We start from the raw sequence: 55,977 nt of genomic DNA, 5'->3' as shown, positions 1-55,977 counted from the left end.
GGATCGGCGCCGACGGGAGCGCCAACAACTGGAACCCGTGGATCCACGGCGCAGTGCTCGCCTGCGCGCTCCTGCTGTGCGACGACGCCGTCCGGCGCGCGCGGCTCGTCGCCCACGTCGTGGCGGGCCTCGACCACTACGCTGCGGCGCTGCCCGACGACGGCGGCATCGACGAGGGCATCGCGTACTGGTGGGTGGGCGCGTGCCGGCTCCTGGAGATCCTCGATCTGCTCACCGAGACCGGAGGCCAGGACCTGGACGCCCGTCGACTCCCGCTGCTCGCCGCGCTGTTGAGGTATCCGCAGCGTATGCACCTCGGCGGCGCCTGGTACGTGAACGTGGGCGACGCGCCCGCCCGGCTCGACCCTCAGCAGCCCTGGCAGGTCCCCTACCGCTGGGGCGCGCGGCTCGGACAGCCGGAGACCGTGGCGCACGCCGTGGCCGGGGCACGGGGCCGGGCCGTGGCGCCGCGCGCCGGGCTCGGCAGGGCGCTCACCGCGCTGGCCGACGCCGACTGGTGCCGGGCGGTCACCGCGCCGCGACCACCCGCGACATCGCCCTGGCTGGCGCGCGAGACCTGGCTGCCCCGGCTCCAGATCCTGGTGGCCCGCGAGACGGCGGGGTGCACCGAAGGGCTGACGGTCGCGGGGAAGGCGGGCCACAACGGCGAGCACCACAACCACCTCGACGTCGGCTCGTACTGGGTCGCGGTGCACGGCCGGCCCCTGGTGGTGGACGTCGGCAGACCCACGTACACGACGGCGACGTTCGGGCCCGACCGGTACGCGGCCTGGCCGTTCCGCAGCGACTGGCACAACGTCCCCGAGCCCGGCGCCGCGCAACGGCCGGGCCCGGAGCACCGCGCCCGTGACGTATGTATCGAACTCGACGACGAGGCAGCCGAGTTGAGCGCCGAGATCGGTGCCGCGTACCCCTCGGGCGTCGTCGAACGCTGGGACCGTACGGTGCGGCTGACCCGGGCGACCGGCACCGGCCCCGCGCACGTGAGCGTCGAGGACCGGTGGCGCGGCGGCCCGGACAGCGTGGTGGTGCACCATGTCCTGGCCGGTCACGTCGAGCACGGCGACGGCTGGGCCACGGTCCGCGCACCGGACGGCACAGGCCTTCGCATGGAGTGGGCCGCGCCTCTCGCGACCCCCACGGTCGTCACCCGGAACCTCGACGACCCGCTCCTGACCAGGAGTTGGGGAGACCAGCTGACCCGGCTCAGCCTCACGGCGCGGTGCCCGGATCCCGAAGGGCGCCTGTCCGTACGTTGGTTGGTCGCTGCACGACTCTTGAACAAGCGAACGGCCGCCCATAGCATCGGCATCAGTAATCGATAGACGATAGTCGTCGACGGACGGGCGCTCGCCACCCCGCCGCACCTTCCCCCTCCCCTGCTTCACCGGGAATCCGGCGGCCGGACACCAGCTATCGATTATTCACCACCGACTCTTCCTCGCTGACCAGAACTGTTCAGCACCACGACTACGCAACGGAGCGTGTCCGATGAGATCAATGTGGCGCCGTGCCTGCGGGCTCACCGTGGCTCCCCTGGTGATGGCGTCGGCCGTCGCCTGCGGCGGCGGGTCCGACCAGGCCGCGGGGGGCACGACCCTCCGGGTCATCGTGAACATCACGCCGAACCTGACGGAGAAGTACTGGAACGACCTGTTCGCGAAGTACGAGAAGGCCCACCCGGGCGTGACGGTGAAGCTGGAGCTGACCGGCACCATCGCGGCCGACGCGAAGCTGCGCCAGGACCTGGCGGCCGGCGACCCGCCGGACGTCGTGCAGCAGATCACGCCGAACGCCGACACCGCCTCGCTCTTCGCCGACCTGACCGACGAGTCGTGGACGGCGAAGACGCCGCTGGCCGACCAGTACGCCGTCGACGGCAAGCGTTACATGGTGGGCGTGGGCGAGCAGATCCAGTCGCTCGTCTTCTACAACAAGGCCGCTTTCAAGAAGGCCGGCCTGGACACGTCGAAGATCCGCACCATGGACGACTTCACGGCCGCCATGGGCGAGTTGAAGAGCTCCGGGTACAAGCCGCTCCAGACGGCCGGTCAGTGGGTGACCGGCGGCCAGTTCTCGATGATGGCCGACGCGGGCGTGCTCACCGCCGACCCCAAGTGGACCGCGAAGCGCAACGACGGCAAGGTGTCCTTCGCCGACAGCGGCTACGTCGACTACCTCAAGGACTACAAGGGGTGGATCGACAAGGGCTACCTCGACAAGAGCGCGCTCGGCGTCACCTACGCGGACGGCCAGACGGCGTTCCTGAACGGCAAGTCGGCCATGTACATCATGGGTTCGTTCTTCGTGCCCGCCGCCGACGCCGCGAAGAAGAGCGACGAGATCGGGGTGTTCACCATGCCGACCGACGGGGCGTACCCGTCCGGCCAGTTCGGCAACATCTCCAACCCGTACGTCGTGGTGAACAAGTCGCCGCACAAGGCCGAGGCCATCGACTTCGTGAAGTGGGCGACCACCGACCCGGCCGCCATCAAGAGCCAGCTGGCCTCGGACGGCAACATGCGCTCGGGCTTCTCGTACCCGATGTCGAGCCTCGGCACGTCGGTGCAGAGGATCCTCGACAAGGCGCCGTCGGTGCTCGTGAAGTCGGGCGCGAACCAGCCGGTCGCCGGGTTCAGCGACGAGCTCAACAAGCAGGTCCAGTCCCTGTACTCCGGAGCGTCGCCCCAGGCCGTCGCCGACGGATTGGACAAGTGGTGGAACTCGCAGGGCTGACCGAGGCACAGCGGCGCGGCAGGAACCGGGCCCGGCTGCGCCACACGGCCGTCTCCCTCGGGATGATGGGACCGGCCGTCCTCCTGTACACGGTGATGACGGTCGTGCCGGTCGTCGTCGCCGTGTACCTGAGCCTGACCGACTGGGACGGCTTCTCCACGGCGTCGTTCATCGGGCTCGACAACTACAAGCACCTCTTCGACGACCCGAGTTCGACGGACGCCTGGTACGTGACGGCGCTGATCGCCGTGGCGGGCACGGCCCTCATGGTGGGCCTGGGGCTCGTCTACGCGCTCGCGCTCAAGGCCAAGTCGCGCACGAACTCGTTCTTCCGGGCCGTCGCCTACTTCCCGCACGTGATCAGCGCGCTGATCCTCGGCTATCTGTGGGCGGCGATCCTCGGCACGAACGGGGCGATCAACAACACCCTCGCGAAGTTCGGCATCGCTCCGGTGGGCTTCCTCTTCGACGAGCAGTTCGCGCTGGTCTCACTGATCGCGGTGATCGTGTGGGCGGGCTTCGGCTTCAACGTCGTCCTGTTCGTGGCCGCCCTCCAGACCGTGCCGGCCGAGCTGCTGGAGGCCGCCGCGATCGACGGCGCGAACAGGCGGCAGATCAATCTGCGTGTCGTGATCCCCATGATCGCGCCCGTGGTGACGGTCGCGACGGTGCTCAACCTGGTGGGGCTCATCCGGGCGTACGACATCGTGGTCAGCCTCACCGGCGGCGGTCCCGCCGGGTCGACGCAGACCTTCACGTATCTCATCCTCGCCCGGTCCTTCGAGGGCACCAAGGTCGGTTACGCGACCGCGCAGGCGGTGTTCCTGATGGTGGTGTCCGCCGTGCTCGCCCTCCTCGTGACGGCGCTGCGCAACCGTCAAGACCAAGCCGCGACAGGGAGTTAGGAGCCGGTAGTGGTGACTCTTGAGGCACAGGCCGACGACCGGCCGAAGGCCGTACCCGCAAGGATCAAGGGCGACGACGGGCCGCGCGCGGACCGCGAGGAGTCGCGTTCGCCCGTGCGCTGGGTGCTGCTCGGTGTGCTGTTCGTCGTCATGGTCGTGCCGATCTACCTGCTCGTCGTGAACGCGTTCAAGTCGCAGCAGGACATCCTCGACAACCCGTTCTCGATCCCGCTGGGCGAGCTCACGTTCGCGCACATGTCGGCGGCGATCAGCAGCCCGCAGTTCAACGTCATCGGCGGGTACGGCTTCACGCTCTTCCTCGTCGTGCTCGTGGACGTCTTCTGCATCCTGCTCGCGGGTCCGGCCGCGTACGCGATCGCGCGCAGCCTGAAGCGGCGTACGCAACTGGTGCTGCTGTACTTCCTCGCGGGCACGTTCATCCCCGGCGCCGCCGTGATCATCCCGGTGATCTACGTGCTGCGGGAGATCGGTCTGGCGAACACGGTGACGGGTCTGGTCGCGCACGACGTGGCGTCGACGCTGCCGGTGAGCATCTTCCTGTTCGTCGGCTTCATCCGCACGATCCCGGTGGACATCGACCACGCGGCGACGATCGACGGCGCGGGCCGCTACCGCACCTTCTGGACCATCATCTTCCCCCTGATGCGCCCCGCGGTCGTCACGGTCCTGATCCTCAACTCCATAGGGATCTGGAACGACTTCGTGTCCCCGCAGATCCTGCTCAGCCCCTCGTCGGGCCACTACACGGTGACGACGGCGATCTACGCCGGCATCAGCCAGTACTCGACGGACCTGACGAAGGTGTTCCCCAACCTGCTGCTCGCCGTCGCGCCCGTCGTCATCTTCTTCATCTACATGCAGCGCCACATCATCAGCGGTCTCACGGTCGGCGCCGTCAAGGGCTGATCCCCACAGAAAGGATCACGCAGTGACCAGGAGATGGAGACATCGCGGCGCGGCCGTCCTGCTCGCCTCGCTCGCGGTGGTCGTGGCCGGTCATCCGGCCACCGCGCATCCGGTCAAGTCCCAAGCGGGGACGGTGTATTACGTCGGCCCGTACGGCGCCGACACCAACGCGGGCACGAACGCGACGTACCCCTTCCGGAACATCCAGAAGTGCGCCGACGTGATGGTGCCGGGCGACACGTGCGAGATCGTGTCCGGCCGGTACGAGGAGACGGTGGTGCCCGCCCGGTCCGGCAGCCCCGAGCTGCCGATCACGTACCGGGCGGCGCCCGGCGCGGACGTGACGGTCAGCGGCACCTCGAAGCTCACCGGCTTCGCGCCGGTGACCGCCGCCGACGTCGCACAGATCGCGAAGAGTGATCCGTACGCCGCCGACTCGCAGTTCAGCGACGCGGTGACGGCGGGGCACGTCTACAGCACCGACGTCGACCTCGGCTCCGACGTGTCCACGGTGCAGATCTTCACCGACCGCACGATGGGCGTCGAGGCCCAGTGGCCCTACCCCGGACTCGACCCGCTCGGCCCCTCGCTCCAGTACGCCGGTGAGGGCAGCGCGAACGCCACGATCGCCGACGCGGACCTGACCCGCCCGGCCGGTTACTGGGACGGCGCGCGGGCCCTCACCGGCTACTGGTACGTCTCCGCCACCGGCACCGTGAAGAGCTCGGCCGTCGGCTCGGTCACCCTCGACGTGGCACCGCCGTGCGTCCACAAGGTCGTACCCAAGGAGACGCGGTACGCCCTGTCCGGCAAGATCGGCGAACTCGCGCACCCCGGCGAGTGGTTCTACGACCCGGCCGCCAAGCGCCTGTACGTGTACAGCGCCGACGCGCCGTCCGGCCACACCATCGAGGCCAAGCGCCGCACCCTGGGCCTCGACCTGAGGCAGACCAGCCACACGAAGGTCGCCGGGATCAGCCTGTTCGGCACGACCGTGGAGACGGGCCCCACCAGCACCGGCGTCACTCTCGACGGCATCAAGGGCCGCTATCTGTCGCACTACACGGACATCACCCGGGGCGCCACGGACTGCGGCTCGACGGTGACGCGGGGCGTGCCCGACACCGGGCTCGTCATCGACGGGACGTACAACAAGGTCGTGAACAGCGATCTGGCGCTGAGCGCCGGGAACGGCATCGCGCTGCGCGGCCAGAACAACACCGCGACCGACAACGTCATCCACGACGTCGACTACATGGGCACCTACGCGGCCGGCGTCGCCGTGCAGGGCAACAGCCAGACCGTCACCCACAACACGATCTCCCGCGTCGGCCGCAGCGGCATCAACCTCCAGTGGAACACGGTGGAGGGGCTCGACCCTGGCAAGGACGTCATCGCGTACAACGACATCTCCGGGTACGCGCGCCTGAGCCTGGACGTCGCCGCGATCTACACCTGTTGCAGCGCGTACATGATGGGTTCGTCCGTCGACCACAACGTGCTGCACGATCCCGCGCCGACCACGACGTCCTCGACGTTCGGCATCTCCGGGGTCTACGCGGACAACGGGCAGAGCGATCTGCGGATCCACAACAACGTGGGCTGGGGCAACCGCGAGGGCACGGTCATGCTCAACGGTCTCGGCACCGGGTCGCACGACAACCTCGTCGCCAACAACACGGGCGGCATGACGCTCTTCTACGTGAAGGAGCCCAACGCGTCGACCGGCACGAAGATCTACAACAACATCGGCACGATCCGGGGCCTGACCGACGCCACGAACGGCGGTCTCGTCCTGTCGAACAACCTTCCCCCGGAGACCGAGCCGCTCTTCGTCGACGCGGCGAACCACGACTTCCGGCTGACCGCCGATTCCCCGGCGCGCAATGCGGCGATCCCGCTGCCGGGGATCAATGACGGTTCCACGGACGCGACACCGAGTCTGGGCGCGTATCAGTACGGCGCGTCGAAGTGGACGGCGGGCGCCCGCCGATAATTCCCCGATTTCCCGCAGTCTCTGCAACTCGCATGCAAAACAGTGGGGCCCTGATGCGGAATTCCGCATCAGGGCCCCACTATTGGGTCGGGGGATCCGGTCAGCCGGATTTCTTCGCGGCGGCCCGCTGACGCGGCTTCTTCGCCTCGCGGGCGTCCGGCACGGGCCCGCGCCCCGCCGCGTGGTCGGCGAACGCCGCGCCGGCCTTGTCGGGCTCACCGGACCTGAGCAGGCCCACGAGACGGCCGTGCTCCTCGGCCATCGCATGCCGGTCGCCGTCGAAGAGCGGGTCGGAGATGGCCCGCAGGGTGCGCAGGCTCGGCTCGATGACCTCCCACATCCGCGCCAGGAACGGGTTGCCGGCGAACTGGCCGACCAGGGTGTGGAAGGCGATGTCGGCGTCCCGGAAGCCGCTGACGTCGCCCGCGGCGACCGCCTCGTGCATCCGGTCCACCACCCCGTCGAGCTCGGCGAGCTGCTCCTCGGTGGCGTGCTCGCAGGCCAGCTGCGCGGCGAGGCGCTCAAGGGGCTCACGCACCTGCCGGGCGTACTCGGCGTCCTTGGAGGAGATCTCGACCACGAAGTGGCCACGGCGCGGCACGTGCATCAGCAGGCCCTCGCGGGCGAGACGCTTGACCGCCTCGCGCACCGGGGCCTGGCTGACCCCGAGCCGGCGCGCGATCTCCGACTCGACCACCCGGTCGTTCGGTTCGAGGTCGCCCTCCACGACGGCCTGCCGGAGCAGGTCGTACACCTGGTCCGAGATCAGGGTCTTGCGGAACCGGTCCTTGTTCGTAGCCAGCGTGGAGACAAAACCACCGGACGCGTCAGATGCCATGAATTCCCAATCCCGCGCCGGGGCACGTCAGTTGATCCCTTGTCGGGCCATGATACGCACCCATCGTCTATCGATGGAATCACACGGATGTTTCCAGCTGCTTGGCCAGCCATTCCAATTTCACGACCTCGTGGGTGGGCCCGCCGCCTTCGTGGTCATTGAACGGATAAGCCCGTATCTGCTTGTCCGCCTGGTCGACATTGCGCAGCGCGCCGTAATGGTTGAACGCCGCGTACACGGTGGACGGCGGGCAGATGTGGTCCATCAGGCCGGCCGAGAAGAGCGTCGGCGCGCTCGCCCTGCGGGCCAGGGTGGCGGCGTCGACGTAGGACAGGGTGCGGACCACGGTGGCGGCGTGCTCGCGGTGCAGCTTCACATACTTGGTGACCTCGGCGTACGGGGGCATGTCGGTGATCGTGGTGGCGCGCGGGAAGTGGCACAGGAACGGGACGTCCGGCATACAGGCCACCAGGCCGGGGACCAGCCCCGCGGCCGCGAGGGCGATGCCGCCGCCCTGGCTGGTGCCGGTGACGACGGTGCGGGCGGGGTCGACGGCGTCGTGCGTGCGCGCGGCGGCGACGGCGCGCACGGCGTCGGTGTACAGGCGCCGGTAGAAGGAGCGTCTCGGGTCGAGAACACCGCGGGTGAGGAAGCCGGGGGCGGCGACGTCGCCGGTGGCCGGGTCGGGGTCGGGTGTCTCGGCGCCCTGCCCCCGGGTGTCCATGACGAAGTGCGCGTACCCGGCGTCTGCCCACAGCCGCTTCTCGTGCGGGGCGCCGCGTCCGCTGCCGTAGCCCAGGTACTCGACGACGACGGGCAGCGGTCCGGTGCGGGTGACGGGCAGGTGGAGCCAGCCGCGTACGGGGTGGCCGCCGTAGCCGGCGAAGGTGACGTCGAGGGTGTCGATGGTGGCGAGTCCGTTGTGGACGGGGGTGAACGTCGCGGCCAGGTCGTGGCGTTCCTGCTCGGCGAGGGTCTCCTGCCAGAACGCGTCGAGGTCGTCGGGCTCGGGGATGTCGGGGCGGTAGCGCTCCAACTCGTCGAGGGACAGGTCGAATTGGGCCATGGGGTTCCTCCGTGAGAAGTGGGGTGAGGCCGGTGGTCAGCGGTCGAGCCGGTACGCGCGGACGGCATTGGTGTGCCGTACGCGCTCGCGGTCGCCGGCGGTCAGGTGGTCGAGCCCCGCGCAGGACAGGGCCAGGGAGTCGGCGCGTGAGCCGCGCGGCAGGCAGATGGGCCAGTCGGAGCCGATGAGGCAGCGGCCGGGGCCGAGGGTGTCGACGACGTGCCGTACCAGGCGGCCGACACGGGCCGGTTCGATGCCGTGCTGCTGGGTGAGCAGCCCGGAGATCTTCACCAGGACGTTCGGTTCGGCGGCGGCTTGTTCGACGTCCCGGTGCCAGGCGGTCGCGTCCCGGGTGTGCGGGTGCGGCGCGTTGCCGAGGTGGTCGACGACGACGGTCAGGGCGGGGTGCCGCGCGGCGATCTCGGCCGCGGTGGTCAACGCGCCCTGGTGGAGGTTGAGTTCGAGGACGAGGCCGCTGTCGGCGAGGACGGGGACCAGAGCGCGGGCGGCCTCGGGGGTGTCCGCCCAGGTGGCGCCGCCCATCCGCATGCCGTTGGGGCGGGAGTCGCCCCAGGCGTCCAGCCGGGCGCGGAAGCGGTCGGCACCCTCGTCGCCGTGCACGTGGAGGTTCGCGACGTAGCCCGCGACGAGGTCCGGGCGGCGCAGCCGCAGGGCCCGCAGCGCGAGCGTCTCACCGACGTCACCGCGCGACGCCTCGACGAGAACGGCGCCCGCCAACTCCCTTACCGCACGCCCCGATCGACCGAGGTCGTTCTCGTCGAAGACCCGGTGGTGCGGGCTCCCCGGCCGGATCCATCCGAACCCCTCGGCCGGGTCCCACAGGTGGACATGGCAGTCGATCACGGTCCGCTCCCTCATCACCTACGTCTCGTCACCTACGTATTGACACGTCGGCTCCCCGCCGGTGACTCTAACCATCGTCTATCGATGGGCGATTGTTCAATACGTAGGTCACGCAGGTGACGAGGGAGCGGGTGTTCTCGATGCTCAGGCCCGATCGGACCGATGGCACACCGACAGGGGGCGAGTCGTCGGGGCCCCGGCCTCGGCTGACCGCCCGACGGCCCCTCACCGAACCGCCCCGATGGGCCCTCCTGGAACGGGAGTTGTTCGCCGTGCAGGACAAGGCGTGGCGGCTCTTCGCCGACCGCTACACCGAGGGCGACGGCCGGCTCGTCTTCCGCGAGGAGCTCGGTGAGGGCATGGACGGCCGGGACGGCGTGGACGACTTCTACGAGGCGTTCTTCAACTGGCCGACGCTGTATCTCCTCGGCGGCAGCGCGGAGTTGCTGACGGCGGCCCGCCGGCACTGGCGCGGGGTCACCGCGCAGCTCACCGAGATGGGCATGCTCGTCGACGGCCTGGAGCGCGGCTACGACTGGTTCCACCAGGGCGAGGGCCTGCTCCTCTTCTACGGCCTGTGCCTGGCCGACCCCGACGACCCCGAACTGCGCGAACTCGCCTGCCGCTTCGCCGACTTGTACCTGCCCGGCGGACCGAACTACGACCCCGTGCACCGGGTCCTGCGGGCCCCGCACAACGGCGCGGCGGGCCCCCGGTTCGGGTTCAGTGACGAGGAGCCGTACTTCCCGTGGAGCCTGGCCCTGCATCCGTACGGGCTTCCGCTCGACGGGTTCGACGGTGTCACGTCCTTCGACCAGCTGGCCGTGTCCCCCGAGCTCGCCCGCGCGTACGGCCGGGCGATGTGGGACCGGATGGGGCGGGGCGACACGATCGCGAACCTGGGGTCCACGGGGCTCGCCACCCACGCGTTCCTGCTCAGCGGGGAGCAGCGGTACGCGGACTGGGTCGCCGAGTACGTGGGCGTGTGGCGGGAGCGCCTTGAGGGCCGTGACGTGGTGCCCGACAACGCCGGTCTGAACGGTGTCGTCGGCGAGTACCTCGACGGCCGCTGGTACGGCGGCCACTACGGCTGGTCCTGGCCGCACGGCCTGTCCCCCGTCGCCAGCTCCACCCTCGTCGGCGCGGCCAACGCGACGCTCCTCACCGGCGACGGCGGCTTCCTCGACCTGGCGCGCAACCCGCTCGACACGGTGCTGCGCCACGCCGAGCAGCGCACCCCCGACGCACGCGGGACGCTCGGCGAGCGCTGGGACCCGCATCTGGCCACGATGGAGGGCGAGCGCACCCTGATGGTGCCGCAGCGCCACAATGACTCAGGCTGGTTCGACTACACGGTCATGCCGGGCCAACTCCCCGTAGGACTCTGGCACTTCAGCCGCGACGAGACCGACCGGGAGCGCATCGAGACCCTGCGCGCCGGTTCCTCGTGGGACTGGACGTCCGTGCACACCCAGCGCATCAAGGACGAGGCCGGACACGGGGAGCCCTGGTACGAGTTCCTGCACGGGCGCAACCCCGGCTTCCCCGAGCGGATGCTGCGCAGCGCCCTCGCGAGCTGTGCGGAGCGGGTGGCGGCCATCGAGAACGACACCACCGACCCGGCCACCGGCCCCGGCGTCCTGGACATCCACCACTGGCAGCACCTCAACCCCGTGGTGACGGAAGCCCTGTTGCAGCTGACGACCGGCTCGCCGCAGGTCCTCTACAACGGCGGCCTCACCCATCTCCACGTCCGCTACCACGACGCCGACGCGCGCCGTCCCGGCCTGCCGGCGGACGTCGCCGCGCTCGTGACCGACATCCGGCCCGCGCACACGGTCGTCGAGCTGGTCAACCTCGGCGGTGCGGCGCGCTCCCTGCTCGTACAAGCGGGCGCGTTCGCCGAGCACCACGTCACGTCGGTGCGGGTGGACGACGGCCCGGAGCAGCCGGCCGATGGCCCGTACTGCCGCGTCGACCTGCCCGCGCGCACCCGCCTCCGGCTGACCCTGTCCATAACGCTGCGCGCCGGCCGCGCGGCCCTGGCCTCCCCGTGGGAGACGGCATGACGACCACCACCCGGCTGCCCTTCACCCTGCCCCGGCTCGGCCTCGGCACCGCGCCCCTGGGCGGCCTCTTCGAGGAGGTCGGCGAGGAGGACGCGGCGGCCACACTGAAGGCCGCCGCCGCGGAGGGCATCACGTACTTCGACACGGCGCCCCGCTACGGCCACGGCCAGGCCGAGGAACGCCTCGGCCGACTGCTCGGCCCGGCCGGCATCACGCACCCCGTCATCTCCACGAAGACGGGCTGGCTGCTGCGCCCCCGCCCGGACGGCTCCCCCGGCGAGGTCGTCACCGACTGGACGGAGCGCGGCATCCGGGAGTCCCTGGAGTCGAGCCTGACCCGCCTGGGCCGCGACAGCGTCGACATCCTCTACCTCCACGACCCCGACCACTATCCGGACGAGATCCGCCGCACCGCGTACCCGGCGGTGCGCAGGCTGCGCGAGGAGGGCCTGATCCGGGCGATCGGCTTCGGCATGAACCACAGCGCGCCGCTGGCCGCGTACGTGGCCGAGTTCGACGTCGACGTGGTGCTCATCGCGGGCCGCTTCTCGCTCCTCGACCACGAGGCGCTCCCCACACTGCTCCCGCTGTGCGCGGCGCGGGGCACGGCGGTGGTCGTCGGCGGCGTCTTCAACACGGGCCTGCTCGCGGACCCGGCGCCGGACGCCATGTACAACTACCGGCCGGTCCCGCCCGCGGCCCTCGCCCGGGCGCGGCGGGCCCGGGAACTGTGCGCCGCGTACGACGTCCCGCTGCCCGCCGCGGCCCTCCAGTTCCCGTACCTCCACCCGGCCGTCACCTCGGTCGTCGTCGGCTGCCGCTCGGCGGCCGAGGTCACGGCGAACGCGTCGGCCGCCCGCTTCCCGGTCCCGGACGAGCTGTGGCGACACCTGGCGGCGGAAGGCTTCGTCCCTTCGGAGGTCCTTGACACCGCCTGACAGGAATCCCGGCGCCGCGCGGAAGGTTGGAAGTACCGCAGACACCCCTTCACCAGGAGGCCCCCATGTACGGCGACCAGGAAACCGTCCGCAAGATCCTCACCGCCAGCGGTGACACCTGGGCCGTCGTCGGCCTCTCCTCGAACCGGTCCCGCGCCGCGTACCGCGTGGCGGAGGTCCTCCAGCGCTTCGGCAAGCGCATCGTCCCCGTCCACCCCAAGGCGGAGCCGGTCCACGGCGAACAGGGCTACGCCTCACTCGCCGACATCCCCTTCCCTGTCGACGTGGTGGACGTCTTCGTCAACAGCGACCTCGCGGGACCGGTCGCGGACGAGGCGGTGGCGGCCGGGGCGAAGGCGGTGTGGTTCCAGCTCGGGGTCGTGGACGAGGCGGCGTATGCGCGGACGCGGGAGGCGGGGCTCGACATGGTGATGGACAAGTGCCCGGCGATCGAGATCCCGCGGCTGGGCTGACCCCGCCGCCCGGGCGCCCTCAGTACCATGCGCGAGTGAGACACAAGATCAACTCCCGAACAGCGGCGGCCTGTTGCGCCATGGTCTGCCTCGCCGCCGCCGCGTGGTACGCCACGCAGACCGTGCGCCCCGAGTGCGACGTCCGCGTCGCCGTCTGGGCCGACAAGGACGGCAACCCCATGCCCGACAGGGACGGGAAGCGGTGGACCGTGCGCGAGCTCAATGAGCAGGCGTACTGGAAGAAGGTGCGGGCGGGCGAGTGCGAGGCGCCGTCGGCTCGTTGGCGTCAGTGGAGTCACTTGTGACACGCCTGTAGCCGGAACTATGGCCTCCGTCACCGCCCCGCCGACCGCGCCCTGGTGAGGTGGCCGCATGCGAAGATCCGTACACGCGCTGCCCGTTCTCGCCGCGACGGCCCTGCTCCTGACCGCCTGCGGGACCGAGCGCCCGCAGAGTTCCGGCGTCGGGGGCCGAGCCGCCACGCCGTCGGCCGGCGCGACGGTCGACGACCCCGGCAAGGACGGTGTGCGGATCACCTCGCTCGACCTTCCGGAGGGCGTCGCGGGGTACGAGGTCACCAATGACGGCACCGAGTCCCTGACCTACTCCGTCGTGGTCACGTTCGCGGACAGTGCCGGTGGCGCCGTCGGCAATGAGACCGCGGCCGTACGGGACGTCGGCCCCGGGAAGACCGTGCGGGGCACGGTGCGGGCGGGCGCGCTGCCGCCCGGCGCGCCGCGCATCACGCGGGCCGAGGTGCTTGAGGTGACCAAGGTTCCGGCGGGCGAGGCTCCGGCCGCGTCGGGGAGCTGCCCCGAATCCGGGGTACGGGTGAGCGCCGACCGGGGGGACGCGGCCATGGGGCTGCGCGTCGTGGGGCTGCACCTCGACAACTGCGGGACGCGGGAGTACACGGTCGACGGCTACCCGCTCCTCGAACTCCTCGACGACGACCGCGCACCCGTCACCGGCGTCGAGATCCTCGACGGGAGCAGCGAGATCAGCACCGCCCTCGCGTCGGACACGCCACCGCACCGCGTCACGCTGCGGCCCGGCGAGTCGGCGACAGCGAGCCTGGTCTGGCGCAACACCACCGGGTTCGGGGACGCGGTGGACGTGCCCTACGTGCGGGTCCGGGCGAAGGCGGGCGCCGCTCCCGTGACGGTCACCCCGCACCTCGACCTCGGCACCACCGGGAAGCTCGGGGTCACGGCCTGGAAGGAGGCGGGAACCCCGGTTCCGACGGACTAGCCCTGGCTGCCCTCCCGCTTCTCGTCCCGCGCGTCGAACGAGGCGTAGTACGCGGCGGCCATGTCCTCGTCGCCGTGGCCGAGTTCGGACGCGCGGGCCATGCGGGCGGCGCTGGCCTCGGCGACGTCGAGGCGGACCCCGTTCGCGCGGCCCGCCTCGACGATGAGGCGGGCGTCCTTCGCGGCGGTGTCCACGGCGAACTGGGCCGGGGTCAGCTTGTCGTCGAGGACCATGCCCGCCTTCATCCGCAGGTACGGCAGGTCGAGGCCGCCGCCCGCGATGGCGTCGAAGAACTGCTGCGGGTCCACGCCGAGCGCCTGCGCGAGCGCGAGGACCTCGCCGGCCGCGCTCGTGGCCGCGAGGACCCAGCTGTTTGCGACCAGCTTCAGCCGGGTCGCGCTGCCCGCCGCGCCGTCCTCGCCCGTCCACACGATGCGCGCGGCGACCGCGTCGAGGACGGGCAGCACGGCGTCCCGGTGCTCGCTCGGGCCCGCCGCGAGCACGAGGAGCTGTCCGGCCTCGGCGGGCTGGCGGGTGCCGAGGACCGGGGCGTCGAAGAGGACGAGGCCCTGGTCGGCGGCGAACGCGGCCAGCTCCTCCAGGCCGTCGAGGCCCGCCGTGGTCGACTGGATCCAGGCGGCTCCGGGCCGCAGTCCGTCCGCGGCCCGGCGCATCACGTCGAGGGCGGCGGGACCGTCGTACAGCATGGTCAGGACGACATCGGCGCCGGTCACGGCCTCGGCCGGGGTGTCGGTGACGTGGATGCCGTCGGCGGCCAGCGGTTCGGCCTTGTCGCGGCTGCGGTTCCAGGCCCGTACGGAGTGCCCGGCGCGCGCGATGTTGCGGGCCATCGCGGCGCCCATGATGCCGGTCCCGAGGACGCTTACGGTCAGCTTCTCGCTCATGCCGTCACCCTAGGTGCCTGCGGGCGGTCCGCAATTCTGTGAGGTACCGCTTGGTGATCGTGCCGCCGAAGTCGCGGTCGATGAGGCGGCCGAGGGCGTCGAGGAGCCCGGTGCGCGCCTCGGGGTCGAGGGCGCGGTGTCCCGAGTAGGTGCACAGGAGTCCCAGGTACTGCTCCGTGGTGTACGTCGCGTCCCACTCGTAGCGGTGGAAGACGGGTGGCTCGGAGCGGTCGGATCCGGGTGCCGCGCCGCTCTTCAGATCCGTACTGCGGCCCCCGGACTCCGCGCTGTCGTACGGGATGTCGGCGGCCGGCCTGAGGCGCAGGCCGGGCGGCGTCGACGGGTCGAACCGTTCGTAGCAGTCCTGCGCCGCGACGAAGAAGTCCTCGGTGCCGCCCTTGATGTGGTGCGTCGCGACGGTGGCGAGGACACCGCCGGGGCGCAGCGCGTCAGCGGACCTGGCCACGCGGACGGCAGGGTCGATCCAGGTGAACGCTGTCGCCGCGAGGACGACGTCGAACGGCTCGGGCGGCAGCGGCCACTCCTCGAACGCGGCGACGTGGATCTCGACGTCGGGGTGGCCCGCGAGGCGTCGCCGGGCCACGGCGGCCATCTCCGCGCCGAGTTCGACGCCGACGACGCGGCATCCCTGTTCGGCCAGGGGCACGGTCGCCTTCCCGGTGCCGCAGCCGATCTCCAGGACCCGGCATCCGGGGCCCGTCCCGGCGAGCTCGGCGAGGTCGTCGTACATGCGCGGCGGGTAGCCGGGGCGCATCCGGTCGTAGAGTTCGGCGTCCTCGGTGAAGGTGCGGCGCAGCCGCTCTCGGTCCGCGGCGGAGGTCTCGGAGGTCATCCCGGCAGACTACGAACGGCCGCGCGGGACGTCACGCGCCTGTGGTGCCGTCCGGATGTACGGGGAGGGGCCGGACCGCTCGGCCGGCCCCTCCCCGCGCGCACTACGCGGTCACGTCGGTGACCCTCCAGCGCTGGTTCGCACCGGAGTTGGGCTGCCACGTCGTGACGGCGGCGCCGTCGCCGGTGGCCTGCCCGCCGACCTCGAGGACCTTGCCGGTCCCCGCGTTGACGAGCGTGTACGTGCCGTCGCCGGTCGTCGACAGGATCCACCGCGTCGCGGCGTCCCGCTCGTCGGTGTCGGGCTCGACCACCGGGACGTCGTCACGCACGGCGAGCCGCTTGCCGCCGACGGCGCTGGTGAACACGTACCGCTTGCGGTTGGCGGCGCCGTCCCCGCTGATCTGCGCGAGCCGCCACCGCTGACCGGCGCTCCCCGCGGCGGCCCTGATGACGAGCTTCGTGCCGTCGTCGGCGACGGTGAGGTCCTTGCCGCTCTGCACGCCCGTGAGTTCGTACGTGCGGCCGTGCCGCAGCGTCGCCGCGTCCTTCGCGACCCCCGACACACCCTTGATCACGAACGTGGTGACCGACTGCGCGGGCACCGTGCAGACGACGGACCTGCCGGTCACCGCGAGCGGGGCCCGTGCGGCGAGCTTGCCGTCGGGGCTGGTCACGACCGGTGTGACGGTCGCGTCCGCGCGTACGGAACCGAACTTGGACAGGTCGAGCGTGACGGTACGGCTGTCGGCCGTGCTGTTGACGTGCACGACGGTGGCGCCCTGCCCGGACCGGGTCACGGCCGCGGCGCTGTTGGTGTCGCCGACCTTGACGAGCCGGTCGCCGGGCCGGATGTAGTGCGTGAAGTTCCGGGCGGTGTCGAACTTGGTGTTCGTGTGGACCGGGCAGGTCTCCAGGGTGTCGTCGGCACCGGCGCTGAAGGAGACCTGGATCTCGCCCCAGTTGCCGCCCTTGGCCGACTCGCCGCCGGGCTTCATGTTGTCGTAGTCCTCGACCGGCTGCCAGAACACCCAGGCGGTGGGCTCAAGTTCGCGCAGGTCGTCGACGATGTGCTGGGCGAGGCCGAGCCCGGGACGCATGTCGGTGAAGGACTGCCCGTCGCCCCAGTCGCCCTCGACCTCGCTCATCCACAGCGGCTTGTCCGCCGCCTTGGCGAGGTCGCGGACGCTGGTGCGGCCGCCGGTCCCGTACGTGTGGACGTTCATCTGCCCGACGAGGTCCTTCACCGCGGTCGGGTAGCTGGTCCAGTTCGTGGTGAAGGTGGTCGGGTTGGTCTCGTCCATCGCGGAGACGACGGCGCGGGTCCCGGCCGTGCGCAGTGCGGCGTCGAGTGCGGGGATCACCTTCTGCTGGAGGGCGGGGCCGATGTGGCAGCCCTCCTGCCGGCCGCCGGTCGGCTCGCCGTCGGCGCCCAACTTGGTGCCCCAGTAGTTGGTGTTGGGCTCGTTGCACGGGTCGACGGTGGCGACCGTGATGCCGTGCGCGCGCTCCAGGCGGCGGGTCGCCCCGGCCAGGTAGGCGGCGAACGCGTCGACGGACGCCTCCTTCAGCTGGTCCTTCGACGCGTCGAAGCCGCCGGAGACATAGCCGCTGACCGTCATGAAGTAGGGCGCCGAGTTGGAGAACGTCTCCCAGTGGGTGATGCCGTCCTTGATGCGGTCCACCCACCAGCGCTGGGTGGCGTCCGCGTCCTCGTTCCAGTGGTCCGGGTTCGCCGGGTCCCACCAGTCGGTGTCGTCGCGGGTCGTGCCCTCGGGCGCCTTCCACCAGCCCTCGACGGCGCCGCCGGGCCTCAAGTAGTCCTTCACGTCAGGGGCGTTGCCGCCGCCTATGTTGTAGCGGGCTATGTTCAGGTTGAGCCCGTCACGGCCGAAGACCAGGTCGGCGATCCGCTCGCGGATCTCGTCCGGGTAGTGCCCGGTGGCGTTCGCGAACCAGACGAGGCTGGTGCCCCAGCCCTCGAACCGCTCGTGCGCGTACGAGGGGTCGGGGGTGAGGGTGACGCTCGTCGTGGCCGCGGCGGCGAGCCGGGCGAAAGAGAGCTGGGTTCCGGCGGCCGCCGCCGTGGCGGCGGCGAGCCCGAGGAACCGTCTGCGATTCAAGCGCGCCAACGTGTGCTCCCAACGTCGTTGTGTGGGTGGTGAGTCGGTGGTGCGTACGGCAGTGGTCAGCGGGCGGGGCGGCGCAGGACGACGACCTCGCGGGGTGCCAGGACGATCCCGTCGCCGTCGGCCGGGCGGCCGACGAGCAGGTCGCCGTCGATCCCGGGCAGCGGCACGCTCTCCTCGCCGCGGTTGACCAGGAAGAGGTAGCGGGCGTCGGCGTCCTTGCGGACGACGAGCTCGACCGATCCCCGTGCGCTCTCGGGGAGTTCGCTGACGACGCCGGCCGGTTCGAGCAGCTGCGGCAGCAGGGCGGCGAGACCGTCGGCGCCGAGTCGCGTGGAGACGTACGACGCCGAACCGCGGGCCGTCGTACGGCGCGTGACGGCCGGGCGGGAGGCGTACAGGCCGGTGCGGTAGCGGGCGAGCACCTCGACGTCGGGCGCCGCGACCTCGATCCGGTCGGTCCACAGGCTGCCCGACACCCCGTTGTCGAGGGCGACGGTGTCGCCGTCGAGCAGCGGCCCGAACTCCTCGATGCGCAGGCCGAGCAGCTCGCGCAGGGCGCCGGGGTGCCCGCCGAGCCAGATGTGGTCGTTCTCGTCGACGACGCCGGAGAAGTACGTGGTGACGAGGTGGCCGCCGCACTCCACGTACCGGGTGAGCTCCTTGGCGAGCGGCTGCGGCACGACGTGCAGGACGGGCGCGATCACGACGTCGTACGAGGACAGGTCCGTGCGGTCCACGGGCACGATGTCGGCGCGGATGCCCAGGCGCAGCAGCGCCGAGTACCAGTCGAGGGCCTCTTGGTGGTAGTCGAGGCGCGAGGTGGGGTGCGAGTCCTGCTCGCTGGTCCACCACGAGTCCCAGTCGAACAGGACGGCCACGCGGGCGCGTTCGCGCACGGACCCGGCGAGCGGCGCGAGCGCCTCAAGGGTGCGGCCCAACTCCACGACGGAGCGGAAGAGTTCGCTGTCCTCACCGGCGTGCGGCACCATCGCCGAGTGGTACTTCTCGGCTCCGGCGGCGGACTGGCGCCACTGGAAGAAGCAGACGGCGTCGGCGCCGTGCGCCACGTGCAGCAGCGAGTCGCGGGCCAACTCCCCGGGCTTCTTGGGCAGGTTGACGGGCTGCCAGTTGACGGCGCTGGTGGAGTGCTCCATCAGGAACCACGGGTGGTGGCCCGCGATGCCGCTCGTCAGGTTGGCGGAGAAGGACAGCTCGTCGCGGTCCTGCGGGCCCGGGATCACGTAGTGGTCGTTGGCGACGAAGTCCACCTCGGTCGCCCAGTCCGCGTAGTCCATGCCCTTGGTGCCGGGCATCACCATGAAGTTGGTGGTGACGGGGACGTCCGGGGTCAGTTCGCGCAGCAGGTCGCGCTCGGCCAGCAGATGGTCCTTGAGCGCGTCCGACGAGAACCGCTTGAAGTCGAGCTGCTGGGTCGGGTTGGGGTGCGAGGCGGCGAGGCGGGGCGGCAGGATCTGCTCCCAGTCGCTGTAGCGCTGCGACCAGAAGGCCGTTCCCCAGGCGTGGTTGAGGGATGCGAGCGTGGTGTAGCGGCGGCGCAGCCAGTCGCGGAAGGCGCGGGCGGCATCGTCGGAGTAGTCGTAGACGTTGTGGCAGCCCAGCTCGTTGTTGACGTGCCAGGCGACGAGCGCCGGGTGGTCGGCGTACCGCGTCGCGAGTTCCCGTACGAGACGCAGCGCGTGCTCGCGGAAGACGGGCGACGTGGGCCGCCAGTGCTGGCGGGCGCCCGGCCACAGCGTCTCGCCGGTCGCGGTCACCGGCAGGATCTCCGGGTGCGCGGTGGTCAGCCACGGCGGCGGGGACGCGGTCGCCGTGGCGAGGTCGACGCCGATGCCGCCCGCGTGCAGCAGGTCCATCACGTCGTCGAGCCAGGCGAAGTCCCAGGTGTCGGCGGTCGGTTGGAGGCGCGCCCAGGAGAAGATCGCCAGGGAGACGACGTTCACGCCGGCCGCGCGCATCAGCCGGACGTCCTCCTCCCACACCTCCCGCGGCCACTGCTCGGGGTTGTAGTCGGCGCCGTAGCCGATCCGGCGGGCGCCGTCGGGGCCCTTCGCGTACGGGAAACGGGAGGTGCGGGGGGCGGTCATCAAGGTCCTTCCAGGGGTGCTGGGTTGAGCGGCCGGGCTACTTCTCGACGGTGAAGCCCTGCTCGTTGCCGTACTTCACGGACGCGTCCTGCCACGACGTCAGGCCGGCGGAGAGCTTGGTGCCGGAGATGTAGGCCTTGCCGACGGTGTCGTTGAAGATCGAGTTGGCGTACACCTGGTACGGCAGGTACTTCCAGTCGGCGGGTACGGCCTTCGCGGAGTCGGCGAAGATCTTGTTGGCCTTCTGGCCGCCGAAGTACGGGAACGGCGTGTCCTGGAACTTCTGCGAGTTCAGGTCCTTGGTGGTCGCCGGGAAGGCGCCGCCGTCGATGCGGGTCTGCACGCCCGCTCCGGCCGCCGCGAACTCGGTGAAGGCGTAGCCGAGTTCCTTGTTCTTGCCGAGCGTCGGCATGGCGAGGGAGCTGCCGCCGTTCTCCGCGCTCTTGTTCTCGCCCTTGGCCCACTGCGGCATCGGGGCGACGCGCCAGTCGCCGGCGGCGTTCTTCACGCCGGTGGCGAAGTTGCCGGGCATCCACGCGCCGGTGGGCAGCGTGGCGATGGTGCCGTCGCCGAGGCCCTTGTACCAGTCGTCGGTCCAGCCGCTGACGGGTGCCACGAGCTTCTCGTCGATCAGCTTCTGCCAGGTGTCCGTGTACTTCTTGGCGCCCGCGTCGGAGAAGTCGATGCCGACCTTCGTACCGTCGACCTTGTACGGGCGCGAACCGGCCTGCCACAGAAGGCTGGTGGTCAGACCCGCGTCACCGGTGTCGCTGGTGATGTACGCCTTGGGGTTGGCCTTGTGCAGCTTGCGGCCCGCCTCGACGTACTCCTCCCACGTCGTGGGGACGGCGATCTTGTACTTGTCGAAGACCTTCTTGTTGTAGAAGAGCGCCATCGGGCCCGAGTCCAGGGGCAGGCCGTAGATGCCGCCGTCGGCCTGCACCGCGTTCCACGGACCGGGCGAGTACGTGCCGTCGAGCTTGCCGGCGCCGTACGCCTTCAGGTCGGTGATGCCCTTGGTCAGCGCGTACTGGCCGATGGCGTAGTACTCGACCTGCGCGACGTCCGGGACGCCCTTCTTCGCCGAGATGGCGTTCGTCAGGGCCTTGTACTGATCGTTGCCGGTGCCCGCGTTGACCACCTTCACGGTGACCTTCGGGTACTTCTTCTCGAACTGCGCGGCGACGGTCTTCACCGTGGGGTCCCACGCCCACACGGTGACGGTGCCGCCCTTCTTCAGCGCGGCCGAGATGTCGGACGAGCCGACCTTCTTGTCGCCGGAGCTGTCGTCGTCGGAGCCGCCGCAGGCGGTGGCACCGAGCGCGAGCGCGGCGACGAGACCTATGCCGCGCAGCAGGCGGCGGGAGTGCTTGGGCATGGCGTTGCTTCCACTTCGTCGTGGTCCTACAGAGGGTGGTGAACAGCAGAGGTGAGCGGCGGGCGCCTACTCCTTGACGCTTCCTGCGGACAGGCCCGACTGCCAGTACTTCTGGAGCGACAGGAAGGCGGCGATCAGCGGCACGATCGTGAGCAGCGATCCGGTGACGACCAGGTTGAAGACGGCCTGGCCGCCGGCGGTCTGGGCCTGCTTGTTCCAGGCGTCGAGGCCGAGGGTCAGCGGGTACCAGTCGGGGTCCTTCAGCATGATCAGCGGCAGGAAGTAGTTGTTCCAGGTCGCGACCGTGGTGAAGAGCAGGACGGTGACCGTGCCGGGCGCGAGCAGCGGCAGGGCGACCTGGAAGAAGGTGCGCAGTTCGCTCGCGCCGTCGATCCGGGCGGCCTCCATCAGCTCGGTGGGGATCGCCTCGGTGGCGAACACCCACATCAGATACAGCCCGAACGGCGAGATCAGCGACGGGATGATGACGGCCCACGGGGTGTCGGTCAGACCGATCTTGCTGAACATCAGGAAGGTCGGCACGGCGAGTGCCGTCGTCGGCACCGCGACCGCCCCGATGACGACGGCGAACACGGCCCGCTTGCCGGGGAACTGGAACTTGGCGAGCGCGTAACCGCCGAGCACGGCCAGGAACGTCGCGCCGCCCGCGCCCACCACCACGTACATCAGGGTGTTGAGGAACCAGCGCAGGAAGACGCCGTCCTGGTACGTGAAGGTCTCACTGATGTTGTGCCACAGGTCGAAGTCGCGGTCGAACCAGAGGCCGAACGAACGGGACAGGCCCTCCTGGGACTTGGTGGCGCTGAGCACCAGCCACAGCAGCGGCAGCAGGCTGTAGACGAGGACGACGGCGGTGAGCACGGTCAGCAGGACGCTGCGCTTGGGTCGGCTCGGGCTGTGCGGGCGGCGCGGGGTGCGCAGCCGCGGCGCCGGCGACTTCAGGGGCGCGGCGGGACGGGTGGCGGTGGTCGGTCCAGTCATGAGGGGTCACGCTCCCTTGCGCATGCCGCGCAGCTGGACGACGTAGGCGACGATCATGGTGATGACGCCCATGACGATGGCGACCGTCGCGGAGTAGTTGTGCTGCTGGCCGGAGAAGGACAGCGAGTACGTGTAGTAGTTCGGGGTGTAGTCCGTGGTGATGGCGTTCGGCGCGAGCTTCTGGAGGATCGCGGGCTCGTTGAAGAGCTGGAAGCTGCCGATCACCGAGAAGATCGTGGCGATCACGAGGGCGCCGCGGATCGCGGGGAGCTTGATCGACGCGATGACGCGCCACTGTCCTGCGCCGTCGATCTCCGCCGCCTCGTACAGCGACTGCGGGATGACGCGCAGCGCGGCGTAGAAGATCAGCATGTTGTAGCCGACGAACTCCCAGGTCACGATGTTGCCGATGGACGCGAGGATCAGGTCGGAGGAGAGCGGGTCGGGCAGCGAGACGCCGAACGCGTCGTTGATGTCGCCGACCAGACCGAAGCGCGGCCCGTACATGAAGCCCCACATCAGGGTGGCGACGACGGCGGGCACGGCGTACGGCAGGAAGACGGATATCCGGAAGAAGTCCTTGCCGTACAGGCGGCCGCTGTCGATGGCGAGCGCGACGAGCAGCGCGATGCCCAGCATGATCGGCACCTGGACGAGCAGGAAGAGCCCGACGCGGGCGACACCGTCCCAGAACTGGGCGTCCTGGAGGGCCTGTTGGTAGTTCTCCAGGCCCACGAACCGGGTGCCGCCGATGAGTTGGGTACGGAACAGGCTCAGGTACACGGAGTACGCGAGCGGCGCCAGGAAGACGAGCGCGAAGACCAGGACGAAGGGGCCGATGAACCCCCATCCCGTCCAGGAGCGGCGCGCCCTGCGCACCGGTGGCCCGGCCGGACGGGGTCCGGTGGCCGCCGTCGGTTGAAGCGTCGTCATCTCGCGTCCCTCGCTTGTGCATGCTCGCGATTCGGTGCCCTCGATGTTTGCGTGAACATCGCCGCGTACGGTGGACCGGCGGCTGTTATGTTTACGTAAACATTCGGTGGCGGCATGTCTACACTGCCCCGATGACGACGGTCAAGGGTCGCTCGGTGCGGGACCATGAACCGTGACCTTTTACGACAGGTGAGGGAGACGGTGACAGCAACGGACAGGGGCCCGGCGCGGGGCACGGCCGGCGGCCGGCGCCGTACACAGAACGCGTCGATGGCGGACGTCGCGCGGGTGGCCGGCGTCTCCTCGCAGACGGTCTCCCGCGTCGCGAACGGCTTCCCCGGTGTCAACGAGGAGACCCGCGGGCGCGTGCTCGCCGCGATGAAGGAGCTGGGCTACCGGCCCAACAGCGCGGCCAGGGCCCTCAAGCGGGGCGATTTCCGCACCATCGGCGTGATCACCTTCACGCTCGCGACGACGGGCAACGTCCGCACCCTGGAGGCCATCGCGACGTCCGCCGCGCACGAGGGGTACGCGGTGACGCTGCTCCCGGTCGCGGTGCCGACGCAGGACGAGGTGCGCGGCGCGTTCTCCCGCCTCGGCGAGCTCGCGGTCGACGCGGTCATCGTCATCATGGAGGTCCATCTCCTGGACTCCGCACGGCTTTCGCTGCCGCCGCACGTCAAGGTCGTGGTCGCGGACTCCGACGCCGGTGACCGGTACGCGGTGGTGGACACGGACCAGGCGGGCGGCACGCGCGACGCCGTACGCCACCTCCTCGACCTCGGCCACGACACGGTCTGGCACCTCGCGGGCCCCGACGAGTCGTACGCGGCGCAGCGCCGAACGGACGCGTGGCGTACGGCACTTGAGGAGGCGGGCCGCACGCCGCCCCCGCTCGTCCGGGGCGACTGGTCGGCGGAGTCCGGCTACCGGGCGGGCCTGGAACTTGCGGGGCACCCCGACTGCACAGCGGTGTTCGCGGCCAACGACCAGATGGCGCTCGGCCTGCTGCGCGCCCTGAACGAGCGCGGCCGCCGCGTCCCCGAGGACGTCTCGGTGATCGGCTTCGACGACATCCCGGAATCCGGCTCGTTCCTCCCCCCGCTCACCACGGTCCACCAGGACTTCGCGGAGGTCGGCCGCCGCTGCGTCGAGAGCGCCCTGCGGCAGGTGCGGGAGAGCGAGGAGGAGCGGGGGACGACGCTGGTGCCGACGCGGCTGGTGGTGCGGGAGAGTACGGGTCCGGTGCCGCGCGGCTGAGGGCGCGTCCCTCAGCCGTTCGCGACCCCGTACATGATCCAGATCAGGAACCCGACGAGCAGCAGCCACCCGATCCAGGAGTGGCTCTGCGGCGGGCCGGGGGGCTCTTCGTGGCCGCTCCGCGCCCTTCCGCCGCGCAGACGTCCTGGATCGTGACGAGGCCGCGGGGCCCGGCGCCCTTCACCCGGGCGATCCCGAAGTCGGTGAGCAGGATGTCGCCGCGGTCGGTCGTCATCGCGTTGGCCGGCTTGACGTCGCGGTGGACGATGCCCGCGGCGTGCGCGGCCTCCAGCGCGGACAGCAGGCAGCGCGCCGCGCTGATCGCCTCCGCCGGCGTCAACGGCCCCCGGTCCGCGAGGCGTTGGGCCATCGACCGGCCCTGGACGAGTCGCATCACCATCCACGGCCGGTCGTCCTCGGTGACCAGGTCGTACACGGGCACGATGTGCGGATGCTCGCGCAGCGAGGCCGCGTCACGGGCCTCCCGCCGGGCCCGCGCCGGGCGGGAGGCCCGCTCCTGGGGCCAGTCCGAGTCCGGCAGATGCACCTCTTTGACGGCGACCCCGGCACCGAGTTCAAGGTCGCGGGCGCGCCGGACGACTCCGAAGCCGCCCCGCCCCAGCGCCTCGTCCAGGCGGTACCGTCCACCGATGACCGCGCCCGGTATCGCCTCGCGCACCACCGTCACCCCCGATGTCGACCACGCCGTCCACGGGGGAATGACGAGTCGCGCGGCGTGCGGGAAACGTCCGCCGCCGCACACCTTCACATCTGGTGCGGCCCTCAGACCGTGACGCCGAGCCCTTCGATGACCACGGCCCCCGGCAGCTCGGCCAGTGCCTTGCCCGGGACGATGAGCTTGCCGCGCCGGGTGCCGCTGCCGATGAGGACGTACGGCAGGTCGGCGACGGCCGCGTCGACGAGGACCGGCCAGGCGGCGGGCAGTCCGATCGGGGTGACGCCGCCGTACTCCATGCCGGTCTCGCCGATCGCGGTGTCCATGGAGGCGAACGAGACCTTGCGGGCGCCGAGTTGGCGGCGCACGGTGCCGTTCACGTCGACCTTCGTCGTGGACAGGACGACGCACGCGGCGAGGGTCGACTCGCCGCCGCGCTTGCCCGCGACGACCACGCAGTTCGCCGACTGGGCGAGGAGTTCGGGCCCGTAGTGCTCGACGAACGTGGCGGTGTCGGCCCACTGCGGGTCGGTGTCGACATGGATCAGGTCCTGCGCGGGCACCGAGCCGCTCCACTGCCGTACGGCGTCCGCGACGGGGCGGGTGAGCAGGTCGAGGGCTTCGGGGGCCGGGAGGACGTGGTCGAAGGAGCCGATGGGTGCGCGCATGGCGGCACGCTAACAGCCGCCGTGCGTACGGGTTCCGGGTGTCTCAGCGTTCGAACGGCACCGAGACGGCCATGACCATCGCGCAGGGCGCGTCGCCGTCGTTGCGGTACTCGTGCGGCACGTCCGCCTCGAACGTGACGCTCGCGCCCTCGGGTACGCGGTGGACGGCGCCGTCCACGACGAGGGTCAGCTCCCCCGCGGTGACGTGGAGGAGTTCGACGGTGCCCTGGGGGTGCGCGTCGGATCCGGTCCCCTCGCCGGGCTTGAGGTACCAGTCCCACATCTCGAGGGGGCCCGGCGCCTCGGTTCCGGCGAGGAGGCGGTGGTAGCTGCCGGCGTCCGTGGACCACAGGCGGACGGCCTGTTCCGCGGGCACGATCCGCACCTTCGGGCCCTGTTCGTAGTCGAGCAGGGTGGTGATGCTGACGCCGAGCGCGTCGCCGATCTTGACGACGGTGCCGATGCTCGGGTTGGTGCGGGCCTGCTCGATCTGGATGAGCATGCCGCGGCTGACGCCGGCCCGGGTCGCGAGGGCGTCGAGGGTGAAGCCGCGCTCCGAGCGCCAGTGCTTGACGTTCCGGGCGAGGGACTGGGTCAGGAGGTCGAGTTCCGGCACATTCCGTCCAGGGTGTGTCTGAGTGGGCCCGGGTCCGACCCGGGCAGGCCTGAGGGAGTCCAATATTTTGGATGACAGCGATCAATGCAGTGAACTACGGTGTGCTGCACCCTGATGTTCAGCAAACTGTACTGCGAGGCCCGTCATGACAGCACTCTTCGCCCTGGCCACCAGCCTCCTGTGGGGCCTGGCCGACTTCGGCGGCGGGCTGCTGACGCGACGCGTCCCCGCCCTGACGGTCGTGGTCGTCTCGCAGTCCGTCGCGACGGTCGTGCTCGGCGCGATCGTCGTCGCGACGGGCGGATGGAGCGAGGCGGGCCCGCAGTTGTGGTTCGCGGTCGGCGCGGGCGTGGTGGGCCCCGTCGCCATGCTGGCGTTCTACAAGGCGCTCGCGCTCGGCCCGATGGGCGTCGTCTCCCCGCTCGGCTCGCTCGGCGTCGCCGTGCCGGTCGGCGTCGGACTGGTCCTCGGCGAGCGCCCCGGGCTGCTCCAGTTCGCGGGCATCCTGGTCGCGGTCGCGGGGGTCGTGCTCGCGGGCGGGCCGCAGTTGCGGGGCGCGCCGGTGCAGCGCCAGGCGGTGCTGCTCACGTTGCTCGCCGCGTTCGGTTTCGGCGCGGTGATGGCCCTGATCGCGGAGGCGTCGACGACGCTCACCGGACTCTTCCTCGCGCTGTTCGTGCAGCGCGTGACGAACGTGGCGGCGGGCGGCGCCGCGCTGTTCGTCTCCGCGAAGCGCGGCGGCCCGGTCCTGCCGGAGCAGGGCGGCTGGTCCGCCATCCGCGCCGGCCTGCCCGCGCTCGCTTTCGTGGGCCTGGCGGACGTGGCGGCCAACGGCACGTACTCGCTGGCCGCGCAGCGGGGCCCGGTGACGGTCGCGGCGGTCCTCGCGTCCTTGTACCCGGTGATCACGGCCCTGGCGGCCCGCGGCATCCTGCACGAACGGCTGCGCGGGGTGCAGGCGGCGGGGGCGGGGCTCGCGCTGGTGGGGACGGTGCTGCTGGCGACGGGGTGACGGGCCCATGGTGCGGCCGCCCACTGCCCGGCAGGACACGGGCCACCGCCCCCTCCGGGGAGCCGCCGACCGCCCCGCGGGCAACGACCGCGCCGGACACGGCCACTGCCACAACCGGGCCCCGCCGTACAGCAGACGGGACTTGAGACGGTCGCCGCGCACCGCACGACGTGCCCACGGCAGCACCCGGCGCCCTCTGCGGCCGCGCCTCAAGCGTCGAGCTCCTGCCTTACAAGCAGGATGCCCACGCGACCGAAGCCCCCGTCAGACCCGGTACCGCCGCAGCGCCGGCACCGCGCACGCCAGGACCAGCATCGACGCCACGACGAGTACCCCGCCCCCGACCACCGCCGTACGCGGCCCGAACGCCGAGCCCGCCGCGCCGTGCAGGACGTCGGCCAGGCGCGGGCCGCCCGCGACGACCACCGTGAACACGCCCTGCATGCGGCCGCGCATCTCGTCCGTCGCCGCCGACAGGAGGATCGCCCCGCGGAACACCATCGAGACCATGTCCGCGACGCCGGCCACCGCAAGGAACACCACGGCGAGCCAGAGACTGCCGCTCAGGCCGAACCCCGCGATGGCCGCGCCCCACGCGACGACCGCGCCGATCACCATCCACCCGTGCCGCCGCGCCCGCGAGAACGTGCCGGAGAACAGACCGCCGACCACCGCCCCGATCGGGATCGCCGCGAACAGCAGACCGAGGGCGAGCCCTTCCCCGTACGGCGCGTAGGTCTCGGCGGCGAGCTGCGGGAACAGGGCGCGGGGCATGCCGAACACCATCGCGATGATGTCGGCGAGGAAGGAAAGGAGCAGCACCTTGTGCGCGGAGATGTAGCGGAACCCGGCCGCGATCTCGCGCACGCCCGCCCGTCGCTTGACGCTCGCGTCCAACGGGGGCAGCGACGGCAGCCGGTACACGGCCCACACCGTGACGCACAGGGCCAGCGCGTCGATGAGGTACAGCTCGGGCAGCCCGATGACGGGGATGAGGACACCCGCGAGCAGCGGGCCGACGACCTGCCCGGTCTGCATGACGGTCGAGCCGAGCGCGTTGGCCGCGGCGAGTTCGCCGGCGGGCACGAGCCGGGCGATGGAGGCGTTGCGCGCCGGCGCGTTGAGCCCCCAGAACGCCTGTTGCACGGCGAGCAGCACCATCAGGACGGCCACCGAGTCGAACCCCGCGACCGCCTGGATCCAGAACAGGACCGAGGTCGCCGCGATGCCGCAGTTGGTGATGAGGAGCAGCTTGCGGCGGTCCATGCTGTCGGCGACGGCCCCGCCCCACAGCGCGAAGACGATCAGTGGCAGCAGCCCCGCCATGCTCGCGGCGCCGACCCAGGCCGACGACCCCGTGATGTCGAAGATCTGCTTCGGTACGGCGACGGCCGTGAGCTGACTGCCGACGGCCGTGACGATCGTCGAGGACCACAGGCGCCGGTACGCGGGGATGCGCAGCGGCCGGGTGTCCATCGCGAACCGGCGCCAGCCGCGCCGGACCTGCGGCGCTTCGGGCGGTCCCGCGGCCGTCCCCGGCCCGGTCCCTCTGGTCTTGTCGCTGCTGTCCACGGACTTCCCGGCTGCTCCGAGCGGCCACCCTGGGTGGCCTCTACATCTTCTTCTGCGGGGTTCACTATCGCAGCAACCCCTGTGTCCGTGGCAGCCCGCCCGCCTCACGCCCCGGCGACCAGCAGCGCGCCCATCGCGATCATCGTGACGGCGACCAGACCGTCGAGCACCCGCCAGGCGCCGGGCCGCGCCAGGAACCGGCCGAGCAGTCGCGCGCCGAAGCCGAGCGCCGCGAACCAGCACAGGCTGGCGAACGCGGCACCGAGCCCGAACGTCCAGCGCAGCGACCCCTGGTGCGCGGCGATGGACCCGAGCAGGAACACGGTGTCGAGGTACACGTGCGGGTTGAGCCAGGTCATCGCCAGGCAGGTGAGCACCGCCCGGCGCCGCGACCCCGCCGACGCCCCCTCCGTGGCCAGGGACCCGCCCGGCCTGAGCACCCGCCGCGCGGCGAGCGCCCCGTAGCAGAGCAGGAACGCCCCGCCGATCCAGCCCACCGCGGTGATCGCCCCCGGCCATGCGACCACCACCGCCCCCACCCCGCCCACGCCGAGCGCGATGAGCAGCGCGTCGGACAGGGCGCAGATGCCGACGACGGCGAGGACGGACTGGCGGCGCACGCCCTGGCGCAGGACGAAGGCGTTCTGGGCGCCGATGGCGACGATGAGCGAGAGGCCGGTGCCGAATCCTGCGGCAGCGGCGGCGAGTGAAGCGGTCATGGGATCGACGATACGAAGACGATCACTGCACGTACAGCTAAAGATTTTTACGTAGCATTAGCACTCGTGATGATTCCTGAGCTCCCACTCGACCAGGTCCGCACGCTGCTCGCGGTGGTGGACGAGGGCACGTTCGACGCGGCCGCCGCCGCGCTGCACGTGACGCCGTCCGCCGTCAGCCAGCGGGTGAAGGCCCTGGAGCAGCGCACGGGCCGGGTCCTCCTCGTCCGTACGAAGCCGGTCCGCACGACCGAGTCCGGTGAGGTCGTCGTCCGGTTCGCCCGCCAGCTGGCCCGGCTGGAGCAGGACGCGTACGCCGAGCTGGGCCTGAGCACCGACGACGGTCCGACCCGGGTGTCGGTCGCGGTGAACGCGGACTCCCTGGCGACCTGGTTCCTGGCCGCGCTGACCCGCGTACCGGACCGTCCGCGGATCTGTTTCGAGCTGCGCCGCGAGGACGAGACACGTACGGCGACGCTGCTGCGGGACGGCCGGGTGATGGCCGCGGTGACGTCGTCACCGGAGCCGGTGGCGGGGTGTTCGGTGCGCGCGCTCGGCAAACTGCGCTATCTCGCCGCGGCCGGCCCCGCGTTCGTGGAACGGCATCTCGACGGCCCCCTGGCGCAGGCACTCCCGGCGGCGCCGGTCGTCACGTTCGACCGCAGCGACGATCATCAGGACGCGTTCGTACGGGAGTTGACGCGCGGCCGCAGCGGCGCGAGCGCGGTGCGGCACGCCGTCCCGACGTCCGAGGGGTTCGTGGAGTCCGTGGCCCTCGGCCTCGGCTGGGGCATGGTGCCCGAGACCCAGGCGGAGCCGCTGCTGCGCGCGGGCCGCCTCGTCGAACTGGCACCCGGCCGCCCCGTCGACGTGCCCCTGTACTGGCAGCAGTGGAAGCTCGACTCCCCCGCCCTGGCCGCCGTGGCCGACGTGGTCCTCGACGCCGCGGCCGAAGCACTGCGCGCTTAGGCGCCTTCCTCCAACTCGGCGAGCGCGAGGAGCTGTTCGGGCGTGATGTCGGACGGGATCGGCTGCGGCGCCGGGGTGCGCAGCGGCGGCTGCCAGCCGGCCTCCGCGTCCCAGGTCCGTACGACCCGGGCCGGCGCGCCCGCCACCACGGCGTGGTCCGGGACCTCGCCGCGCACCACGGCACCGGCCGCGACCACGACGTTCCGTCCGATCCGCGCGCCCGGCAGGATCACCGCACCGGTGCCGATCCAGCACCCGGAACCGATCTCCACGGGCTCCATCCGCGGCCACTGCTTGCCGATGGGCTCGTGCGGATCGTCGTACGAGTGATTGGTGGAGGTGATGTAGACGTACGGCCCCATGTAGACGTCGCCGCCGATCCGCACGGTCGTGTCGGCGATGACATGGCTGCCGCGGCCGATGACGACGCCGTGGCCGATGGTGAGGATCGGGTCGGGGCCGAGGTCGAGGTCGGGCATCAACCCGGCCGTCAGCGTGACCTGTTCGCCGATGATGCAGTGCGCGCCGAGCCGGATCCACGGCGCTCCGAACACGGTGCCCTGGGGGAATGTCAGCTTCGTGCCGTGCCCGATGGCGCCGAACCGGTGCCCGCCCGGCTGCTCGGCCGTGACCGCGCCCCTGCGCTGCACCCAGCGCCAGCCGGCCTGCACGACACGATGGGCGAGGGGACCCCGCGCGGACCGCCGGCGGGACGAGAACGCGTTCCAGTTCATCGGCACGGCGCTACGTTACTCATCCGTACCGTCCGCCCCCACCTCGACGGCCTGTGATCTTCACCCCACAGGTACGGTTCGCTCAGGCGCGACGCACGTTCGAGAACACAGGGAGCGACACCCCATGGGAAACACGGCCCACGAGGCACTCGTCACCGGCTTCGGCGGCAAGGAACCGAAGCTGGACGAGACGGCGTTCGCGGCGCCGACGTCCGCGCTGATCGGCGACGTCACGCTGCACCCGGGCGCGAGCGTCTGGTACGGGGCGGTGCTGCGCGCGGAGTTCGAGCCGATCGTGCTCGGCCCCGACAGCAACATCCAGGACAACTGCACGGTGCACGTCGACGCCGGGTTCCCGGTGACGATCGGCGAGCGCGTCTCGGTCGGCCACAACGCGGTCCTGCACGGCTGCACGGTCGAGGACGACTGCCTGATCGGCATGGGCGCGACGGTCCTCAACGGCGCGGTCATCGGCGTCGGCTCCCTGGTCGCGGCCCAGGCCCTGGTCCCCCAGGGCATGGTGGTCCCGCCCGGTTCCCTGGTCGCAGGCGTCCCCGCCAAGGTCAAGCGCGAACTGACCCAGGAGGAACGCGAGGGCGTGACCCTGAACGGCACGGTGTACGTGGAGCTGGCTAAGGCTCACAAGAGGGAGTGCGCCCCGTAGGGGCGCGGGGAACTGCGCGACCAGCCACGACGGCGCCGCAGCCGCGAACGAACGGGACGCCACAACGGCGACTAGGCGAGAAGCGGGGGCGGCGCCCTCACTCCCCCGCTGCAACAGGCTCCGGCTCCGCCGCAGCGCCATGCTCCGCCGCAACCTTCGCCGCCCGCCGCTTCACGAGCAGCATCGACGCGAGCCCGATCAGCACAGCCGCCCCGAGCCCCACGTACGAGAACCGCTTCAGCCAGTCCTCGGCGACGACACCCACGTAGTAGATGACGGCGGTCGTGCCACCGGCCCAGACGACGCCGCCGAGGAAGTTGGCGATGAGGAACTTCCAGTACGGCATGTGCAGCACACCCGCGAGCGGCCCCGCGAAGATCCGGAGCAGCGCGATGAAGCGACCGAAGAAGACGGCCCACATGCCCCACTTCTCGAAGGACCGCTCGGCCGTGGCGATGTGCGCGGGCCCGAAGTGCTTGGGGAACTTGCGCCCCAGTTTCGCGAGGAGCGGCCGCCCGCCCTTGCGCCCGATCGCGTATCCGATGGAGTCACCGATGACGGCGCCCGCGGTCGCGCAGACCCCGAGCACGATCGGGTTCACGTCGCCGTGCTGCGACGACAGCAGCGCGGCGGAGACGAGCACGATCTCGCCGGGCAGCGGAATGCCCAGGCTTTCGAGCCCGATGACACCCGCCACCAGGGCATAGATGGCGACCGCCGGAATCGTGTCGAGCCACTCCTGGACGTGCAACGCGGTCGCCTCCCGTACCGAAAATCCGTGTGCCCGGCGTGCGCTCCCCCTCTGCGCGCGCACGCCGGGCAGCCTACCTGCTCCCTAAGACGCAGCCGAGTCCCACAAGGTGCAGTGGTGGTCCCGGTGAACGCTTGAGGAGACTGTGATCCCGCCCACGGAGGCGGTCTTCAGGGACAGCACGCGGCCGGGCCGCGTCCGCTGGTCCGGCATGGCGGGCGCCCCGTCGGCCCGCGGCGCCGAGCCCCGTACGAACGCCCCCCAGTACTGCACCATCCGCCGTGCGAGGACACGCTGCTCGGCGTCGAGCGGCGCGGCAAGGCCGAAGTGCTTGAAGAGGTACTGCACCTCGTTCACATGGGTGGCCCCGAAGTCGAACGTCCTGCCCGCCTCGCGGATCGACGCGAAGGGCGGCGAGGTCCGGTCGGCGAACTCGTACGCGTAGACGGGCGACCCGCCGCGCGCGAGCCGCTCGTTCAGGCGCAGGGCGGAACAGGCCATGAGCCGGTCCCCGACGGCGGCGGCGTACGCGTATGCAGGGGACGAGTACTCACTCAACGGGTACTCCTTCAACGCCCGCCGCCCGGCTTCCTCACCGAAGGCATCGGCCAGGGCCTGCGGGTAGGCCGACGCCGTGAGCGGCCTGCCCTGCCCGTCGTACGCGCCATAGGCGAAGAGCCGGCCCTCGTCCCGGTTGGCGCCGTTCAGCACCGGTACGCGGGCGGAGCGGCCCGCGGCGATCGCCGTGGCGGGCTGCTCCGGCAGGAAGGCGCCGCCGACGACCGGGCTCCAGTCGAAGCCGCCCTGTGCGTCGAGGATCTCCTTCGCCGGCTTCCCCCGCAGACAGCCGACGACGCCCCCGGCCGCTTCCCCGCAGCCGAGCCTCTGCGCGAACGCCGCCCCGGCGGCGACCGCCTCGCGGTGCTCGCGCGCCGCGCAGTCCCCGTACGCGCCCGACTCGACGATCCCGGCCCGGAACAGGCCGCGTCCGGTCGGCGACGCGAGCTGGGTGCACACGGAGCGGCCGCCCGCGGACTCGCCCGCGATGGTGACGCGGGACGGGTCGCCGCCGAAGCGGGCGATGTTGGCGCGCACCCAGCGCAGCGCAAGCTGCTGGTCCTGGAGGCCGAAGTTGCCGGACACGCCGTCGGAGACCTCGTCGTCGAGCCCGGCCGCGGCGAGGAAACCCATCGCTCCCAGGCGGTAGTTGACGCTCACGACGACCGTGCCCGTGGTCCGGGCGAAGGTGTCGGGCACGATGTCGGCTCCGGCGCCCGCGGTCAGACCGCCGCCGTGCAGCCAGACCATGACCGGGCGTCCGGCGGTGCCGTCGGGTGCGTACACGTTGAGCGACAGGCAGTCCTCGGTGTACGTCGGGTCCTCGTAGCCCGGGTCCCAACTCGACGTCTGTACACACCTGTTGCCGAAGCCCTTCGCGTCGCGGACCCCGCGCCAGGCCCGGGCCGGGCGCGGTTCCTTCCAGCGCAGCGCGCCGACGGGCGGCCGGGCGTACGGGATGCCGAGGAACTGCCGCCCCTCGTCGGTGAGTTGGCCACGCACCCAGCCGGTGCCGGTGTGCACGAGGGTGCCGCCGGACCCGGCGGCGTGGGCGCCGGCCACCGGGACGAGCCCGGCGGCCAGGGTCACCAGGGCGACGACCGCGCCGCGTATCCGGCGGCGTGTTCGACTGCTCCGCATGTCAGTTGCCTCCCTCGTGGGCGCGGCCCTTGCCCGTCACGACGACGTCATCGCGCAGCTTCGGGTCGCGCGAGGAGGAGCCGACCAGGACGGTGCGGCGGCCGGTGCCGAGGACGAGGGCGTGCCGGGCGGTGTCCCAGGAGGAGAGGGTGTCGCGGGCGACGCGGACGGTGACGCGCCGCCGCTCCCCCGCACCGAGCACGAGCCGCCGGTATCCGCCCAACACCTGGACGGCCTGGTCGAGTTGGAGGTCGGGCGACCTGCCGATGTAGACCTGCGCGACCTCGACGCCGGCCCGGCGACCGGTGTTGCGGACGGTGAAGCCGACGTCGAGGCCGTGCCCGGTCCAGCGCACCGCGAGGTTCTCGTACGCGAACGACGTGTAGGACAGGCCGTGCCCGAACGGGAACAGCGGCTTCACGCCCTGCGCGTCGTACCAGCGGTACCCGAGGTGGATGCCCTCCGAGTACTCCTCGACGCCGTTCACCCCCGGGTAGCGGCGCGGGTCGCCGGACATCGGGTGGGCGTCCTCGGACACCGGGAAGGACTGGGTGAGGCGGCCGCCGGGGTCGCAGTCCCCGTACAGGACGGCGGCGGTGGCGGCCGCGCCCTCCTGCCCGGGGTAGTACATCTGGAGCACGGCGCCGACCCGGTCCAGCCACGGCATGGTGATCGCGGACGAGGTGTTGAGGACCACGGTCGTCCGGGGGTTGGCGGCGGCGACCGCGGAGATCAGTGCCTCCTGGTGGCCGGGCAGCGCGAGGGAGGTGCGGTCCATGCCCTCGGTCGCGTCCTCGTACGCGAAGAGCACGACACTGTGCGCGGCCTTGGCGGCGCGCACGGCCTCGGCGACGTCGGCGGCCCGCGTCGCACCCGTCACGCGGCGCAGCCGGAACGTCTGGCCCTCGTCCCCGCCCTTCGCCGTGATCTGCACCCGGTGCGAACCGGCCGCCAGGTGAAGGGACGTGCGGCGCACCGCGAGCCCGTCGGGTGCGGCGGAGAGCAGGCCGCCGGTGAAGTACTCGCCGAAACCGGGAGCGACGGGGAAGAGTTCGGTGCCGTCGAGCAGGACCGTGGGCCGGTCGCCGGAATAGTGGATGACGAACGTCCAGTCATCGGCCTCGCCGACGGTGAGCGTCCCGTCGTACGACCAGGTCCGCCCGGGCCCGACCTCGCACTCCTCCAGATCGACGGCCGGCGCGAGGGCCCCCTTCGGCAGGGCCTTGCCGTAGATGTCCTCGCCGAGCGCGTACGTGACGCGGGCGCCGCGTCCCGCGCGGGCGGTGAGCCCGTCGTACGGTCCTTCGGCGCGGTCGGGGATCACATGGGCGCTGCCGCCGCCGCTGACGAAGGGGTAGCGGCCGGTCGGGCCGACCACGGCGAGGGAGTCGGAGGGACGCAGGGGCAGCGTGCCGCCCTCGTTGCGCAGCAGGGTGGCGCCGGCCTTGGCGACGTCGAGGGCGACGGCGGCGCCGGCGCGCGGGTCGCGCGCCGGCCGCGGAGGGACCTTCTCGGCGAGCAGCCCGAACCGCTCCATCACGACGAGGATGCGGCGCACCGCCCGGTCGACGTGCGCCTCGGGGACGGTGCCGTCCTGTACGGCCTTCTTGAGCGCGGCGCCGAAGGCGATCTCGCCGGGCATCTCCATGTCGAGCCCGGCGGTGATCCCGGTGACGGTGCCGTGCGCGGCGAACCAGTCGGTCATGACCCAACCGGTGAAGTGCCACTGGTCGCGCAGCAGGTCGGTGAGGAGCGCCTTGTTCTCGCAGGCGAAGGTGCCGTTGACCTTGTTGTACGCGCCCATGACCGATCCGGCGCCGGCCTTCACCGCCGCCTCGAAGCCGCGCAGCTCCAGCTCGTGCATGGTCTGCTCGTCGGCCCGCACGTCGATCGACATGCGGTCCTTCTCCTGGTTGTTCAGCGCGAAGTGCTTGACGGTGGCGATGAGTCCCTCGCCCTGGACGCCCTTGATCTCCTCGGCGACCAGGTCGGAGGCGAGCAGCGGGTCCTCGGAGAACGTCTCGAAGTTGCGGCCCGCGTAGGGGGTGCGGATGAGGTTCACCATCGGGGAGAGCAGCACGTCCTGGCCGAGGGCGCGGCCCTCGCGGCCGATGACCTGCCCGTAGCGGCGGGCGAGTTCGGGGTCGAAGGCGGAGGCGAGCAGGACGGGCGCGGGCAGCGCGGTGGCGCGGGCGGTGACGCGGACACCGGCCGGGCCGTCGGCGAGACGCAGCGGCGGGATGCCGAGGCGGGGCACGCCGGGGATGTAGCCGGCCTGGCCGAGGTCGTGCGGGTCGGAGCCGCCGTGCAGGAAGGTGAGTTTCTCGTCGAGGGTGAGCCGGGCGATCAGCGACTCGATCCGGCGACCCGCACCGCGCCCGCCGCGGTCCTGTGCCGCCGCGCGGGCGGGGGCCGGGAGGCCGGAGGTGGCGGCCGCGGCGACCGCGATCGCGCCGCCCATCCGCCGCAGAGCCGTTCTTCTGGAGATGCCGTCGGACATGGGCTGTCACTCCTCTTCGCGTTCGACGCGGGAACGCGCCATGCGACAAACCGGACTTGACACACCGTTGGACACTGCGTGACCGAGCCCGGAAACTATGACGCCTGGTGACTCGTGTCAATGGAGCGAACGCGGACGGTACGCAAAGAGCCCCGAACGCCGATGGCGTTCGGGGCCCGGACAGCGTTGCTCCGGTCGGCTGCCGCTCAGCCGTTGGGCCGCAGGGTCCAGATGACGGTCATCTCCCCGGTCACGGCGCCGTCGCCGCGGCGGATCTCGATGCCCACCGGGAACTCCGGCCGCTCCCCCGCGTCCAGCTCGGCGACCACGTCGGCGACGGGACGCCCGAGCGTCGCCGTGGCGGTGACGGGTCCCATCGCGAGCTTCTTGTACGCGATCTCGGCACTGACGGCCAGCGGCACGGCCCGTGACAGCTGCTCCCCGAAGGCGGCCAGCACGATGGCCCCGCTCGCGGACTCCCCCAGCGTGAACATGGCGCCGGCGTGCGGCCCGCCCACGTGGTTGTGGTAGTCGGCCTGATCCGGCAGCGCGACGACCGCCTTCTCCGCGGTGGTCTCGACGAACTCCAGGTTCAGGGTGCGGGCCATCGGCACCGTGGCGGCGAGCATCTCGCCGATGGACATCTGATCTGCGCTCATGGCCGCATGTTACCTACGAGTAGCATCCTGGGTCCATGCCCTCCGGCAGCGGGTCCGTCACAGGCGCCGAGGCGGGGCGCGCCCGGCCTCAACTCCGCCCGTACGGGCGGGGCTTGCCGTACCGGACGAGCTTGACGATCACGCACGGCCGATGATCACCTGCACCTGACCACTCCCCAGCAATCAGGAGTTTCCGTGCGTACCTTCGGTTATGCCGCTTTTGCCGCCATCCTGGCCCTTTCCTCCGCGTTCCTCTCCGCGACCGCGGCGTCGGCCGCGCCCTCGGCCGCTTCGGCGCCCCTGCGCTGCCAGGCCGTGACCACGTACTGGAAGGTCGGGTCGAAGGGGGCCGTCGTGCACACCGCGCCGTCGGGGGGTTCCTCGGTCGTCACGCGACTCGGCGCCAACACCAAGGTGACCAGCCCGGTCCACTGCACGAACTCCGCCGGCAGCGTCTGGTACTGCGTCGACCGCCAGTACTGCGACATCGAGGCGGGCGACCGCGGCTCGTGGGTCTGGAGCAGCTACCTCGTCAAGCCCTGACACGTCCGGTGGGGCACGTCGGCCGCGCGCGCACGGGAGGCCGCGCGTCCGGCGGGACCGCTGTTGCACGTCCGATACAGGGCGGCGACCTCAGCAGGCCCAGGACCCTCTATCGTTATCGGCCATGTGGCCAGGACAGCAGCCGCCCGGGGGCGAGCAGAACCCGCAGGACCCGAACAACCCCAACTACCCGCACAATCCGAGCACTCCGCCGACGCCGAACCCGTACCAGCAGCCGGGGTACCAGGCGACGCCGAACCCCTATCAGCAGCCGGGGGTCCAGCAGCAGCCGAACCCGTACCAGCAGCAGCCGGGGTGGCAGGCGCCGACGACTCCGCTCGGCCCGCCGCAGGCTCCGCAGGGCGGTGGTGGCGGTGGCAACAACACGAAGATCGTCGCCATCGTCGCGGCGGCGGCCGTCGTGATCGCGGCCGGGGTGACCGGGTTCCTGGTGCTGGGCGGGGACAAGGACGACGACGCCAAGGGCGGTGGCGAGAAGTCGCCGTCCGCGCAGCAGTCCGCGTCCAAGGACCCGAGCCCGAGCGCGTCCGGGGGCGACAACCCGCGCGGCGAGGGCGCCGCCGTCAAGCCCGTGGTCGCGGGCTGGCAGCCGGTCGTGAACACCAAGTTCAAGACGGTCTTCGACGTGCCGCCGGGGTGGGAGGTCAGCGCGTCCGGGGCCGATCAGTCCGTCGGCTTCGAGTACAAGTACAAGGGCGAGTCCGAGCAGACCACCGTCACGGGTCCCGCGTTCCTCCAGTCCAAGTGGTGCACCGAGGACTCCGACAAGGACGGGCGCGACGAGGAGACCTCGCTCGCCGGCGTCGGCACCCGTGGGGAGGACGGCGCCAAGACGGCCGCCCAGGCGGCCGAGAGCCGGGTGCCCACCTGGATCTACGGCGGCTACACCGAACCGGACACCAAGTCCATGAAGGTGGGCAAGGCCGAGACGTTCACCAACGGCCAGGGCATCGAGGGCAGCCTCATCAAGGCGCACTCCGAAGGCAACCCCAACAAGGGCAAGTGCGACAGCGAGGGCAAGGCCGTCGTGTTCGCCTTCCAGAACGAGGACAAGGACTTCGTGTCCTGGGACCTGTGGGCCGCCAAGGGCGTCAAGAGCGAGCTGTCCGACGCGACCATCGAGAAGATCCTCAACTCGGTGCGCTACTACAAGGATCCGACCGCTTCGTGATCCGGACCCGCCCGGATGACGTCCGGGCGGCCGGTTAAACGATTTGTCAGCGGGGCGTGCGGCGGCGATAGTCCCTCAGTGACCTCAGCCGCCGCCTCCACGCCGTCCCCTTCGCAGAAGGGCTCGCGCCGCCCCGCCTGGGCCGGACGCAACTACACGCTGCTGGCCGTGTCCGCCTTCGTGACGACCCTCGGCGCGCACGGCGCGCTCATCGCGTCCGCGTTCGCCGTGCTCGACGCGGGCGGCGACGGCGGTGACGTCGGCCTCGTGGCCGCGGCACGCACCCTGTTCCTGGTGGTCTTCCTGCTGGTGGGCGGGGCCGTCGCCGACCGGCTGCCGCGGCACCACGTGATGGTCGCGGCCAACGCCCTCAACTTCCTCTCGCAGGGCGCCTTCGCGCTGCTCGTCCTCCAGGGCGACCCGCGGCTGTGGCAGATGATGGCGCTGAGCGCGCTCGGCGGCACCGGGCAGGCGTTCTTCAACCCGGCGGCCGAGGGCATGCTCATGGCGTCGGTCACCGGCGAGCAGGCGAGCCGCGCGTTCGCGATGTTCCGGATGGCGATGTCCGGCGCGGCGGTGGGCGGCGCCGCGCTCGGCGGTGCGATGGTCGCCGCGATCGGGCCCGGCTGGGTGCTCGCGGTGGACGCCGCGGCGTTCGCGGTGGCGGGCGCGCTGCGGATGTTCCTCGACGTGAGCCACATAGCGCCGCGCGCACCGGGCGGCGGCCTGCTCTCCGACATGCGCGACGGCTGGCGGGAGTTCATCGGGCGCCCCTGGCTGTGGACGATCGTCGCCCAGTTCTCGGTGGTTGTCGCCGTGGTGGGCGCCGCCGAGTCGGTGTTCGGCCCGCTGGTGGCCCGCGACGAACTCGGCGGGGCCGGGCCGTGGGGTCTCGCGCTCGGCGCGTTCGGCGTCGGCACGATCCTCGGCGGGCTGCTCATGATGCGCTGGAAACCGCGGCGCCTGCTGTTCGCGGCGACGCTCTCGGTCTTCTCCCTCGCCCTGCCGTCGGCGGCGCTCGCGGTCCCCGTACCGCTGCCGGCCCTGGTCGCCGTGATGTTCGTCAGCGGCGTCACCATCGAGATCTTCGGCGTCTCGTGGATCACCGCGCTGCACCAGGAGATCCCGGAGGAGAAGCTCTCCCGCGTCTCGGCCTACGACTGGTTCGGCTCGGTGGCGATGGTGCCGCTCGCGACGGCGCTCGCGGGACCCGCGGAGTCGGCGTTCGGCCGCACCCCGGCGCTGTGGGGCTGCGCGGCGCTCGTCGTCCTCGCCACGACGGCCGTCCTGTTCGTCCCCGACGTACGCAATCTGCGGCGCCGGGAGACGTCCACGGAGGTGGCCGTGTCCACGGCCCAGGAGCCGACGGGCATGACCGCCCCGCAGGACCTCACCCCACGCTGAACGAACCGCCCGGCGGCTCCGGCGACGGCACCGCGTCCCCCTCGGCGACCGGCCGGGCGTCGCCGACGAAGCGGCGCAGCCCCGGGCCGTGCTCGACCCGGGCGGGGAACGCGTCACGGGCGGTGCGGCGGGCCAGCTCGGGCACGTCGAGCTCGGCCTGCGAGGCGATGAGCACGGCGTTGCCGAAGCGCCGGCCGCGCAGCACGGCGGGCTCGGCGACGAGCGCCAGATGCGCGAACACGCCGCTGAACGTGGCCAGTTGGGAGCGCAGGAAGGCGAAGGGCGCACCGTCCGCGAGGTTCGCGGCGTAGACGCCGCCCGGCCGCAGCACCCGGTCCGCCTCGCGCGCGTACCCCTCGGTGGTCAGGTGCGCGGGCACCCGCGATCCGCCGAAGACGTCGGCCACCAGCACGTCCGCGCTGTCCGCCGGGGCGGCCTCCAGCCAGGCGCGCGCGTCGGCTCCGTGCACGTCGACGCCCGCGCCGGCCGGCAGCGGCAGGTGCTCGCCGACCAGCGCGAGCAGCCCACGGTCGGCGTCGACGACCTGCTGGCGCGATCCGGGCCGGGTGGCGGCCACGTAGCGGGGCAGGGTCAGCGCGCCCCCGCCGAGGTGCAGCACGTCGAGCGGCCACCCGTCCTCGGCGACGCTGTCCAGGACGTGTCCGAGGCGCCGCGCGTACTCGAACTCCAGGTGCGTCGGCTCGTCGAGGTCGACGTAGGACTGCGGCGCCCCGTCGACCGTGAGCAGCCAGGCCCGCCGTCGGTCCACGTCGGGCATCAGCTTGGCGACGCCGTGGTCGACGGTGCGGGTGACGGGTATCGGCTCGGCGTACTCGGGGTCGGGTGCGTTCACCGCTTCATTGTGCCGGGGCCCGGGGCGGCATGGGCCGCTCCGCTCGGTCACCGCGTGCGAGCGCGGGCCATTTCCGCCGCGCCCCAGCCGGCCGGTCACCGCCCAGGGCGCCGCGCCCCAGCCGGTAGGTCACCGCCCAGGGCCTGCCCGCCACCGCGGCCTCCGCCGCCGAGAACCGTCGTGTCGGCGGAGGGTGTGAGGCACCGCTGGAGGGCGGGGGCCCGGGGCCCCCGCCCTCCGTCACGTCACTCCACGGACGTCACCGTCCCCGCCCCGACGGTCCGCCCGCCCTCGCGGATCGCGAAGCCGAGCCCCGACTCGAGCGGGACGTCGCGGCCGAGCTCGACCGTCACGGTGACGGTGTCGCCGGGCCGCGCGACGGCGGCCTCGCCGAGGTCGATGTCCCCGACGACGTCCGCGGTGCGCAGGTAGAACTGCGGCCGGTAGCCGGTGGCGACGGGCGTGGAGCGCCCGCCCTCGGCCGCCGACAGCACGTACACCTGCGCGGTGAAGCGGCGCGCGGGCCGCACGCTGTCCGGCGCCGCGACGACGTGCCCGCGGCGCACCGCGTCGCGGGCGACACCGCGCAGCAGCAGCGCCACGTTGTCCCCGGCCTGCGCCTCGTCCATCGGCTTGCCGAAGGTCTCGACGCCGGTGACGACGGTCTCCACCTCCTCCGCGGTGCCGTACACCCGCACGCGGTCGCCGACGCGGACCCGGCCGCGCTCGACCGCCCCGGTGACGACGGTGCCGCGCCCGCTGATCGTCATGACGTTCTCGACCGACAGCAGGAACGGCGCGTCCACGTACCGCTCCGGCATCGGCACGTACGTGTCCACGGCGTCGAGCAGCGCCTCGACGGACGCCGTCCACCGCGGGTCGCCCTCCAGCGCCTTGAGCCCGGAGACCCGGACCACCGGGACGGAGTCGCCGCCGTAGCCGTGCGCGGAGAGCAGGTCGCGGACCTCCAGCTCGACGAGGTCGGTGAGCTCCTCGTCGCCCGCGTCCGCCTTGTTGATGGCCACGACGATGTGGTCCACGCCGACCTGCCGGGCGAGCAGCACGTGCTCGGCGGTCTGCGGCATGATCCCGTCGAGCGCGGAGACGACGAGGATCGCCCCGTCGAGCTGGGCCGCGCCGGTCACCATGTTCTTGACGTAGTCGGCATGGCCCGGCATGTCCACGTGCGCGTAGTGCCGGGTGTCGGTCTCGTACTCGACGTGCGCGATGTTGATGGTGATGCCGCGCTGCGCCTCCTCGGGCGCCTTGTCGATCCGGTCGAACGGGACGAAGGTGCCCGAGCCGCGCTCGGCGAGGACCTTGGTGATGGCGGCGGTCAGGGTGGTCTTGCCATGGTCGACATGGCCCATGGTGCCGATGTTCAGGTGCGGCTTGGTGCGCACGTATGCCGTCTTGGGCATGGCTGGGGGTGTTCCTTTCCGGAACAGAAAAGTGAAGCCTCCATGTGCTGAGGCGGGGACCCCTGGGCCGGACCGACCCTCCCCCTGCGGGGTCCGCCGGAATGTCCGGAGAGGGTCAGCTTCGCGCGCCGTCGACGGCTGCTGCGACAGAACCAGCGAGAAAAGCGGCAGCCTGAGCAGCGCCCGCGACTGCGGACGGTGCTGCGAGGAAGGCGTGCCGGAACATGAGGCAGATCCTCGCCGACGCGACGTCGCACGTCGAATGGTTTTTCGCGCCTTAATGAGGGGTGCCCTACAGGACGCCTATGGCTCTACGTTCTTCAGCGCTTCCCGCACGGAAAGCGGCGCGAGCACGTCCCGGTGGGCGACGACGAAGGCCCGTACGGCGCCGGGGTCGGTCTTCGCGTACTCGCGCAGGGCCCAGCCGATCGCCTTGCGCACGAAGAAGTCGGGGTGCCCGGCCCGGCGCAGGCAGTACCCGAAGAGCCGCTCCGCGTCGGTCGCCTCCTTGTAGCGGAGCTGGTGCAGCAGCGCGGTGCGGGCGACCCAGAGGTCCGGGTCCTCGCTCCAGGCGTCCATGGTGGCCGCCAGCTTCGGATCCGCGGCGACCAGGCCACCCACTACGTGGGACGCGAGGAGGTCGACGGTGTCCCACCACGGGACCGTCGTGATCAGCTGCCGCGCGACGGCCAGGAACGGCGAGGTCAGCCGGCGTCCGTGGCGGCGCAGCCAGTCGATGGCGAAGTACGCGTACTCTCGCTCGGGCAGCGCCCAGCAGCGCAGCGCGACGGCGGTCAGGTCGCGCTCGTCTGGCCGGGGCAGCCCCTCCAGGACGGTCCGTGACAGCTGCCGTCGCTCGGGCGAGGGGATCCCGAGGAACGGGGCGACGTCCTTCATGTAGGCGCGCATCGGTGCCGCCCGCTCGGGGTCGGCGGCAGCCCCGTACACGTCCGTGAGCCGGGACATCACGGTGTCGGCGAGAACGCTGGGCGGCGCCGCGATGACGGCCATGTGACTCTCCTCGCACGAGGGGCAAGAGCCGGAAAAGTGAGACACAACCTACGGCGATCTTATGTATCCGTCAGTTAGTCTCCCCGGATGTTCGAGACCGTCCCCGCCCGTCCCGCCGGGCTCGCCGCGCGCTGCACCCGGGTGCTCCTGTCGCCCTGGTCGCGGCTGTCGCTCCTGGTGATGCTGCTGGCCGCGGGCGCGACGAGCGTGCTGCTCTTCGAGCCGCAGCGGATCCTGGCCGACGGCTGGCCGCCGCAGGTGAGCGGGGCGGCGGCGGTGGTCCTGTTCGCCGTGGCGTACGGGCTGTGCACGGTGGCGTTCGTGCCGCGTCCGCTGCTCAATCTGGCGGCGGGGGCGCTCTTCGGTTCGCAGCTGGGGCTGCTCGGGGCGATCGGCGGGACGGTGCTCGGCGCCGGCATCTCGTTCGGCCTGGGCCGCTTCCTCGGCCAGGAGGCGCTGCGCCCGCTGCTGCGCGGCCGCTGGCTGAAGGCGGCGGACGGCCAGCTGAGCAGACACGGCTTCCGCTCGATGCTGGCGGCCCGCCTCTTCCCGGGCGTCCCGTTCTGGGCGGCGAACTATTGCGCGTCGATCTCCCGCATGGGCTGGCTCCCCTTCCTCCTGGCCACGGCGCTCGGCTCGATCCCGAACACGGCGGCGTACGTGATCGCGGGCGCCCGCGCGTCGACGCCCACGTCCCCGGTGTTCCTGATCGCGATGGGCTTCATCACGGTGACGGGTGTGGCGGGCGCGGTCGTGGCCTGGCTCAAGCGCCACAAGCTCAGGGGCTCCGCGGACGCCGCCTGAGGACCGCGCTCCGTCCGCGGTCCCCGCTCAGAGCGCTTCCAGGACCGTGGCGTTCGCCAGTCCTCCGGCCTCGCACATGGTCTGGAGCGCGTACCGCGCCCCGCGCGAGCGCATCGCGTGCACCAGCGTCGTCATCAGGCGCGTGCCGCTCGCCCCGAGCGGATGGCCGAGCGCGATGGCCCCGCCGTGCACGTTCAGCCGGGCCGGGTCGGCGCCGGTCTCCCGCAGCCAGGCAAGGACCACGGCGGCGAACGCCTCGTTGACCTCGAACAGGTCGATGTCGCCGAGCGTCAGGCCGGCCCGCCTGAGCACCTTCTCGGTCGCCGGGATCACCCCGGTCAGCATGAGCAGCGGATCCGATCCGGTGACGGCGAAGCTGTGCAGCCGGGCGATCGGGCGCAGTCCGAGCCGGGCCGCGTTCTCGCTGCTGGTGATGAGCACGGCGGAGGCGCCGTCGTTGACGGGGCTGGCGTTGCCGGCGGTCACGTTCCACGCGATCTGCGGGAACCGCTCCTCGAACGCGGGGTCGTAGTACGCGGACTTGAGCCCGCCGAGCACCTCCAGGGACGTGCCGGGCCGCACCGACTCGTCCCGCGTGACGCCCTCCAGCGGGGCGACCTCCGCGTCGAAGAGCCCGGCGTCCCACGCGGCGGCGGCCTTGCGGTGCGAGCCGACGGCGTACGCGTCCATCTCCTCGCGCGACAACGACCAGCGGGCGGCGATGAGTTCGGCGCTGATGCCCTGCGGCACGAGGCCCTCCGGGTAGCGCGCGGCGACGCCGGGGCCGAACGGGTCGGCGCCCGCGGGCACGTTGGACCACATCGGCACCCGGCTCATCGACTCGACACCGCAGGCCACGACCATGTCGTACGCGCCCGAAAGGACACCCTGCGCGGCGAAGTGCACGGCCTGCTGGGAGGAGCCGCACTGGCGGTCGACGGTGGTGGCGGGCACGGACTCGGGGAATCCGGCGGACAGGACGGCGTACCGGGTGGTGTTCATGGCCTGTTCGCCGACCTGGTCGACGGTGCCGCCGATGACGTCGTCGATCAGCGCGGGGTCGACTCCGGCCCGGTCGACGAGGGTGCGCAGGGTGTGCGCGAGGAGCTGGACGGGATGGACGCCGGACAGGGCACCGCGCTCGGGCCTGCCCTTTCCGACGGGGGTGCGAACGGCTTCGACGATGACGGCGTCACGCATGGCGCATGCCTCCGGAACGGTGGGAGTTACGCATGAGTAGGAATTTCCAACTCACCATAGCGAGGCGAGTTGGAAAAACAAACCCTCTACCGCCCAGGCCCCTACACTGAGCGCATGCCTGCCGCCGCCAAGGACCCCCGTCCCTGCTCGATCGCCGACACCCTGGCCGTGGTCGGCGAGAAGTACTCGCTGCTCGTGCTGCGCGAGGTGTGCCTGGGCAACGGCCGGTTCGACCGGCTCGTCCGCAACATCGGGGCGCCGCGCGACATCCTCGCCACACGTCTTCGGCGCCTGGTCGACGCCGGGATCCTGGAGAAGGTCGCCTACCAGGAGCGCCCGCAGCGCTTCGAGTACCGGCCGACGCGGGCGGGCCTCGAACTCGAACCGGTCCTGATGACGCTCATGGCGTGGGGCGACCGCCATCTGCGCGACGGCGACCGCCCCATGGTCATCGAGCACAAATGCGGGCACGACCTGGTGCCCGCCGTGACGTGTTCCGCGTGCGGCGAAGAGGTCCGCCACGACGACCTCAGGGCGCACCCCCAGACCCCGGGGTGGACGACGTCGGGCCCCGAGGCCGCTTAGACCCGGGGATCTAGGACAGAACCTGTCCCACATCCCTCCTACGGTGAGCATCACACGGGTGAGCACACCACTTGGAGGGAATCTTCATGATCCTCGTCATCGGCGCGACCGCACAGTTCGGACGGCAGACAGTGGAGACGCTGGCGGACGCCGGGCGACAGGTGCGGGCCCTGTCCCGCACTCCGGAGCGGGCCGGGCTGCCGGACGGCGTCGAAGTGGTACGCGGGGACCTCACCGATCCCTCGACGCTGGCGCCCGCGCTGCACCACGTGACCGAACTGCTCCTGGTCCTGCCCTACGGGATGGACGTACGGCCGCTGCTTGACCAGGCGCGCGGGGCAGGGGTTCGGCACGTGGTGTTCCTGTCCTCCGGGGCCGTCGTGGACGGCGCGGACGAGCAGCCCGATGTGATCGCCTCCTACCACGCGCGGGTGGAGCGGGAGATTCGGGCGACGGGCCTCGCGTGGACGTTCCTGCGACTGTTCTTCCCGGCGGTCAACTCGCTCTCCTGGGCGATGCAGTTGAAGGGCGGCGACGTGGTCCGCGGCCCGTACGCGGCGGCGGCCGCCTCGGCGGTGCACGAGCGTGACGTGGCGGAGGCGGCCGCCGCGGTGCTCGGCTCCCCCGAACACACGGGTCGCGCCTACGAGTTGACGGGCCCGCAGTCGCTCACCCAGACCGAGCAAGTGGAGGTCCTCGGCCGCGCCCTGGGCCGGGACCTGCGCTTCGAAGAGGTGCCGGACCAGGCCGTGCGGGAGCAGCTCAGCCAGTTCATGGACGCCGACTTCGTAGGGGCGCTGCTGGACCTGATGGCGGCCACGGCCGGCAAGCCCGCAGCGGTGAACGACACCGTCGAGCAGCTGACCGGGCACCCCGCACGCCCGTACACGCAGTGGGCCGACGACCACCTGGCGGACTTCCGCTGACGCACGGCAGCAGAAGGCCCGTCCGGGGATCCCCCGGACGGGCCTCGGCGGAGCTCAGTGGCTCTGATACACGTCCAGGCGCCCGCACATCCCGAACCTGCCCCGCGCGGACGGGACTTCGGACCGTACGGCCGCGTCCGCGAGATATCCGGCGTCGCCCGCCGCGAGCCGGTCGAGCTGGTGCCCCGTCGCGGCGGACGCCGCGGCGGCCCCCCGCTCCCATCGCGCACGCCACTCCTCGGTCCGGTGCCGTACGAGGGCTGCCGCCGCCTCGTGGAAGGCGGGCAGCTCCTTCGGCTCCTCGCGCAGCCGCAGATACCCCTCGACCGCGAGGTCACGGCGTGCCCGCGCCACCCGTTCCTGCTCCGCCTCCGAGGCGTCGGCGGGGATGGCGGTGGCGGCCGCGTACGTCTCCGGGTCGGTCAGGTACCGCGGCGGCAGCGTGAGTACGGCGTCACCCGCTTCCGGCAGGCCACTGTTCTGCATGAGGACGACGATGCGCAGGCCGCCGTCCTCGTTGACGAGCCGGTGGATCGTGCCCGGCGTGAACCAGGCGACCGTCCCGGCGGCGAGCGGCGTCTGCGCGAACCCGGAGGCGGTGAGCGTCTGCACGGCACCCCGGCCCCCCGTGACGACATACCCCTCGCCGCACGTCAGATGCAGGTGCGGGGTGCCGCCGCACAGCCCGTCGGCCGCCGGCCAGTCGTAGACGGACAGGTGCGAGACACCGACGCCGCCGGGCAGACCGGCGAAGAGTTCCGGGCTCACCACGCGTGCTCCGCGAGGTACTTGGCGATCTCCTCCCGCTCCCACCGCCCGTCCGCGACGACGACGCGGTAGCGGCGGCTGAGGGTCTCGCCGGGTTCCAGGACGAGTTCGTCGAAGTACGCGAAGGAGGGCGCGACGGCGGCGAAGGGTTCGTTGCGCACGAACCAGTGCGCCGGATGGCCGCCCCGCTCCCCCAAGTGGTCGTTCTCCTCGGCGTGTTCGAAGACGAGCGTGGCATGCCCGTCGACTCCGTCGTGCTCGCCGCTGTACGCGAGCCAGGGCGCCTGAGTCCCCATGATCTGCGGGCCTTCCGCGTCAGCGGTCAGCACCCGGCCGTCGCGGAAGGCGCGCGGGCCGCGCCAGAACAGGCCGGTGTAGCCCGCGAGTTCACGTCCGTGCGTGGTCGGGCTGCCGAAGCGCAGCGGCTCGGCGCGGCGGTTGGTGATCGCGCTGGACCAGGTCAGCGCCCAGGAACCGGCCGCCGTGTCGACGTCCCGCACCTCGACACGGCGCTGCTCGTCGGCCCACAGTTCACCGTCGTACGGGTGCCAGGTCAGGCGCTCGGCGAGGGTGACGGTACCGTCCTCGCGGGCGGTGACCTCGTCGAAGGCGACGTGCGCCATGGAGCCGACGCGCTCGGGCAGGGCCCGGTAACCCTCGCCGCGCACATAGCAGTTGCCGCCCCACAGGTTCTGCCCCGACAGGTGCGAGGCGGTCATCTGCAGGCCCTTGTGCCAGCGGTGGTCGTTGGGCCGGTAGTCGGTGACGGGAGCGCCGCTCAGCGTCCTGATGGGGTGCAGGTAGGGCTTGGGCGCCTCCCACGCGGCCTCGGGACGGTACACGTAGGAGAACAGCTCGACGCCGGTGGCGGGTTCGGTGACGGTGATCCGGTCGCCGTGGGCGTGGACGACGCGCAGGGCTTCAGGCACGGGAGGCCTCCTGGGTGGGCGCCCAGCCGGGGGCGCCGCCGTGCAGGGCGGTGTAGTACGGGTCACCGGGGCCGATCTCGCCGGCGCGGACGGTGGCGTCGGTGAACGCCGACTTGTAGAGCGCGGAGATCAGCTCCAGGCTGGTGCGGCCGTCGGGCCCGCTGCTGCGCGGGCGCTCGCCGGCCCGCATCGAGGCGACGAGTTCGCGCAGCTGGGCGAGGTGGGAGCTGGGCACGTCGGCGCCGAAGTCCCGCCAGGAGGCGGCGAGTTCGGCCGGGACGTCGCGGGCCGGGGTGACGACCCAGTCGCCGTTGCCGTACCCGTACAGATGCGTGAGCTCCATGGTGGCGTGCTCGCAGTCGATACGGATGCGGCTGACCTCGTCGGGGCTCAGGACGCTGTTGACGATCGTGGCCATCGCGCCGCTCTCGAAGCGCACGAGGGCGGTGGAGACGTCCTCGGTCTCGACGTCGTGCACGAGCCGGCCCGCCATGGCCCGCACCTCGGACCACGGGCCGAGGATGTCGAGCATCAGATCCATCTGGTGGATGCCGTGCCCCATCGCCGGGCCGCCGCCCTCGGTGGCCCAACGCCCGCGCCAGGGAACGGAGTAGTAGGCGGTGTCCCGGTACCAGGTGGTCTGGCAGTGGGCGACGAGCGGGCGTCCCACGTCCCCCTTGGCGAGCAGCTCGCGCACGTGCCGCGCGCCCGAGCCGAACCGGTGCTGGAACACGATGGCGGCGTACGGCCCGCCGTCGGCGCCCTCTTCGGCCTCGATGGCGTCGAACTCCTCCAGCGAGGGCGTCGGCGGCTTCTCGCACCACACCCAGGCGCCCGCCCGCAGCGCGGCGACGGTCTGTTCGCGGTGCAGGGTCGGCGGGGTGCAGACGGTGACGAGATCGGGCTGCTGCTCGTCGAGCATGCGCTGAAGGTCGGTGTACGGGTGCGGTATGCCGCCGTCCGCGCAGAACCGGCGTACGGCGTCGTCGTCGATGTCGACGGCCGCGACGACCTCCACCTCGCCCTCGTCGGCGAGCTGCTGGAGGGCCGGCAGATGGCTGCCGCGCGCGATGCCGCCGGCGCCGATGACGGCGGCCTTGAGGCGGTGGGTGCGGGGGCCGGAGCGGTGTGGTGCGGGTGCGCTGCGCATGGGCGCTATCAACACTCCATCGGTGTCTCGGTGGAACGGTGGCTCGGTCTTCCGTGGGACGGCAAGCGGATAGCAAGCGCTTTCCCCGCGTCGACGCTAAGCGGGGCGAAGGGGCGGGTCAACAGGGCGGCGGGGATCGATTTCCGGTCGGCAGGGCAGCCGAGCAGGCGCCGGCCGGGCTCGGGCGACGGCCGGGCGGACCGCACGAGGGCGCGCCGACGGCCACCGGCTTCGGTCTCGCCCGCGCACAAGAGGCGGGGGTTGCGCCGCCACCGGACGTTCGGGACGACGCGGGCGCGGGAGGGGATACGGTCCGGCAGCGCGACTCCGCGGGGCGCCTTCTTCGACGAAGGGCGCGGTGTCGGCAGTCCCGGTCGGCCGGGCCGCGCCACCGGTCCCTCAGCGCGGGGGCGGGGCGCGGGAGCGGACCTCAGCGCGGCGCCAGTTCGCCGGTGGCGTGCTCGGCCCGGCGCAGCCCCGGCGCCAGCGCCACCGTCACCCCCACCGACACGGCCGCCATCAGCGCGATGGCCGTCCGGGGTGACGTGGTCTCGGCCAGGGCGCCCGCGAGGAGCGCGCCGACGCCCTGCATCGTGAGCATGCCCGCGGTGTGCAACCCGAGGGCGTGACCGCTGAGTTCGTCCGGGGTGAGGGCGAGCAGCTGCTCCTGGAGGAGCAGGCTCGCCGCGAAGCCGGTCGAGGCGACGGCGGCCGCGATCAGTGCGAGCGGGAGCGCGGGGCCGGTGGCGAACAGGAGGTACGGGACGGCGAGGAGGAGACGCAGCGGGGCGCCGAGACGGGCCCGGAGGCGGGGCGGTACGAACCGTCCGACGAGCGTGTCCCCGGCGAGCATGCCGCACGCCGCGCACGCGTAGAGCAGGCCCGCGTGCGCGGGGTCGTACGGGACGAAGAGGGCTTCGCAGCCGACGATCAGGCCGTTGGGGACCCACAGGGCGAGGTAGACGGTGCGGCGCGGGGGCGAGGCCCACAGGCGGGCGTTGTCGCGCATCGTCGCCGCGAGCGAGGGCCGGCCCGCGGCGCGCGCCGGGCGCCGGGTCAGTCCGAGGCGGGCGACGGTCGCCGACAGGGCGTAGAGGGCGGCGGCGAGCAGCAGTGTGCCGCGCGGGGACGTGACCGCGACCAGGACGCCACCGAGTGCGAAGCCGAGGATCTGGCAGGCGCCGGCGCTCATGTTCACCACGGAGCGGCCGAGCAGGTAGCCGTCCTTGGCGAGGATGTCGGTGAGCAGGCCGTAGCGGACGCCGCCACCGAGCGCCGCGGGCACGCCCTGCGCCAGGACGACGGCGAGTGCCGCCGCCGTGGGCAGGCCCGGCGTGGCCTGGACGGCGGTGGCGACGGCGAGGAAGGCGGCCAGTCCGGAGAGGGCCGCGCGGGGCGGCAGGCGGTCCGCCGCCGACAGCAGGGTGAGCGCGCCCACGACCTGAGCGAGGGACGGCCCGAACATGGCGAGCGCGGACAGCAGCGGCGACCCGGTCGAGGCGTAGACGAGGGAGCCGAGGGCGAGGCCCGCGACCGTCTGGGCCGCGACCTGGAAGGCACCGGCGACGAAGAACGGCGTGAACTCTGGGGTGGCGAACAGGTCTCGATAGGTGCGCAGCGCAGGAGGCATGGAGGGAGGCTGCGGGGCGGCGAGGGACGGGCGTTAATGTTTCGCGCACCGGCGAAACGACAGGACGGGGGCGCGGGCATGGGGGTCTGGCAGGTCGACGCCGACACACTCGCCGACAGCCGGTTCGTCGTCTCGTCGCTCGCCGAGACGACGGCGAGCCTGAAGAAGCTGGCCGCGCCCGTCGCCGCCCACCCCGGCGAACGGCGCTGGCTGGACACCTGTCTGCCCGCCTACCGCGCCCGGCTCGCCGCGGATCCGGTCACCGCGCTGCTGGTCGACGCGATGTTCGGGGCGCGGTGGAACGCCGACTTCATCACGCCCACCCCGCACGGCGCGCAGGAGGACGATCTCGCGGACGGGCTCGCCTGGATCCGGGCGACACCGCCCGCCACGGTCCGCGCGCATCTGGCGCTCTCCGCGTCGGGGCCGCTGCCCGAGGCGCTCGCCGGAGCCGACGACCTGGCGGAGCGCGCCGCGTCGCTGCTCGCGTGGGTGTGGTGGGAGACCGTACGGCCCGAGTGGCCGCGCCGGCGCCGGGTGATGGAGGCCGATGTGCTGGCGCGGACCCGGGAGTTGACGCGGGGCGGCTGGGCGGCGGCGTTCGGCGGGATGCGGCCGACGATGGGCTGGGAGGGCGGCGGGCTGCTGCGGATCAACGCGCACGACTACCCGCCGCGCGACATCTCGGGGGCCCGGCTGCTGTTCGTCCCGGTCACGCCGAAACAGGGCTGGGTGTCCTGGGAGACGGCGCCGCCGCGCGGCGGCCCGGACCGGTACGCCGTGGTGTACCCGTGCGCGGGGGCGCTCGCCGACGCCGACAGCGCGCCGCCGCCGGCCGGGCTCGCCGTGCTGATCGGGGCCGCCCGCGCGCACGTCCTCACGCTCCTCGACCATCCGCTGACCACGACGCAGCTGGTCGCGCTGACCGGCCAGGGCCTCGGGTCGGTGGGCCGGCACCTGAAGGTGCTGCTCGACGCGCGGCTCGTAGGACGGCGGCGGGCCGGCCGCTCGGTGCTCTACTACCGCACGCCGGCCGGCGAGACCCTGCTGGCCGCGCAGGACGACGCCGCTCGTCCGTGACCCCGATCCGGTCCCCCGTGGCGAGCTCGTCACTTTCGGGCGCTACGCTGCCCCGCGTGCGCCCGTGGCCCGTTCGGGTGACGGCGCGCACAGCCCTGTCTGGCCCGCGTCCGCGGCCGGTTCCCCCCAGCACCTTGGATCGCGTACTCCTCCATGTCTTGGTTCGAATCATTCATCCTCGGACTCGTCCAGGGGCTGACGGAGTTCCTGCCGATCTCGTCGAGCGCCCACCTGCGGCTGACCGCGGCGTTCGCCTCGTGGAGCGACCCGGGGGCCGCCTTCACCGCGATCACCCAGCTCGGCACGGAGACGGCGGTGGTCATCTACTTCCGCAAGGACATCGCGCGGATCATCTCGGCGTGGTTCCGCTCGCTCACGGACAAGACGCTGCGCGGCGATCACGACGCGCAGATGGGCTGGCTGGTGATCGTCGGCTCGATCCCGATCGGTGTCCTCGGCGTCACGTTCAAGGACCAGATCGAGGGCCCGTTCCGTGACCTGCGGCTCACGGCGACGACGCTGATCGTGATGGGTGTCGTCCTCGGCATCGCCGACCGTCTCGCGGCCCGCGACGAACTGGGCGGCAAGCACCGGGCGGTCCGCTCCCGCAAGGAACTCAAGGACCTCTCGGTCAAGGACGGCCTGATCTACGGCCTCTGCCAGGCGCTGGCCCTCATCCCCGGCGTCTCCCGCTCCGGCGCGACGATCAGCGGCGGCCTCTTCCTCGGCTACACCCGCGAGTCGGCGGCCCGCTACTCGTTCCTCCTGGCGATCCCGGCGGTGCTCGCCTCCGGCGTCTTCGAGCTGAAGGACGCGAGCGAGAGCGGTCACGTGTCCTGGGGCCCCACGGTCTTCGCGACGATCATCGCGTTCGGCGTCGGCTACGCGGTCATCGCCTGGCTCATGAAGTTCATCTCGACCCGCAGCTTCATGCCCTTCGTCTACTACCGCATCGCCCTCGGCATCGCGCTGTTCGTCCTGGTGAGCATGGGCGTACTGAGCCCGCACGCCGCGGAGTCGGCGGGGTAGCGGCCCGCCGGTGCCCACGCCGCTTGAGGGGCGGAGCGGCCGGATTCGAACCGGCGTCCTCGCGATTTTGGAGACCGCGCGCGTCGACCTCTGCGCTACGCCCCGCCTAGTCGCGAGATCCTAGCCACCCGCCACCGGGCTCCGCCCTGCCGGTGGCCGACATCTTCGCCCCCTTCGGGGTCGTCTTCTTGGCCACGGTGCCACGCTCTTCCTCGCCTTCCGGCACTCTCAGCAACCGCTCCGGATGCGACACCCGCCGACCCCTCATAGCGTGGCAGCACTCCCCCAGCCCCACCACACTAGGAGCAGTCATGGGCGACAACAGCGCCATGGACAAGGCCAAGGGCAAAGCCAAGGAGATGACCGGCAAGGTCACCGGCAACGACAGGCTGAAGGCCGAAGGACAGGCCGACCAGGCGCGCGGCAAGGCCAAGGAGGCCGTGGAGAACGTCCGCGACAAGGCCGAAGGCGTTCGCGACTCCCTGCGCAACGACGACCAGTAGGCGGTCGCGCACGTGTGCCCTCCCCCTGCCGGCAGGGGGAGGGCACACGCATGATCACGGCGCGAGATGGACAGAACGGACTTTCAACCCACGCCTAGAGCCTGTCCTCCGCAGGCGACTCCCCACGGCCGAGCGTCAGCGACCAGCGCGCCCCCGAGGGCGCCCGCACCACGGCGTTGCCGGCCTTCTCGGCGCCCGTGACGCCGAGACGGTTGTACGTGGTGGCGTCGTCGCCGGCCCCGCACTTCTGCTTCAGCCGGGCGTGGAGGGGGCGCAGCGACACCGTGATCTCCCCCGTGCCCCGGCACCGTACGGCGACGATCAGGTCCTGCCCCTCCGCCCCGGCACGGAACGGTACGACGCGCTCGCCGCTCGTCTCGCGCTGCCGGCCGGCGAGGGTCTCGGACGGGTCCAGCGGGAGCACGGGGTCGACCGGCGCCGCTTCCCTCGTCGGAGCCGGCGCCGTTTCTCTCGCGGGAGCGGCGGCCGCCGGGCGTTCGGGGGCGGCGCGGGTCAGCGCCGGCTCGGCCGAGCACGCCGCGGCGAGCGGCACCAGGGCCGCCGCCCACAGGATCGCCTTCATCGGCCTCATGGCCCTCATGGCCTTCGTGGTGCGCATCAGGGTCCCCCGTCGTCGTCGCGAGCCCTGATCATGTGCTGCCGGGAGGCGGCGGACAAGCGGTCCGGGCAAACCCTGAGGGGAACCTGAGATTCACCAGGCCACCGCCCCCTGCGCGTCGAAGAACCGCCCCGTCGGCCCCTCCGGACCGATCTGTGCCATGCGGACGATGATCTCGGAGCCCTCGGTGACCGTCTGGGTGCCCTGGTTGCCGTTGAGGTCCGTCTTGGTGAAGCCGGGTTCCACGGAGTTGATGCGGATCTCCGGGAACGCCTTCGCGTACTGGACGGTGAGCATGTTGACCGCCGTCTTGGAGGCCGGGTACGCGATGCCGGGGTAGAACGCCCCGGGGCTCGACGGGTCGGACATGCCGGTCAGCGACGCGAGGCCGCTGCTGACGTTCACGATCACGGGCGCGGCGGAGCGGCGCAGCAGGGGCAG

Annotated in this window: 53 protein-coding genes and 1 tRNA gene (2 of these 54 running past the window's edge); 23 read left to right on the top strand and 31 right to left on the bottom strand. The window is 71.9% G+C overall.

Annotation, left to right across the window (positions count from 1 at the left end):
* From AB0L37_RS17270 to AB0L37_RS17250, 5 genes are all read left to right on the top strand, one after another.
* Window positions 1-1,346 carry the 3' portion of a heparinase II/III family protein gene (locus AB0L37_RS17270; protein ID WP_365505319.1) on the top strand. 610 nt of this gene lie to the left of the window's left edge, so 1,346 of the gene's 1,956 nt are visible here — the last part of the coding sequence; its start codon lies off the left edge, out of view; its stop codon occupies window positions 1,344-1,346.
* 166 nt (window positions 1,347-1,512) lie between these two features.
* Window positions 1,513-2,757 carry an extracellular solute-binding protein gene (locus AB0L37_RS17265; protein ID WP_365505316.1) on the top strand — a complete coding sequence of 415 codons (1,245 nt, stop codon included), beginning with the start codon at window positions 1,513-1,515 and terminating at the stop codon, window positions 2,755-2,757.
* Window positions 2,736-3,662 carry a sugar ABC transporter permease gene (locus AB0L37_RS17260; RefSeq protein WP_365505313.1) on the top strand — a complete coding sequence of 309 codons (927 nt, stop codon included), beginning with the start codon at window positions 2,736-2,738 and terminating at the stop codon, window positions 3,660-3,662. The genes AB0L37_RS17265 and AB0L37_RS17260 overlap by 22 nt, the downstream gene beginning before the upstream one ends.
* A gap of 12 nt (window positions 3,663-3,674) precedes the next feature.
* Window positions 3,675-4,589 carry a carbohydrate ABC transporter permease gene (locus AB0L37_RS17255; RefSeq protein WP_365505311.1) on the top strand — a complete coding sequence of 305 codons (915 nt, stop codon included), beginning with the start codon at window positions 3,675-3,677 and terminating at the stop codon, window positions 4,587-4,589.
* A gap of 22 nt (window positions 4,590-4,611) precedes the next feature.
* On the top strand, window positions 4,612-6,585 hold the full coding sequence (locus AB0L37_RS17250; RefSeq protein WP_365505308.1) for a right-handed parallel beta-helix repeat-containing protein: 1,974 nt from the start codon (window positions 4,612-4,614) through the stop codon (window positions 6,583-6,585).
* 100 nt (window positions 6,586-6,685) lie between these two features.
* Here AB0L37_RS17250 and AB0L37_RS17245 read toward each other — a convergent pair whose 3' ends face one another.
* From AB0L37_RS17245 to AB0L37_RS17235, 3 genes are all read right to left on the bottom strand, one after another.
* The gene (locus AB0L37_RS17245; RefSeq protein ID WP_365505304.1) at window positions 6,686-7,423 is read right to left on the bottom strand and encodes a GntR family transcriptional regulator; all 738 of its coding nucleotides are present in this window, start codon (window positions 7,421-7,423) and stop codon (window positions 6,686-6,688) included.
* A 79-nt stretch (window positions 7,424-7,502) separates the two neighbouring features.
* A complete protein-coding gene (locus AB0L37_RS17240; RefSeq protein WP_365505301.1) occupies window positions 7,503-8,489 on the bottom strand; it encodes an acetylxylan esterase in 987 nt (328 codons plus the stop codon).
* A 36-nt stretch (window positions 8,490-8,525) separates the two neighbouring features.
* On the bottom strand, window positions 8,526-9,353 hold the full coding sequence (locus AB0L37_RS17235) for an amidohydrolase family protein (RefSeq protein ID WP_365505298.1): 828 nt from the start codon (window positions 9,351-9,353) through the stop codon (window positions 8,526-8,528).
* A gap of 272 nt (window positions 9,354-9,625) precedes the next feature.
* Here AB0L37_RS17235 and AB0L37_RS17230 point away from each other — a divergent pair, with 272 nt between their 5' ends.
* The 5 genes from AB0L37_RS17230 (at window position 9,626) to AB0L37_RS17210 (ending at window position 14,084) form a co-directional block, all read left to right on the top strand.
* Window positions 9,626-11,422, top strand: a complete 1,797-nt coding sequence (locus AB0L37_RS17230) for a hypothetical protein (RefSeq protein WP_365505295.1) — start codon at window positions 9,626-9,628, stop codon at window positions 11,420-11,422.
* Window positions 11,419-12,360, top strand: a complete 942-nt coding sequence (locus tag AB0L37_RS17225; protein ID WP_365505293.1) for an aldo/keto reductase — start codon at window positions 11,419-11,421, stop codon at window positions 12,358-12,360. Before AB0L37_RS17230 ends, AB0L37_RS17225 begins: the two co-directional genes overlap by 4 nt.
* Window positions 12,361-12,425: 65 nt before the next feature.
* Complete coding sequence (locus tag AB0L37_RS17220) at window positions 12,426-12,833, top strand: CoA-binding protein (RefSeq protein WP_365505290.1); 408 nt, start codon at window positions 12,426-12,428, stop codon at window positions 12,831-12,833.
* Window positions 12,834-12,868: 35 nt separating this feature from the next.
* The gene (locus AB0L37_RS17215; protein WP_365505288.1) at window positions 12,869-13,138 is read left to right on the top strand and encodes a hypothetical protein; all 270 of its coding nucleotides are present in this window, start codon (window positions 12,869-12,871) and stop codon (window positions 13,136-13,138) included.
* Between the two features lie 67 nt (window positions 13,139-13,205).
* On the top strand, window positions 13,206-14,084 hold the full coding sequence (locus AB0L37_RS17210; RefSeq protein ID WP_365505286.1) for a DUF4232 domain-containing protein: 879 nt from the start codon (window positions 13,206-13,208) through the stop codon (window positions 14,082-14,084).
* Here the strand turns inward: AB0L37_RS17210 and AB0L37_RS17205 are convergent.
* The 7 genes from AB0L37_RS17205 to AB0L37_RS17175 form a co-directional block, all read right to left on the bottom strand.
* On the bottom strand, window positions 14,081-14,989 hold the full coding sequence (locus AB0L37_RS17205) for an NAD(P)-dependent oxidoreductase (protein ID WP_365505284.1): 909 nt from the start codon (window positions 14,987-14,989) through the stop codon (window positions 14,081-14,083). The genes AB0L37_RS17210 and AB0L37_RS17205 overlap by 4 nt on opposite strands.
* Window positions 14,990-14,993: 4 nt before the next feature.
* On the bottom strand, window positions 14,994-15,842 hold the full coding sequence (locus AB0L37_RS17200; protein ID WP_365505282.1) for a class I SAM-dependent methyltransferase: 849 nt from the start codon (window positions 15,840-15,842) through the stop codon (window positions 14,994-14,996).
* 103 nt (window positions 15,843-15,945) lie between these two features.
* On the bottom strand, window positions 15,946-17,973 hold the full coding sequence (locus tag AB0L37_RS17195) for an RICIN domain-containing protein (protein WP_365505280.1): 2,028 nt from the start codon (window positions 17,971-17,973) through the stop codon (window positions 15,946-15,948).
* Window positions 17,974-18,029: 56 nt separating this feature from the next.
* Entirely contained in the window at window positions 18,030-20,078 is a 2,049-nt protein-coding gene (locus AB0L37_RS17190; protein WP_365505278.1) for a beta-galactosidase, read from the bottom strand.
* A gap of 37 nt (window positions 20,079-20,115) precedes the next feature.
* Window positions 20,116-21,456 carry a sugar ABC transporter substrate-binding protein gene (locus AB0L37_RS17185; protein WP_365505276.1) on the bottom strand — a complete coding sequence of 447 codons (1,341 nt, stop codon included), beginning with the start codon at window positions 21,454-21,456 and terminating at the stop codon, window positions 20,116-20,118.
* Between the two features lie 66 nt (window positions 21,457-21,522).
* Window positions 21,523-22,458 carry a carbohydrate ABC transporter permease gene (locus tag AB0L37_RS17180; protein WP_365505274.1) on the bottom strand — a complete coding sequence of 312 codons (936 nt, stop codon included), beginning with the start codon at window positions 22,456-22,458 and terminating at the stop codon, window positions 21,523-21,525.
* A 6-nt stretch (window positions 22,459-22,464) separates the two neighbouring features.
* Window positions 22,465-23,391 (bottom strand): sugar ABC transporter permease, encoded by a 927-nt coding sequence (locus tag AB0L37_RS17175; RefSeq protein WP_365505272.1) that lies wholly within the window; start codon window positions 23,389-23,391, stop codon window positions 22,465-22,467.
* Between the two features lie 201 nt (window positions 23,392-23,592).
* On the opposite strand from AB0L37_RS17175, the gene AB0L37_RS17170 reads away from it, so the two are divergent.
* Window positions 23,593-24,651 (top strand): LacI family DNA-binding transcriptional regulator, encoded by a 1,059-nt coding sequence (locus AB0L37_RS17170; protein ID WP_365505270.1) that lies wholly within the window; start codon window positions 23,593-23,595, stop codon window positions 24,649-24,651.
* Between the two features lie 43 nt (window positions 24,652-24,694).
* On the opposite strand, the gene AB0L37_RS17165 is transcribed toward AB0L37_RS17170, so the two are convergent.
* The 3 genes from AB0L37_RS17165 to AB0L37_RS17155 all read right to left on the bottom strand — a co-directional run bounded on the left by AB0L37_RS17165 (window position 24,695) and on the right by AB0L37_RS17155 (window position 26,611).
* Window positions 24,695-25,330, bottom strand: coding sequence for a serine/threonine-protein kinase (locus tag AB0L37_RS17165; RefSeq protein WP_365505268.1), 636 nt, complete (start codon window positions 25,328-25,330; stop codon window positions 24,695-24,697).
* A gap of 104 nt (window positions 25,331-25,434) precedes the next feature.
* The gene (locus AB0L37_RS17160) at window positions 25,435-25,995 is read right to left on the bottom strand and encodes a YbaK/EbsC family protein (RefSeq protein ID WP_365505266.1); all 561 of its coding nucleotides are present in this window, start codon (window positions 25,993-25,995) and stop codon (window positions 25,435-25,437) included.
* Between the two features lie 43 nt (window positions 25,996-26,038).
* Window positions 26,039-26,611: an XRE family transcriptional regulator gene (locus AB0L37_RS17155; RefSeq protein ID WP_365505264.1), complete on the bottom strand. Its 573-nt coding sequence runs from the start codon at window positions 26,609-26,611 to the stop codon at window positions 26,039-26,041.
* 145 nt (window positions 26,612-26,756) lie between these two features.
* Here AB0L37_RS17155 and AB0L37_RS17150 point away from each other — a divergent pair, with 145 nt between their 5' ends.
* Entirely contained in the window at window positions 26,757-27,623 is an 867-nt protein-coding gene (locus tag AB0L37_RS17150) for a DMT family transporter (RefSeq protein WP_365505262.1), read from the top strand.
* 264 nt (window positions 27,624-27,887) lie between these two features.
* On the opposite strand, the gene AB0L37_RS17145 is transcribed toward AB0L37_RS17150, so the two are convergent.
* The gene (locus AB0L37_RS17145) at window positions 27,888-29,195 is read right to left on the bottom strand and encodes an MFS transporter (protein WP_365505260.1); all 1,308 of its coding nucleotides are present in this window, start codon (window positions 29,193-29,195) and stop codon (window positions 27,888-27,890) included.
* A gap of 104 nt (window positions 29,196-29,299) precedes the next feature.
* Complete coding sequence (locus AB0L37_RS17140; RefSeq protein ID WP_365505258.1) at window positions 29,300-29,914, bottom strand: LysE/ArgO family amino acid transporter; 615 nt, start codon at window positions 29,912-29,914, stop codon at window positions 29,300-29,302.
* 69 nt (window positions 29,915-29,983) lie between these two features.
* Between AB0L37_RS17140 and AB0L37_RS17135 the strand changes: the two genes are divergently transcribed.
* Complete coding sequence (locus AB0L37_RS17135) at window positions 29,984-30,883, top strand: LysR family transcriptional regulator ArgP (protein WP_365505647.1); 900 nt, start codon at window positions 29,984-29,986, stop codon at window positions 30,881-30,883.
* On the opposite strand, the gene AB0L37_RS17130 is transcribed toward AB0L37_RS17135, so the two are convergent.
* A complete protein-coding gene (locus AB0L37_RS17130; protein ID WP_365505644.1) occupies window positions 30,880-31,617 on the bottom strand; it encodes an acyltransferase in 738 nt (245 codons plus the stop codon). The two genes, AB0L37_RS17135 and AB0L37_RS17130, sit on opposite strands and share 4 nt — an antisense overlap.
* Window positions 31,618-31,741: 124 nt before the next feature.
* On the opposite strand from AB0L37_RS17130, the gene AB0L37_RS17125 reads away from it, so the two are divergent.
* Complete coding sequence (locus AB0L37_RS17125) at window positions 31,742-32,281, top strand: gamma carbonic anhydrase family protein (protein ID WP_365505256.1); 540 nt, start codon at window positions 31,742-31,744, stop codon at window positions 32,279-32,281.
* Between the two features lie 97 nt (window positions 32,282-32,378).
* Here AB0L37_RS17125 and AB0L37_RS17120 read toward each other — a convergent pair whose 3' ends face one another.
* The 4 genes from AB0L37_RS17120 to AB0L37_RS17105 form a co-directional block, all read right to left on the bottom strand.
* Window positions 32,379-33,032: a DedA family protein gene (locus AB0L37_RS17120; protein ID WP_365505642.1), complete on the bottom strand. Its 654-nt coding sequence runs from the start codon at window positions 33,030-33,032 to the stop codon at window positions 32,379-32,381.
* An 84-nt stretch (window positions 33,033-33,116) separates the two neighbouring features.
* Window positions 33,117-34,730: a carboxylesterase family protein gene (locus tag AB0L37_RS17115; protein ID WP_365505254.1), complete on the bottom strand. Its 1,614-nt coding sequence runs from the start codon at window positions 34,728-34,730 to the stop codon at window positions 33,117-33,119.
* 1 nt (window position 34,731) lies between these two features.
* Window positions 34,732-37,230 carry a glycoside hydrolase family 3 C-terminal domain-containing protein gene (locus AB0L37_RS17110; protein ID WP_365505252.1) on the bottom strand — a complete coding sequence of 833 codons (2,499 nt, stop codon included), beginning with the start codon at window positions 37,228-37,230 and terminating at the stop codon, window positions 34,732-34,734.
* Window positions 37,231-37,436: 206 nt separating this feature from the next.
* A complete protein-coding gene (locus AB0L37_RS17105) occupies window positions 37,437-37,874 on the bottom strand; it encodes a DUF4442 domain-containing protein (RefSeq protein ID WP_365505639.1) in 438 nt (145 codons plus the stop codon).
* Window positions 37,875-38,084: 210 nt separating this feature from the next.
* Here AB0L37_RS17105 and AB0L37_RS17100 point away from each other — a divergent pair, with 210 nt between their 5' ends.
* From AB0L37_RS17100 to AB0L37_RS17090, 3 genes are all read left to right on the top strand, one after another.
* Window positions 38,085-38,432 carry a hypothetical protein gene (locus AB0L37_RS17100; protein ID WP_365505250.1) on the top strand — a complete coding sequence of 116 codons (348 nt, stop codon included), beginning with the start codon at window positions 38,085-38,087 and terminating at the stop codon, window positions 38,430-38,432.
* 124 nt (window positions 38,433-38,556) lie between these two features.
* Window positions 38,557-39,624 (top strand): hypothetical protein, encoded by a 1,068-nt coding sequence (locus AB0L37_RS17095; protein ID WP_365505248.1) that lies wholly within the window; start codon window positions 38,557-38,559, stop codon window positions 39,622-39,624.
* 78 nt (window positions 39,625-39,702) lie between these two features.
* A complete protein-coding gene (locus AB0L37_RS17090; protein ID WP_365505246.1) occupies window positions 39,703-41,028 on the top strand; it encodes an MFS transporter in 1,326 nt (441 codons plus the stop codon).
* Here the strand turns inward: AB0L37_RS17090 and AB0L37_RS17085 are convergent.
* The 3 genes from AB0L37_RS17085 to AB0L37_RS17075 form a co-directional block, all read right to left on the bottom strand.
* Window positions 41,015-41,806: a fused MFS/spermidine synthase gene (locus AB0L37_RS17085; protein WP_365505636.1), complete on the bottom strand. Its 792-nt coding sequence runs from the start codon at window positions 41,804-41,806 to the stop codon at window positions 41,015-41,017. The two genes, AB0L37_RS17090 and AB0L37_RS17085, sit on opposite strands and share 14 nt — an antisense overlap.
* Before the next feature lie 320 nt (window positions 41,807-42,126).
* On the bottom strand, window positions 42,127-43,302 hold the full coding sequence (gene tuf / locus AB0L37_RS17080; RefSeq protein WP_365505244.1) for an elongation factor Tu: 1,176 nt from the start codon (window positions 43,300-43,302) through the stop codon (window positions 42,127-42,129).
* Window positions 43,303-43,605: 303 nt separating this feature from the next.
* Entirely contained in the window at window positions 43,606-44,313 is a 708-nt protein-coding gene (locus AB0L37_RS17075; RefSeq protein ID WP_365505242.1) for a DNA alkylation repair protein, read from the bottom strand.
* A gap of 87 nt (window positions 44,314-44,400) precedes the next feature.
* Between AB0L37_RS17075 and AB0L37_RS17070 the strand changes: the two genes are divergently transcribed.
* Complete coding sequence (locus tag AB0L37_RS17070) at window positions 44,401-45,117, top strand: VTT domain-containing protein (RefSeq protein ID WP_365505240.1); 717 nt, start codon at window positions 44,401-44,403, stop codon at window positions 45,115-45,117.
* Between the two features lie 27 nt (window positions 45,118-45,144).
* Here AB0L37_RS17070 and AB0L37_RS17065 read toward each other — a convergent pair whose 3' ends face one another.
* The gene (locus AB0L37_RS17065; protein WP_365505238.1) at window positions 45,145-46,317 is read right to left on the bottom strand and encodes a thiolase family protein; all 1,173 of its coding nucleotides are present in this window, start codon (window positions 46,315-46,317) and stop codon (window positions 45,145-45,147) included.
* 114 nt (window positions 46,318-46,431) lie between these two features.
* Here AB0L37_RS17065 and AB0L37_RS17060 point away from each other — a divergent pair, with 114 nt between their 5' ends.
* Complete coding sequence (locus AB0L37_RS17060) at window positions 46,432-46,902, top strand: helix-turn-helix domain-containing protein (protein WP_365505236.1); 471 nt, start codon at window positions 46,432-46,434, stop codon at window positions 46,900-46,902.
* Window positions 46,903-46,988: 86 nt separating this feature from the next.
* The gene (locus tag AB0L37_RS17055; protein WP_365505234.1) at window positions 46,989-47,828 is read left to right on the top strand and encodes an NmrA family NAD(P)-binding protein; all 840 of its coding nucleotides are present in this window, start codon (window positions 46,989-46,991) and stop codon (window positions 47,826-47,828) included.
* Window positions 47,829-47,882: 54 nt separating this feature from the next.
* On the opposite strand, the gene AB0L37_RS17050 is transcribed toward AB0L37_RS17055, so the two are convergent.
* From AB0L37_RS17050 to AB0L37_RS17035, 4 genes are all read right to left on the bottom strand, one after another.
* Window positions 47,883-48,599 (bottom strand): cupin, encoded by a 717-nt coding sequence (locus tag AB0L37_RS17050; protein ID WP_365505232.1) that lies wholly within the window; start codon window positions 48,597-48,599, stop codon window positions 47,883-47,885.
* Window positions 48,593-49,525 (bottom strand): PmoA family protein, encoded by a 933-nt coding sequence (locus AB0L37_RS17045; RefSeq protein WP_365505230.1) that lies wholly within the window; start codon window positions 49,523-49,525, stop codon window positions 48,593-48,595. The genes AB0L37_RS17050 and AB0L37_RS17045 overlap by 7 nt, the downstream gene beginning before the upstream one ends.
* Complete coding sequence (locus AB0L37_RS17040) at window positions 49,518-50,675, bottom strand: Gfo/Idh/MocA family oxidoreductase (RefSeq protein ID WP_365505228.1); 1,158 nt, start codon at window positions 50,673-50,675, stop codon at window positions 49,518-49,520. The genes AB0L37_RS17045 and AB0L37_RS17040 overlap by 8 nt, the downstream gene beginning before the upstream one ends.
* 430 nt (window positions 50,676-51,105) lie before the next feature.
* Window positions 51,106-52,293 carry an MFS transporter gene (locus tag AB0L37_RS17035; RefSeq protein WP_365505633.1) on the bottom strand — a complete coding sequence of 396 codons (1,188 nt, stop codon included), beginning with the start codon at window positions 52,291-52,293 and terminating at the stop codon, window positions 51,106-51,108.
* 90 nt (window positions 52,294-52,383) lie between these two features.
* Between AB0L37_RS17035 and AB0L37_RS17030 the strand changes: the two genes are divergently transcribed.
* Together AB0L37_RS17030 and AB0L37_RS17025 are read left to right on the top strand one after the other, a co-directional pair.
* On the top strand, window positions 52,384-53,385 hold the full coding sequence (locus tag AB0L37_RS17030) for a helix-turn-helix domain-containing protein (RefSeq protein WP_365505226.1): 1,002 nt from the start codon (window positions 52,384-52,386) through the stop codon (window positions 53,383-53,385).
* Between the two features lie 153 nt (window positions 53,386-53,538).
* Window positions 53,539-54,414, top strand: a complete 876-nt coding sequence (locus AB0L37_RS17025) for an undecaprenyl-diphosphate phosphatase (protein WP_365505224.1) — start codon at window positions 53,539-53,541, stop codon at window positions 54,412-54,414.
* A 30-nt stretch (window positions 54,415-54,444) separates the two neighbouring features.
* Here the strand turns inward: AB0L37_RS17025 and AB0L37_RS17020 are convergent.
* Window positions 54,445-54,519: transfer RNA gene (locus tag AB0L37_RS17020), tRNA-Trp, on the bottom strand.
* Between the two features lie 206 nt (window positions 54,520-54,725).
* Here AB0L37_RS17020 and AB0L37_RS17015 point away from each other — a divergent pair.
* Window positions 54,726-54,917, top strand: coding sequence for a CsbD family protein (locus AB0L37_RS17015; RefSeq protein WP_365505222.1), 192 nt, complete (start codon window positions 54,726-54,728; stop codon window positions 54,915-54,917).
* 94 nt (window positions 54,918-55,011) lie between these two features.
* Here the strand turns inward: AB0L37_RS17015 and AB0L37_RS17010 are convergent, their stop codons facing one another.
* Window positions 55,012-55,536, bottom strand: coding sequence for a hypothetical protein (locus tag AB0L37_RS17010; RefSeq protein WP_365505674.1), 525 nt, complete (start codon window positions 55,534-55,536; stop codon window positions 55,012-55,014).
* A gap of 93 nt (window positions 55,537-55,629) precedes the next feature.
* Window positions 55,630-55,977: the 3' portion of an SDR family NAD(P)-dependent oxidoreductase gene (locus AB0L37_RS17005; RefSeq protein WP_365505220.1), read on the bottom strand. 360 nt of this gene lie beyond the right edge of the window; the window shows 348 of its 708 coding nt (coding positions 361-708); its start codon lies beyond the right edge, outside the window; the stop codon is at window positions 55,630-55,632.

It is taken from the genome of Streptomyces sp. NPDC052225 (assembly GCF_040679615.1).
Taxonomy (GTDB): domain Bacteria; phylum Actinomycetota; class Actinomycetes; order Streptomycetales; family Streptomycetaceae; genus Streptomyces.
This window is presented reverse-complemented; position numbering and strand designations above follow the sequence as displayed.

Bases quoted from the DNA above. Each gene is read 5' to 3' on its own strand.
- AB0L37_RS17265 (WP_365505316.1), top strand. From the start codon at position 1,513: ATGAGATCAATGTGGCGCCGTGCCTGCGGGCTCACCGTGGCTCCCCTG.
- AB0L37_RS17245 (WP_365505304.1), bottom strand. From the start codon at position 7,423: ATGGCATCTGACGCGTCCGGTGGTTTTGTCTCCACGCTGGCTACGAAC.
- AB0L37_RS17240 (WP_365505301.1), bottom strand. From the start codon at position 8,489: ATGGCCCAATTCGACCTGTCCCTCGACGAGTTGGAGCGCTACCGCCCC.
- AB0L37_RS17225 (WP_365505293.1), top strand. From the start codon at position 11,419: ATGACGACCACCACCCGGCTGCCCTTCACCCTGCCCCGGCTCGGCCTC.
- AB0L37_RS17220 (WP_365505290.1), top strand. From the start codon at position 12,426: ATGTACGGCGACCAGGAAACCGTCCGCAAGATCCTCACCGCCAGCGGT.
- AB0L37_RS17210 (WP_365505286.1), top strand. From the start codon at position 13,206: ATGCGAAGATCCGTACACGCGCTGCCCGTTCTCGCCGCGACGGCCCTG.
- AB0L37_RS17205 (WP_365505284.1), bottom strand. From the start codon at position 14,989: ATGAGCGAGAAGCTGACCGTAAGCGTCCTCGGGACCGGCATCATGGGC.
- AB0L37_RS17200 (WP_365505282.1), bottom strand. From the start codon at position 15,842: ATGACCTCCGAGACCTCCGCCGCGGACCGAGAGCGGCTGCGCCGCACC.
- AB0L37_RS17190 (WP_365505278.1), bottom strand. From the start codon at position 20,078: ATGACCGCCCCCCGCACCTCCCGTTTCCCGTACGCGAAGGGCCCCGAC.
- AB0L37_RS17185 (WP_365505276.1), bottom strand. From the start codon at position 21,456: ATGCCCAAGCACTCCCGCCGCCTGCTGCGCGGCATAGGTCTCGTCGCC.
- AB0L37_RS17180 (WP_365505274.1), bottom strand. From the start codon at position 22,458: ATGACTGGACCGACCACCGCCACCCGTCCCGCCGCGCCCCTGAAGTCG.
- AB0L37_RS17175 (WP_365505272.1), bottom strand. From the start codon at position 23,391: ATGACGACGCTTCAACCGACGGCGGCCACCGGACCCCGTCCGGCCGGG.
- AB0L37_RS17160 (WP_365505266.1), bottom strand. From the start codon at position 25,995: ATGCGCGCACCCATCGGCTCCTTCGACCACGTCCTCCCGGCCCCCGAA.
- AB0L37_RS17150 (WP_365505262.1), top strand. From the start codon at position 26,757: ATGACAGCACTCTTCGCCCTGGCCACCAGCCTCCTGTGGGGCCTGGCC.
- AB0L37_RS17140 (WP_365505258.1), bottom strand. From the start codon at position 29,914: ATGACCGCTTCACTCGCCGCCGCTGCCGCAGGATTCGGCACCGGCCTC.
- AB0L37_RS17135 (WP_365505647.1), top strand. From the start codon at position 29,984: ATGATTCCTGAGCTCCCACTCGACCAGGTCCGCACGCTGCTCGCGGTG.
- AB0L37_RS17130 (WP_365505644.1), bottom strand. From the start codon at position 31,617: ATGAACTGGAACGCGTTCTCGTCCCGCCGGCGGTCCGCGCGGGGTCCC.
- AB0L37_RS17125 (WP_365505256.1), top strand. From the start codon at position 31,742: ATGGGAAACACGGCCCACGAGGCACTCGTCACCGGCTTCGGCGGCAAG.
- AB0L37_RS17115 (WP_365505254.1), bottom strand. From the start codon at position 34,730: ATGCGGAGCAGTCGAACACGCCGCCGGATACGCGGCGCGGTCGTCGCC.
- AB0L37_RS17110 (WP_365505252.1), bottom strand. From the start codon at position 37,230: ATGTCCGACGGCATCTCCAGAAGAACGGCTCTGCGGCGGATGGGCGGC.
- AB0L37_RS17105 (WP_365505639.1), bottom strand. From the start codon at position 37,874: ATGTCCATCGGCGAGATGCTCGCCGCCACGGTGCCGATGGCCCGCACC.
- AB0L37_RS17095 (WP_365505248.1), top strand. From the start codon at position 38,557: ATGTGGCCAGGACAGCAGCCGCCCGGGGGCGAGCAGAACCCGCAGGAC.
- AB0L37_RS17085 (WP_365505636.1), bottom strand. From the start codon at position 41,806: ATGCCCGACGTGGACCGACGGCGGGCCTGGCTGCTCACGGTCGACGGG.
- tuf (WP_365505244.1), bottom strand. From the start codon at position 43,302: ATGCCCAAGACGGCATACGTGCGCACCAAGCCGCACCTGAACATCGGC.
- AB0L37_RS17075 (WP_365505242.1), bottom strand. From the start codon at position 44,313: ATGGCCGTCATCGCGGCGCCGCCCAGCGTTCTCGCCGACACCGTGATG.
- AB0L37_RS17070 (WP_365505240.1), top strand. From the start codon at position 44,401: ATGTTCGAGACCGTCCCCGCCCGTCCCGCCGGGCTCGCCGCGCGCTGC.
- AB0L37_RS17065 (WP_365505238.1), bottom strand. From the start codon at position 46,317: ATGCGTGACGCCGTCATCGTCGAAGCCGTTCGCACCCCCGTCGGAAAG.
- AB0L37_RS17060 (WP_365505236.1), top strand. From the start codon at position 46,432: ATGCCTGCCGCCGCCAAGGACCCCCGTCCCTGCTCGATCGCCGACACC.
- AB0L37_RS17055 (WP_365505234.1), top strand. From the start codon at position 46,989: ATGATCCTCGTCATCGGCGCGACCGCACAGTTCGGACGGCAGACAGTG.
- AB0L37_RS17040 (WP_365505228.1), bottom strand. From the start codon at position 50,675: ATGCGCAGCGCACCCGCACCACACCGCTCCGGCCCCCGCACCCACCGC.
- AB0L37_RS17030 (WP_365505226.1), top strand. From the start codon at position 52,384: ATGGGGGTCTGGCAGGTCGACGCCGACACACTCGCCGACAGCCGGTTC.
- AB0L37_RS17025 (WP_365505224.1), top strand. From the start codon at position 53,539: ATGTCTTGGTTCGAATCATTCATCCTCGGACTCGTCCAGGGGCTGACG.
- AB0L37_RS17015 (WP_365505222.1), top strand. From the start codon at position 54,726: ATGGGCGACAACAGCGCCATGGACAAGGCCAAGGGCAAAGCCAAGGAG.
- AB0L37_RS17010 (WP_365505674.1), bottom strand. From the start codon at position 55,536: ATGCGCACCACGAAGGCCATGAGGGCCATGAGGCCGATGAAGGCGATC.